Raw genomic sequence first — 57,671 nt, forward strand, 5'->3', positions numbered from 1 at the left:
CCGCTGCTGTTTTTGCCCCTGCTGCTGTTGATCGGCGCACTGTTGTGGCGGCGTAGCAACCTGTACGAGCGCCTGAAAAAGATCCACATGGATATCGGTCACTTCAAACGTGACAGCCAGTGGCACACCCCCATCGCAATCCTGGTCAACATCTTCCTGGCTCTGCCGGTGAGCCTCGGCCTGGCGCTGTGCGGCTACGCCCTGCAAATCGACGCCCGTGGGCAGAACGCCAACCTGGGCATGGCCCTGGTGCAGATCGCCCAGGCGTGGCTGGTGTTCTACACCGCCTATCGGATCCTGGCGCCGGGCGGTGTGGCCGAGCTGCATTTCCGCTGGGAAAAGCCCCAGGTCGAATTCCTCCAGGGCTGGATCCGCAAGCTGGGGCTGGTGGTCCTGGCGCTGGTGGCCGTGGTGTCGATCGCCGAACATCAACCTGCCGCCCTGGCAGACGATGTGCTGGGTATCGCCGTAGTCCTGACCTGTTATGGGCTGATGGCCTGGCTGCTCAGCCGCCTGTTGCTCAACAGCCCGACCCATGAGAAAGCCTCGCTGTTTCGCAAGCTGGTGGGCGTACTGTTTACCGCGCTACCCATCGCCCTGTTTATCGCCGTGTGCTTTGGCTACTACTACACCGCCCTCAAGCTCAGTGATCGCCTGATCAACACCCTGTACCTGCTGATGTTCTGGCTGGTGATCGAAGCCACCTTCGTCCGTGGCCTGAGCGTTGCCGCGCGGCGCCTGGCCTACTCCCGGGCCCTGGCCAAGCGCCAGGCTGCCAAGGAAGCCGGCGATGGCGAAGTGGTGGTCGAAGAGCCGACCCTGGACATCGAACAGGTCAACGAACAGTCCATGCGCCTGATTCGCCTGGCCCTGCTCGGCGGCTTTATCGCCGCGTTGTACTGGGTCTGGTCGGACCTGATCTCGGTGTTCTCCTACCTGGACAACGTCACCCTCTACGAATACACCAGCGGCACCGGCGCCAATATCAGCATGGTGCCCATCAGCATCGGCGACATGCTCGGCGCACTGATCATCATCGGCATCACCTTCGCCCTGGCGCGCAACCTGCCGGGGCTTCTGGAAGTGCTAGTTCTGTCCAAACTCGACCTGGCCCAGGGCAGCGCCTACGCCACCACCACCTTGCTATCGTATGTGATTGCCGGTGTGGGTTTCGTGTCCACCCTGTCGACCCTCGGGGTGAGCTGGGACAAGCTGCAATGGCTGGTGGCCGCACTGTCGGTGGGCCTGGGTTTCGGCATGCAGGAGATCTTCGCCAACTTCATCTCCGGCATCATGATCCTGTTCGAGCGTCCGGTACGGATTGGCGACACCATCACCATCGGCAACCTGTCGGGCACGGTGAGCAAGATCCGCATCCGCGCCACCACCATCACCGACTTCGACCGCAAGGACATCATTGTCCCGAACAAAACCTTCATCACCGGGCAACTGATCAACTGGTCGCTGACCGACACCATCACCCGGGTTACCCTCAAGCTGGGCGTGGACTACGGCTCCGACCTGGACCTGGTGAAGGACTTGCTGCTCAAGGCCGCCAGGGATAACCCACGGGTACTGAAGGATCCGGAACCCCACGTGTACTTCCTCAACTTCGGCGAAAGCACCCTGGACCACGAATTGCGCATGCATGTGCGCGACCTGGGCGACCGTAACCCGGTGATCGATGAGGTCAACCGCTTCATCAACCGTGAGTTCAAGAAGCAGAGCATCAACATTTCGTTCCGCCAGATGGAGGTCTACCTGAAGAACCTGCACGGCCAGGAATACAAGCTGGTGGAAATCGAGCCCCTGAGCAAACCGGCGAATGACGGTTCGCCACAACCACCACCGCCCACCAAACTCGACTAACCGCGCTATCCCCAGCAGAATGCTCGGACATTCTGCTGGAGACGGCCAGTGAAAGCCCTCGACGAACTGACCTTCGACAACCGCTTCGCCCGCCTGGGCGATGGTTTCTCAACCCACGTACTGCCCGAACCCATCGACGCCCCGCGCCTGGTGGTGGCAAGCAATGCGGCCATGGCCCTGCTTGATCTCGACCCGGCTATCGCCCAAACACCGGTATTCGCCGAACTGTTCAGCGGCCATAAGCTGTGGGCCGAAGCCGAACCGCGGGCGATGGTCTATTCGGGGCATCAGTTCGGCTCCTACAACCCGCAACTGGGGGATGGCCGGGGCTTGCTGCTGGGCGAGGTGTATAACGCCGCGGGCGAACACTGGGACTTGCACCTCAAGGGCGCCGGGCAAACGCCTTACTCGCGCATGGGCGATGGCCGTGCGGTGCTGCGCTCCTCGATCCGCGAGTTTCTCGCCTCCGAAGCCTTGCATGCCCTGGGCATTCCCAGCAGCCGCGCCCTGTGCGTGATCGGCTCCGACACCCCGGTGTGGCGCGAAAAACAGGAGCGCGCCGCGATGGTCCTGCGCCTGGCACCGAGCCATATCCGCTTTGGGCACTTCGAATACTTCTACTACACCCAGAAAACCGAGTTGCACCAGCAACTGGCCGAGCACGTCCTGAACCTGCACTTCCCCGAGTGCCAGGAACAACCCGAGCCCTACCTGGCGATGTTCCGCGAGATCGTCGAGCGCAACGCCGAACTGATCGCCAAATGGCAGGCCTATGGCTTTTGCCATGGGGTGATGAACACCGACAACATGTCGATCCTGGGCATTACCTTCGACTTCGGGCCATTTGCCTTCCTCGATGACTTCGACGCCCATTTCATCTGCAACCACTCCGATCATGAAGGCCGCTACTCCTTCAGCAACCAGGTACCGATTGGCCAGTGGAACCTCAGCGCCCTGGCCCAGGCGCTGACGCCGTATATCAGCGTTGACGCCCTGCGCGAAACCCTCGGCCTGTACCTGCCGCTATACCAGGCCCACTACCTGGACCTGATGCGCCGCCGCCTGGGTTTGACCAGCGCCGAAGACGACGACCAGAAACTGGTGGAGCGATTGCTGCAATTGATGCAGAACAGCGGCGTGGACTACACCTTGTTCTTCCGCCGCCTGGGAGATGAGTCTGCCGCACTGGCCGTGGCGCAGTTGCGCGATGACTTTGTTGACCTCAATGGGTTCGATACCTGGGCAGACCTATACAAAGCCCGTGTCGAGCGCGATGGCAACAGCCTCCAGGCAGAACGCCGCGAGCGGATGCACGCAGTGAACCCGCTGTACATCCTGCGCAACTACCTTGCACAAAACGCCATCACCGCCGCCGAGTCAGGCGACTACCGTGAAGTGCGAAGGCTACATGAGGTGTTGAGCAAGCCATTTGAAGAACAGGCAGGGATGGAGCAGTACGCGCAGCGACCGCCCGATTGGGGCAAGCATTTGGAGATCAGTTGTTCGTCATAGCTCTTTTCAGATGAACATATCCACAGGCACTTTAAAATGCTCTGCCAGCCAACGAATCTGTCGCACGTTGAGCTGGCGCTTGCCACTGAGAATTTCAGAGACCACCGATTGAGGACCAACTCCCGGTAAATCACTCTGGGTCAAACCGTGCTCCTGCATCATTGACCGCAACACTTCGACACCACTCACCTCGGGTATCGGCCAATGCTCCAGATCGTAGGCCTCGACCCAGTCGCCGATAATATCCACCAACCCCATCAGGGGGTGGGTTTCGTCGTCCCCGACAATGTCCAGCAACTCGTCTAGGGACTCGACCAGCACATCGTAGTCAGCCTCGCTTTTGGGCTTGCGCAACAGCGGTGACACGAACTCCCAGTGCTCAACGGCCTGCTCAATCAATACGCTCATTTTCCTGTCACTCCTTCCACTTGCCCTTGTCATATTCACGATGGTCCAGAACATACCGAATGTAGAGGCGCTGCATGCGGTAGCGCACAACGGCTATGAGCCGCAGTTTGTTGCCACCGATATTGAAGACATGCAACGACCCGACCTTGTCCACTGAAGGAAAAACCGATCGCAATGCCGCGAAGTCCTCCGGGGTAATAACCCTGACTTTGCGATACCACTCATCCAGAGCACTGGCTGAGTGCGGCCATTTATCCTTGGCATTTCGAATGGGTCTCACACTGATTACTCGCATGCAATATCCTTATCGCATCTTGCTATGGAGGTTAGTCTCGGGATCAGATTATCGCAATATGCGATAGGCGCTCAGCAGACCAGCGGTGCAATCTCAAACTTGCATACGTAGCCTAGATAAGCCGCCAAACGTGCGTACAGGCAAAAATGTGAACACATGCGTCGCCACCGCCGAGCCTTGATAATTTCGGTCTTGGCTCCAAATAGAGTTCATTGGCAACTTCAACGGAACCCCACCATGTCCGATCCCCTGGTAATCCCCTGCCCTCATTGCAACGGCCTCAACCGCATCCCCCACGAACGACTGGGTGATGCGCCCAAGTGCGGTCGCTGCAAGCAGCCGGTGCTGCTGAACAAACCGTTTGACCTGAAACAGGGCGACTATTCCAGCCAGATCAAGGGCGACTTGCCGCTGCTGGTGGATGTGTGGGCAGAGTGGTGCGGGCCGTGCAAATCGTTTGCGCCGGTGTTTGAACAGGCGGCTGGGCAGTTGGCGGGCAAGTACCGCCTGGCCAAGCTCGATAGCGAAGCCAACCAGCAGCTTTCGGCGCAGTTGGGGATTCGCTCGATTCCCAGCCTGATCCTGTTCAAGAACGGCCGGGAAGTGGCGCGCCAGAGCGGGGCATTGGCGTTACCACAGTTGATGAGCTGGTTGCGCAGCCAGGGAGTATGACCCCCTCACTGTAGGAGGCCGGTTCACCCTTCAGATCAGGTGTTTTCCAGCAGGTTATGCAGTTCCACGAACTGTCGGGTGAGTTTGTGTCGCGGGTCGAGGTGGATCAGCGGTTTGCTTTCCTGGTGGGACTCGCGCATGCGCACCGAGCTGGCCAGGTACACCGGCAGCACCGGCAGGCCTTCGGCAATCAACTCATCGAGCATTTGCTGTGGCAGGCTCGCCCGGGCCTGGAACTGATTGACCACGATGCCTTCCACTTCCAGGCCTTCGTTGTGGTCGTCCTTGAGTTCTTCGATTTCCGCCAGCAGGCCGTACAGCGCCTGGCGCGAGAAGCTGTCGCAATCGAACGGGATCAATACGCGATCAGCTGCAATCAGCGCGGAAACCGCATAGAAGTTCAGGGCCGGCGGCGTATCCAGGTAAATTCGGTCGTAATCCTCGGCCAGCTCATCGAGCAGCTTTCGCAGCTTGTTGATCTTGTGCTTGGCCTCAAGCTTGGGCTGCAGGTCTGCCAGTTCTGCGGTGGCGGTGATGACGTGCAGGTTGTCGAAGGGGGTTTCGTAGATATCGACCTGGTTTTTCTTCGAAAACGGCCCGGAAGACAGGGTCTGCTTGAAGAAATCGGCAATGCCCATGGGGATATCATCGCCCGTCAGTCCCGTCAGGTACTGGGTCGAGTTGGCCTGCGCATCGAGGTCCACCAACAGGGTTCGATAGCCTTCACTGGCGCTGACCGCCGCCAGATTGCAGGCGATGCTGGATTTTCCAACACCACCTTTTTGATTGAACACCACGCGCCGCATGGAAAAACCTCCGTGTATCAATGAATGATCGAGTGTAGAGGGCAAAAGCGCCGGTTAGCTACCTTGTTCACTCCTGTACTACAACATCGACGGCTAGATCTCACCTCACAAACCTGTAGCAGCCCTACAAAGTAGGAGCCTTCTGATATTCGCCCCCACCGCCATAACGGACAATCAGTGATTCTTTTCAGAAAATTTGTAATATCCCGTGAACAATTCTTTACCAAAGTTTGCTAGAACCCCACCGCACCGGGATAATGCGCGCCACTCGGCCATCGCGCCATGCCCCGGTTTCATGGGCAATTTGCAGCACAAGGAAGCCCGCAGGGGCGGGATATTTTCTCAGTGATCAACTTCAACATCGCCCAATGGCGCGCCTGGGCCCCTGGGCTCGACAGCGTGGATGCCTGGCGCGACTGGTGCCAGGCCCCGACGTTGCTGGCCCAAAGCGATGCTGCGCCCGATGTGTCTTTTCTGCCCGCCATGCAACGCCGGCGCCTGAGCCGCCTGGCCCGGATGGCCTTCAGTGTCGGCTGGCCATTGGCCGAAGGCCTGCAGGACCTGCCACTGGTGTTTGTTTCACGCCATGGCGAAACCCCGCGCACCCTGGATATCCTCAGCGACCTGGCCAATGACCAGCCCCTGTCGCCCACCCAGTTCAGCCTGTCGGTACACAACGCGGTGATTGGCCTGTGGTCGATCCTGCGCAATGAAACCAGTGAAATGACCGCCCTGGCCGCAGCAGGCGATGGCCTGGAGCACGGCATGCTGGAAGCTGCAGCCCTGCTCAACGAAGGCGCACCGGCCGTGCTGCTGGTGATCACCGAAGAACAGCCACCCCAAGCCTATGCCAGCTGGATCAACGACGTGCCGTTCCCTTATGCCCTGGGCCTGTTGCTGACCCCAGGCGACGAATGGCAACTGGCGCTGCACACTGCGACTGTCCAACCGACCAACACCCAGTGGCCCCACGCCCTGAACCTGCTGCGCACCCTGCTCACCGAGCAAGGCGCCTGCCAACATGCCTGGAAGAACCGAGTATGGAACTGGCAACGCAAACACTGACCGACAAACCCCGGGACGCCTACTACTGGCGCCTGTTTGCCACGGCGGCCAGCTTCGTGCTGTTCGGCCTGGGCGGCCTGTGCCTGCGCCTGCTGGTGTTTCCGCTGCTCAGTTGCCTACCGGGGGACGCACAGCAGCACCAACGGCGGGCGCGCCTGACCATCGGGCGGTTGTTCTGGTTCTTTATCAACATGATGTACCGCGCCGGCATTCTGACCTACAGCGTTGAAGGTGCCGAAAAACTCGGGCGTCCCGGGCAAATGATCATCGCCAACCACCCGTCGCTGATTGACGTCGTGGTGCTGATTGGCCTGGTGCGCCAGGCCAATTGCGTGGTCAAGCAAAGCCTCTGGCAGAACCCCTTCACCCGCGGCCCGGTGAGCGATGCCGGCTATATCAGCAATGACGGCAGCATCGACATGCTCGATGCCGCTGCGGGCGCCCTGCGGGGCGGCCAGACCCTGATTATCTTCCCCGAAGGCACCCGCACCGTGCCAGGCGCAGCGCCGGCCTTTCATCGCGGGGCCGCCGCCATCGCCCTGCGGGGTGCGACAATCATCACCCCCGTGGTGCTCAAGGTCAGCCCGACCACGCTGACCAAGGCCGAGCCCTGGTATCGCATCCCCCACCGCCGCTTTCACTTCAGTTTGCAGGTGGGTGCCGATATAGACCCACAGGTGTTCGCCTCACAAGGGCCCGCACCCCAGGCCTCACGCAAGCTCAACGATTACCTGCATCACTATTTCATTAAGGAGCTCGCCGAAGATGAGCAACCCCAACAGCCTTGAGCACGAAATTAAAACCCTGATCATCGAGGCCCTGGGCCTGGAAGACATCGACGCCTGCGACATTGGCAGCGAGCAAACCCTGTTCGGCGAAGGCCTGGGCCTGGATTCGGTAGACGCCCTGGAATTGGGCCTGGCGATTCAGAAAAAGTACGGCATCAAGATCGATGCCGACGCCAAGGACACCCGCAATCACTTCATCAACGTGGCCAGCCTCGCGGCGTTCGTCACGGCCAGACAGGCAGCTTGAGACTTAACCATGCAAACTCGTGACGATATCTTCAACACCCTGCGCGATGCCTTGGTGGAATTGTTTGAACTGGACCCGGCACGGGTCACCCTCGACGCCAACCTGTACCAGGACCTGGAAATCGACAGCATCGACGCGGTGGACCTGATCGACCACATCAAGCGCCAGACCGGCAAGAAAATCGCCGCCGAAGAGTTCAAGGCCGTGCGTACGGTCAATGACGTGGTCGAGGCGGTCTACCGTCTGGTCCAACCGGCCGCATGAGCCGGCTGATCGGCCTTGGCCTGTTGCTGGTAGGGCTGCTGTATCCTTTTGCGGTGTATTACGGCACGGAGCATTTCGCCCCGTGGCAATTCGGCCTGCTGCTGGCCAGCCTGTGGCTGCTGCGCGCACTGACCGGCGCACGGCGCCCCGGCAGCGGCTGGATGGCCTTTGTAGCGGTCGTGTTTTGCCTGCTGCTGGCCTGGTTCGACAACCCGCAGATGCTGCGCTGGTACCCGAGCCTGGTCAGCGTCTTCATGTTGGCGCTGTTCGGCCTGAGCCTGAAATACGGCCCGCCGATGGTCGAGCGCCTGGCACGCCTGAGCGACCCGCAATTGCCCGAGAAAGCCATTGCGTACACACGCAAGGTCACCGTGGTGTGGAGTGTATTTTTCTTGTGTAACGGCCTGCTCGCCGCCGCGCTCACCCTGTGGGCACCGCTGAGCTGGTGGATGTTGTACAACGGTCTGATCGCCTATGGCTTGATGGGCCTGTTGTTTGCCGTGGAATGGCTGGTACGACAAAGGGTTCGAGGCCGCGTATGAATTGGGTCAATCTTGAGCACCTGTTGCTTGAGCCTGTGCAACTGCGTTCGGTCACCACCGAGCCTTCGATGAATCACGCACAGCTGTGCGAGCGGGCCCTGCGCCTGGCGGCCGGGCTGCAAACCCGTGGCATCCAGCGCCTGGCCGTCCACCTGACCGATGCCGGCCTGCTGGCTGTGGCCTTGCTAGGTGCCTGGCGTGCCGGGGTCAGCGTATTGCTGCCTGCCGACCTGCAGCCCCAGACCCGCCAACGCTGGGCCAATGAGGTGGACGCCTGGCTGAGCGAAGCCGACGACCTTGAGGCGCTCTACCAAACGCCACTCAGCGCCGCAGCCCTCGACCTGGATGTGTGCCAATTGAGCCTGTGCACCTCCGGCTCCAGCGGCGCCCCCAAGCGCATCGACAAAACCCTGCGCCAACTGGCCAATGAGGTCCAGGCCCTGGAAACCCTGTGGGGCGCCGACCTCGGCCAGGCCTGCATCATCGGCAGCGTCGCCACCCAGCACATCTACGGTTTGCTGTTTCGCGTGCTGTGGCCGTTGTGCGCCGGCCGTACCTTTGTGCGCCAGCAACTGCCGTTCCCGGAAGACTTGCAACGCGCCAGCCGCGAGCACCCGCACTTTGCCTGGGTCGCCAGCCCGGCGCTGCTCAAGCGCATGGGCGACAACCTCGACTGGCCGGCACTGAGCCAGGTCAAGCGGGTGTTTTCCTCCGGTGGCGCACTGCCCGCAGACGCTGCCCAGAGCCTGCAGCAACGCCTGCAACAGTGGCCGACCGAGATCCTCGGCAGTTCGGAAACCGGCGGCATTGCCTGGCGCCAAGGCCAAACGCCGTGGCAGCCGTTTGCCGAAGTGCAACTGAGCCAAGACGCCGACGGCGCGTTGCGCATTGCCTCGCCGTACCTGCCGGCCGGGCATGTGGAGCAGACCGCCGACGCCGCCCTGATCCACGCCGACGGGCGCTTTGAGCTGCTGGGACGGCTGGACCGAATCGTCAAGCTGGAAGAGAAACGCATCTCCCTGCCGATGCTCGAACAAGCCCTGGCGGAGCACGCCTGGGTCGCCGAGGCACGCCTGGGCGTGGTCCAGGAAAACCGCGCCTCGCTGGGCGCCCTGGTGGTCCTCAGTGGCGACGGCCTGCACGCCTTGCGCAACCAGGGCCGGCGCACCGTCACCCAGACCCTGCGCCAACACCTGGGCCAACACTGCGAAGCCCTGGCCCTGCCCCGCCGCTGGCGCCTGTTGCGCCAGTTGCCGCTCAATACCCAAGGCAAGCTGCCCCAGGCGCAAGTCGAGGCACTGCTGTTGGCGCCTCGGCCCAAGGCCCCGGAAGTCCTGGCGCAAACCGAGAACGACGGCGAGTGGACCCTGCAACTGAGCATCCCGCCGGACCTGGCCTATTTCAGCGGACACTTCCCGCACACACCGGTGCTGCCGGGAGTGGTGCAGGTGGAATGGGCGTTCAATCTGGGCCAGCAACTACTCGACCTACCGCCGACCTTTGCCGGCATGGAAGTCCTCAAGTTCCAGCAACTGGTACGCCCCGGCGATGTGATCGAACTGCACCTGCGTTTTGACCGTGAGCGCGGCAAGTTGTATTTCGCGTATCGCAATGACAGTGCGGCATGTTCCAGCGGGCGAATTTTGCTGGAGAATTTTCATGCATAACCCCTGCGCCCTGATCCCGGTCTACAACCACGAAGCCGCCGTGCCCGCCGTGGTCCGCAACTTGCTGGAGCACGGCCTGCCCTGCCTGCTGGTGGACGACGGCAGCAGCCCGGCCTGCGCCGCGGTGCTGGCGCAACTGGCGACCCTGGATAACGTATCGCTGCTGAGCCTGCCCACCAACCAGGGCAAGGGCGCAGCGGTGATGGCGGGCTTTCGCGAAGCCGCACGCCTGGGCTTCACCCACGCCCTGCAAGTGGACGCCGACGGCCAGCACGACCTGCGCGAAGTCGCATTGTTTCTCGACGCCTCGCGCGCGCACCCCGACGCATTGATCTGCGGCTACCCCGAATACGACGACAGCGTGCCCAAGGGCCGCCTCTACGCCCGTTACCTGACCCACGTCTGGGTGTGGATCAACAGCCTGTCGTTGCAGATCCGCGATTCAATGTGCGGGTTTCGTATCTACCCACTGCCACCGGTACTGACGCTGATGGACTCGGCGCGGATCGGCAAGCGCATGGATTTCGACTCCGACATCGTGGTGCGCCTGTCGTGGCGCAACCAGCCGATGCGCTGGCTGCCGACCAAGGTGCATTACCCGGCCGATGGCCTCTCGCACTTTCGGCTGTTCCACGACAACCTGCTGATTTCGTCGATGCACACCCGGCTGTTCTTCGGCATGTTGATGCGTGCGCCGTTGATTCTGTGGCGACGGTGGCAGGCATGAGCGACAGCCCCCGGCATTGGGCCGACCGCCAGGAGCGCGGCAGTTTCTGGCTGATGAAACTCACCGCGTTCGCCGCCAAAGTGCTCGGGCGCCGGCTGCTGAGCCCGCTGCTGTATGGCATCGTCCTGTACTTTTTCCTGTTTGGCCGCACCGCGCGCCGGAGCATCTGGCAATACCAGCAGCGCCTGGCCGACTGGAGCGGGCGCAACGACCTGCGCCCCAGCCACACAAGGGTCTTTAGCCAGTTCATGGCCTTCGCCGACGCCTTGCTGGACAAGCTCGACGTATGGAATGGCAAGCTGCGCCTGGAACAGATCGAAATCATCGACCCGGCGCAGCTGCGCGGGCAACTGCGCGGCGAGCGCGGGCAGATGCTGGTGGGTGCGCACCTGGGCAACCTGGAAGTGTGCCGCGCCCTCGCGGAGCTTGGCGAGAAAGTCACCATGAACGTGTTGGTGCATACCAAGCATGCCGAACAGTTCAACCGCCTGCTGGGTGAAGCCGGGGCGAACAACTTGCGACTGATCCAGGTCAGCGAGCTGGACCCGGCAGTGATGCTGCTGCTCAGCCAGCGCCTGGACGACGGCGAATGGCTGGCGATTGCCGGTGACCGCGTACCATTGCACGGTGGACGCACGGTGCGCGTGGACTTCCTCGGCCATGACGCGGCATTCCCCCAAGGCCCGTGGCTGCTGGCCGGCCTGCTCAAATGCCCGGTCAACCTGCTGATGTGCCTCAAGCACCAGGGCCGCTATCGCCTGATCATCGAGCCCTTTGCGCAATTGATCGAATGGAAACGCAGCGACCGCCAGCACGTGATCGCCCACTGGACCGCCCGCTATGCCGAGCGCCTGGGCCAGTTCTGCCTGCAAGCACCCCAACAATGGTTCAACTTTTACCCTTTCTGGAAGACCGATGACGACGCATCTGCTTGAGCCGGTAACCTTCGGCGAACTCCCTTTGCGCATCGAAGACGTGCTGGCCCTGGCCAACCGTCAGGCGCCCACCCGCCTGCAAGACGACGCCGGGTACCGCCAGCGCATCGCCAAGGGCGCGCAGTTCCTCGATTCGCTGCTGGACAAGGAAGGCGTGATCTACGGCGTGACCACCGGCTACGGCGACTCCTGCGTGGTCGCGGTCCCGTTGCAGCACGTCGAGGCACTGCCCCGTCACCTGTACACCTTCCACGGCTGCGGCCTGGGCAAGCTGCTCGACGCCCAGGCCACCCGTGCGGTGCTGGCGGCGCGCTTGCAGTCGCTGTGCCATGGCGTATCCGGGGTGCGGGTTGAACTGCTGGAGCGCCTGCATGCGTTCCTTGAACACGACATATTGCCGCTGATCCCCGAAGAAGGCTCGGTGGGTGCCAGCGGCGACCTGACACCGCTGTCGTATGTGGCCGCGACCTTGTCCGGCGAGCGCGAAGTGCTGTTTCGCGGCGAGCGCCGCCAGGCTGGTGATGTGCATCGCGAACTGGGCTGGACCCCGTTGGTGCTGCGCCCCAAGGAAGCGTTGGCACTGATGAACGGCACCGCAGTGATGACCGGCCTCGCCTGCCTGGCCTTCGCCCGCGCCGACTACCTGCTGCAACTGGCCACGCGCATCACCGCGTTGAACGTGGTGGCGCTGCAAGGCAACCCGGAGCACTTTGACGAGCGCCTGTTCGCCGCCAAGCCGCATCCCGGCCAGATGCAGGTTGCGGCCTGGTTGCGCAAGGACCTGGCCATCGACGCCCCGACCGCGCCGCTGCACCGCCTGCAGGACCGCTACTCGCTGCGCTGCGCGCCCCACGTCCTTGGTGTACTGGCCGACAGCTTGAACTGGCTGCGTTCGTTTATCGAGATCGAACTCAACAGCGCCAACGACAACCCGATCATCGACGCCGAAGCCGAGCGCGTGCTGCACGGCGGGCACTTCTACGGCGGGCATATCGCCTTTGCCATGGACAGCCTGAAAAACCTGGTGGCCAACGTCGCCGACCTGCTTGACCGGCAACTGGCACTGCTGGTGGACGAGCGCTACAACCATGGTTTGCCGAGCAACCTGTCGGGCGCCCCGGCGGATCGCGCGATGATCAACCACGGCTTCAAGGCTGTGCAGATCGGCACCAGCGCCTGGACCGCCGAAGCGTTGAAAAACACCATGCCGGCCAGCGTGTTCTCGCGCTCCACCGAGTGCCACAACCAGGACAAGGTGAGCATGGGCACCATTGCCGCCCGCGATGCAATCCGCGTGCTGGAGCTGACCGAACAGGTCGCTGCCGCTACCTTGCTCGCCGCCAACCAGGGCGTGTGGCTGCGCGCCCAGGTCGCCGATGCACGTCCGTTGCCGCCAGCGTTGGCCGCGATGCACAGCGAGTTGGCCAAGGACTTCCCCCCGGTAATTGAAGACCGCGCCCTGGAAGGCGAACTGCGCCTGTGTCTGCAACGCATCGCCGCGCAACACTGGAGGCTGCATGCGTAGCCCCGGCGTATTGCACTGCGACACACAGATTCTCGTGCCGTTCTTCGACATCGACACGATGAACGTGGTCTGGCATGGCCATTACGTGAAATACCTGGAAATCGCCCGTTGCGCGCTGCTGGACAAGCTCGGCCATAACTACACGGCCATGCTTGAGTCGGGCTACGCCTGGCCGGTGATCGACATGCAACTGCGCTACGTGCGTGGCGCTACCTTTGGCCAGACCCTCAACGTGCGCGCCAGCCTGGTGGAGTGGGAGAGTCGCTTGAAGGTCAACTACCTGATCACCGACCTTGCCAGCGGCGAACGCCTGACCCGCGCCAGCACCGTGCAAGTGGCCGTCGAAATCGCCAGCCGCGAAATGCAACTGGCCTCGCCCAGCGTATTCACCACCGCCGTCGAAAGGGCCCTGAAATGCTGACCCCTGTGGGAGCGGGCTTGCCCGCGATGGTCGTCAACGATAACGCGGGGTGCCTGACACGGCGCGGCGTCCTCGGGTTTTTCGCGAGCAAGCTCGCTCCTACAGAGGGGCGTCGAAAGGACTTCCCTGTGGGAGCGGGCTTGCCCGCGATGGTCGCCAACGATAACGCGGGGTGCCTGACACTGCGCGGCGCCCTCAGGTTTTTCGCGAGCAAGCTCGCTCCTACAGGGGTTGGGTTGTTTTTGAGTTTTGGGGCTTATGCTTTTGACTTGCAGCAGCTCAGCGATCAACTGGCCAAGCCCTCGGTGATCCACGGCAACTTCATCCAGGAAAAACACCTGCGCGCCCTGCCCCAGCCGCTGACCAGCAAGGGCACCTTCGTATTGGCCCGGGACCACGGCCTGCTCTGGCTGCTGAAAACCCCGCTGCAACAGGACTATCGCATCAACGCCCAGGGCATTGCCCGCCGCGATGCCAACGGCTGGCAGCCACTGCCCAACAAAAGCGCCGGCGCCGAGCAGAACCGTTTGTTCCTCGCGGTGCTGCAAGGTGACAGCAGTGGCTTGCAGCGCGACTTCGAGTTGCAACTGCAAGGCACGGCCACGGCCTGGAAACTCACGCTGACCCCACGCTCGCTGCTGCTCAAGCAGGTGTTCACCCAGATCAATATCGACGGTGGCGAGTTGGTGCACACCATCGAGCTGCTGGAAACCCAGGGCGACAGCACGGTGTTGCGCATGCAGGACAGCACCAGCACGCAACCTTTGAGCGACGCGGAGCAACACGACTTTGCCCAGTGAGCGCTGGTTGCCGCGCCTGTTCCTGATCCTGCTGGTGGCCGTGCTGGCCCTGGCCGGCTGGCAGTGGCGCCATGGCGCGCCGCTGTCGGCCAACCTGATGGAACTGGTGCCAGGCAACTCGCCGGATGCGCTGGAGCTGGCGGCCGAACAACGCATGCAAGAGCCGCTGAACCGCGAGATGCTGGTGCTGGTCGGGCATACCGATCGCCAGCAAGCCCTGGGCATGGCCCAACAACTCGGCGAACAGTGGCAAGCCAGCGGCCTGTTTGAAAAGGTCACCTGGACCTTGCAGGCCGACTTGCCCGCCCTGCGCGAGCAACTGTTGCAAGGGCGCCTGGCGATGCTCTCGGTCAAGGACCGCGAACAGTTGATCGCCGAACCCGCAGCGTTTATCCAGCAGCGTGTGCAATCACTGTTCGACCCCTTCACCGGCTTCAGCCTGGTGCCAAGCCAGGATGATTGGCTGGGCCTGACCGGACGCATCCAGAGCAGCCAGCCGCAACACGGCGCGGTGCAACTGGATATCGGTAGCGGCGCGTTGATCGCCGATGCCGACGGCAAAAGCTGGGTGCTGCTGCGTGCGCGCACCCAGGGCAATGCCTTTGATATGAAACTGCCGTTGCAAGTCGCCGACTTGCTGCAAACCAGCCGCGCACAGGCCGCCAAGCACGACGTACAACTGCTGGCCGCCAGCGGCCTGCTGTACGCGGCCAATGGCCAACAACAGGCAAGCCGGGAGATGACCTGGGTCGGCGGCGGTGCCACCGTCGGCATCCTGCTGTTGCTGTTACTGGCGTTCCGTCGTTGGCGCGTGTTGCTGGCGTTTGTCCCGGTTCTGGTGGGCATGCTGTTTGGTGCAGTGGCCTGCGTGGCGCTGTTTGGCCATATGCATGTGATGACCCTGGTGCTGGGGGCGAGCCTGATCGGCGTGGCGGTCGACTACCCGCTGCACTACCTGTCCAAGAGCTGGAGCCTGCAACCCTGGCGCAGTTGGCCGGCCTTGCGCCTGACCCTGCCGGGCCTGAGCCTGAGCCTGGCCACCAGTTGCATCGGCTACCTGGCCCTGGCCTGGACGCCATTCCCGGCACTGACCCAGATCGCCGTATTCTCTGCCGCAGGCCTGGTCGGCGCCTATTTGTCGGCGGTGTGCCTGTTGCCGGCTCTGCTCAACGGCCTGGACCTGCGCCCGGCGCAATGGCCACTGCGGGTCGCCGAGTTCCTGCTGGGGGTGCGCGAGTCGCTGCTCAAGCGCTTGCCGAGCCAGGCGTTGCTGGTGCTGGCCCTGCTGTTTTGTGCCGGTGGCCTGTTGCAGTTGAACAGCAAGAACGATATTCGCCAATGGATCGGCGCGCCGCCGCAGTTACTGCAAGAAGCCCAGGCCATTGCACGCATTACCGGCTACCAGCCCACCAGCCAGTTCTTCCTGGTGCGTGCGGACAATCAACAGCAGTTGCTGGAACGCCAGGCGGCCCTGAGCCAGCGCCTGGATCAACTGGTGCATATGGACAAGCTCCAGGGTTACCTGGCGCTCAATCAACTGGTCAGCACGCCCGACGAACAGCAACAACTGCGCGAGGCCCTGAAGCAATTGCCGGCGCTGTGGCAACCGCTGCTGGACCTCGGCATCCCCGCCAGCGCCCTACAAGCGGAGCTGGCGCAGTTGCAGGCGTTGCCCACCGCAGATATCAACACTGCCCTGGCCGGCCCGCTGGCCGAGCCCTGGCGCCTGTTGTGGCTGGGCAATGTCGATGGCGGCGTGGCGGCCATGGTCAGCCTGCAAGGCTTGAACAACCCGGCGCTATTACGCATCCAGGCCCAGGACTTGCCTGGCGTGCAACTGGTGGATCGCCTCGGCGACCTGAACCAGGTCTTTGCCGCGACCCAGGTCAGCGCCGCCGAATTGAAATTATTGTCCTGTGTACTGATCGTCTTGCTGCTGATCCTGCCCTTTGGCCTGGGCGGCGCGCTGCGGATCGTCGCGCTGCCGCTGCTGGCCGCCCTGTGCAGCCTGGCCAGCCTCGGTTGGCTGGGGCAGCCGCTGACCCTGTTCAGCCTGTTCGGCCTGCTGCTGGTAACAGCGATCAGCGTCGACTATGCGATCCTCATGCGCGAACAGATCGGCGGGGCCGCGGTCAGCCTGCTGGGGACGTTGCTGGCCGCCGTCACCACCTGGCTGTCCTTTGGTTTGCTGGCGGTGTCCAGCACCCCGGCGGTGAGTAACTTCGGCCTGTCGGTGAGCCTGGGCCTGGCCTTCAGCTTTATGCTGGCGCCGTGGGCTGGCCGCCAGGAACATGCGCAATGATGCCCACTAATTTTATTGAGTTGAATGTGATGATCGCCAACCCGGCAAGGAGCCACAGTGCCCACAGTTGAAATGGAACATCGCCAGGTCGTGGTAATCGGTGCCGGCCCGTCCGGCGCCATTGCGGCCGCGTTGCTCAAGCGTAAAGGGCATGATGTGTTGATCATCGAGCGCCAGCACTTCCCGCGCTTTTCCATCGGCGAAAGCCTGCTGTCCCACTGCATCGACTTTATCGAAGAAGCCGGCATGCTCGACGCGGTCAACGCCGCCGGTTTCCAGCTGAAAACCGGCGCCGCGTTTGCCTGGGGCGAGCGCTACAGTGCCTTCGATTTCGGCGATACGTTCAGCGATGGCAAGCCCACGACCTTCCAGGTCCAGCGGGCCGATTTCGACAAGTTGCTGGCCGATCAGGCGGCGTTGCAGGGCGTAGAGATCCGTTACGGCCAGACCCTGGTCGGCGTGGATTTCGCCGCCGGCCACCGCTACCTGCATGTGCGCCGCGAGAATGGCCGCGAATACCACATCAAGGCCGGCTTCGTGCTCGACGCCAGCGGTTACGGCCGCGTGCTGCCCCGCCTGCTGAACCTGGAAGCACCCTCGAACTTTCCGTTGCGCCAGGCGGTGTTCACCCACGTCGAAGACCGTATCGAGCACCCAGGCTTCGACCGCACCAAGATCCTCATCACCACCCACCCGACCCAGCGCGATATCTGGTTCTGGACCATCCCGTTCAGCAACGGGCGCTGCTCGGTAGGTGTGGTGGCGGCCAAGGCGCATTTCGACGGTCACGACGCCGACCTCGATGCCTGCCTGCGCGGCTTTATCGAGCAAACCCCGAGCCTGTCCCGCGTCCTGGCAAACGCGCTCTGGGATACTCCGGCGCGGACCATCGGCGGTTACTCGGCCAACGTCACGACGCTGCATGGCCCGGGCTTCGCGCTGCTGGGTAACGCCGCCGAATTCCTCGACCCGGTGTTCTCCTCCGGCGTGACCATCGCCATGCGCTCGGCCAGCATGGCCGCAGGCCTCTTGCACCGCCAGTTGAAGGGTGAAAGCGTCGACTGGCAAACCGAATTCGCCGAGCCGCTCAAACGCGGAGTCGATACCTTCCGCTGTTACGTCGAAGGCTGGTACGCCGGCACGTTCCAGGATGTGATCTACCACCCTGGCAGCTCGCCGGAGATACGCCGCATGATCAGCTCGATCCTCGCTGGTTATGCCTGGGACGAGCGCAACCCATTTGTCAGCGAACCCAAGCGCCGCTTGCGGATGCTCTCGGAAATTTGTGCTGGGGATAACGTATGAGCAGCTCGGCTGTGCAAAAAGAGTACTTGAGCAAAAACTACGTCGAAGAAACCAGGTTCGGCTTCTGGTTCCTGCGCAGCCACACCTGGCAGCATCACGTATTGCGCGTGGCGATCAACGACCTGCGCAACCTGTTCAGCGACCCGTTGCCTGAGGCACCGGTGCTGCTGGATGCCGGTTGCGGCCAGGGCAAGTCGTTCCGCTACTTGCAGCAGGTATTCGCCCCCGAGCGCCTGATCGGCCTTGACGCCGACCCGCACAGCCTCGATCTGAGCCGTGCCGAAGCCGCGCGCCAGGGCATTGATATCGAATTGATCGGCAGTGATTGCGCAACCCTTGAGGTGGCCGATGAAAGTGTCGACATCCTGTTCTGCCACCAGACCTTCCACCACCTGGTGGAGCAGCAACGGGCGCTGACCGAGTTCTACCGGGTGCTCAAGCCCGGCGGCTACCTGCTGTTTGCCGAGTCCACCGAAGCCTATATCGACACCTGGGTGATTCGCTGGCTGTTCCGCCACCCGATGCACGTGCAGAAAAGTGCCGCAGAGTACCTGGAGATGATCCGTGACCAGGGCTTTGAGTTTGGCCCGCAGAATGTCTCGTACCCCTACCTGTGGTGGAGCCGCTCGGCGGACTTCGGCCTGTTGGAGCGTTGGGGCCTGCGCCAGCCCAAGCCGTTTGGCGAGCGTGAAGAGACCCTGGTGAATGTGGTCGCACGCAAGCCACTCACAGGCCCGGCAGCATGATCCGTGCGCTGTTGATCGGCTGCCTGTTGCTGCTGGCCGCCTGCGCCAGCCAGCCGCCGCTGCCTGTGCACACCCCAAGCCTGGCCCTGCCGCTGCAATTGCATGTAGAGCGCGAACAGGATGACCAGCGCCAGGACTGGTTGCTGGTGATCCAGCGCGAAGGCGATGCCTTGCGCTGGTCGCTGATGGATCCGCTGGGCATCCCCCTGGCCCGGCAAAAGCTGGTGGAGGGTACTTGGCAGGCGGATGGTTTACTGCCACCCAATCCCCAGGCCCGTGAGTTGTTTGCCGCCTTGCTGTTTGCTTTGACGCCCGCCGCCGAGCTGCCAGGCAACTACCCCCAAGCCCGTGAAGACGATGGCGTGCGGGTGCTCAAGCCGCACTGGCAAGTGATCTACCAGGCGCCCTTGGCATTCAGCGTGAGCATGCCTGGCCAACATCTGAACTATCGCGTCAGCGCGCTTGGGAACACCCCATGACGGCCTACCTCAATGCCCTCGGGATCATCTGTGCCCTGGGTCGCGGCCAGGACGAAGTGCGGCGCAACCTGTTTGCCGGCGATAGCAGCGGCATGCGCAGCGAGAGCGGCTGGGTGCCCGAGCGGGTATTGCCGGTGGGCAGCGTGCCCGGTGAACTGGCGCCGCTGCCGCCGCACCTGGCACAACAGAACAGTCGCAACAACCAGTTGTTGCTGGAGGCCGCCTTGCAGATCGAAGACCCGATCCAACAGGCGATCCAGACCTTTGGCGCCTCGCGCATCGGCATCGTGCTGGGCACCAGCACCTCGGGCATCGATGAGGCCAGTCGCGGTATCGCCGACTACCTGCGTGAAGGGCACTTCCCCGCAGATTATGACTATCGGCAACAAGAGCTCGGCGCCCCGGCCAATTTCCTCGCCGACTGGCTGCAACTGAGCGGCCCGGCCTATGTGATTTCCACCGCCTGCACGTCCAGCGCCCGCGCCCTGATGAGCGCGCGGCGCCTGCTGGACCTGGGCCTGTGCGATGCGGTGCTGTGTGGTGGGGTCGACAGCCTGTGCAAGTTGACCCTCAACGGTTTTACCTCCCTGGAAGCGGTATCCGCCCAGCGTTGCAACCCGTTTTCGGTGAACCGCAACGGCATCAACATCGGCGAGGCTGCGGTGCTGTTCCTGATGAGCAAAAGCCCGGCGCCGATCGCTTTGCTGGGCAGTGGCGCGAGCTGCGATGCCCACCATATTTCCGCCCCCGAGCCCAGCGGCAAGGGCGCATTGCAGGCGATGAGCAAAGCCCTGGCCAGCGCCAAATTGACACCCGCGCAGATCGGTTACCTGAACCTGCACGGTACCGCGACCCAACATAACGATGCGATGGAAAGCCTGGCCGTGGCAGCGCTGTTTCCCGCTGGCGTGGCCTGTTCCTCGACCAAGCCGCTGACCGGCCATACCCTCGGTGCCGCGGGTGCACTGGAAGCGGCGTTCTGCTGGTTGAGCCTGATGGAAGGTAGCGTGCCGCCGCATGTCTGGGACGGTCAAGCCGACCCGGCGCTGCCCGCCCTGCATTGGGCCAAGGTCGGCGACACCCTGCAAACACGCTGCCTGATGAGCAACTCGTTTGCCTTCGGCGGCAATAACGTCAGCCTGATTATCGGAGACGCCCCATGATCAATTGGCCGCTCGCCGAACTGCTGCCCCACGCCGGGGACATGATCCTGATCGACCAGGTGCTGGCGTTCGATGAAGAGCAGATCCGCACCCGCCTCACCGTCAAGCCCGGCGGCCTGTTCAACCGTGCCGACGGTAGCTTGCCGGCCTGGGTCGGCGTCGAGCTGATGGCGCAAAGCGTCGCCGCCTATGCCGGCTGCCGGGCTCGGCAGAACGGCGAAGCAGTCGAGCTGGGGTTCCTGCTGGGCACCCGTAAGTTCGAATGCAACGTCGAGCACTTTCCCGCCGGCACCGAGTTGACCATCCACGGCCTGCGCTCACTGGAAGACGACAACGGCATGGGTGTGTTCGAATGCCACCTGACCGGCGACGGCATCCAGGCCAGCGCGCGCCTGAACGTATTTCGACCGCCCCAGGCGGCCAACTATTTAGCTGAATCGAAGGACACGTGTCATGACTGAATCCGTACTGGTCACCGGCTCCAGCCGGGGTATCGGCCGCGCTATCGCCCTGCGCCTGGCCCAGGCCGGCCATGACATCGTGCTGCATTGCCGCAGTGGCCGCGCCGAGGCGGATGCCGTACAGGTCGAAATCCAGGCCCTGGGCCGCAAGGCGCGGGTGTTGCAATTTGATGTGGCAGACCGTGCCACCTGCAAGCAGATCCTCGAAGCCGACGTTGAAGCCCACGGCGCCTATTACGGTGTAGTGCTGAACGCCGGGCTGACCCGCGATGGCGCGTTTCCAGCCCTGTCGGAGGACGACTGGGACGTGGTGATGCGCACCAATCTCGACGGGTTCTACAACGTGCTGCACCCGGTGATGATGCCGATGATCCGGCGCCGCGCGGCCGGGCGCATTGTGTGCATCACTTCGGTCTCGGGGCTGATCGGCAATCGTGGCCAGGTCAACTACAGCGCGTCCAAGGCCGGCTTGATCGGTGCGGCCAAGGCGCTGGCAATCGAGTTGGGCAAGCGCAAGATTACCGTCAACTGCGTGGCCCCCGGCCTGATCGACACGGCAATGCTTGATGAGAACGTGCCGGTGGAAGAACTGATGAAGATGATCCCCGCGCAACGCATGGGTACGCCAGAAGAGGTCGCCAGTGCGGTGAACTTCCTGATGTCGGCCGAGGCCGGCTACATCACCCGCCAGGTCCTGGCCGTGAATGGGGGCCTGTGCTGATGAAACGTGTGGTAGTCACCGGCATGGCCGGCATGACCTCCCTGGGCTGCGACTGGGAAACCATCGCCGCCAACTTCCGCGCCCAGCGCAGCGGCATCCGGCGCATGGATGAGTGGAATCGCTTCAGCGAACTGAACACACGGCTGGCCGGGCCGATTGACGATTTTGTGGTGCCGGCCCACTGGACCCGCAAGCAACTGCGCAGCATGGGCCGGGTCTCGCGCCTGGCCGTGTGGGCCGCCGAGCAGGCGTTGCAGGACGCCGGCCTGCTGGGCGATGCGTCGATCAAGGATGGGCGCATGGGTGTGGCCTGCGGCTCATCCACCGGCAGCACCGATGAGATCAAGGCCTTTGGCAATATGCTGCTCAACTCGGTGGCCGAGGGCCTGAACGCCAACTCCTATGTGCGCATGATGCCGCACACCACAGCGGCCAATATCAGCATTTTCTTTGGCCTCACCGGGCGCCTGATCCCCACGTCCAGCGCCTGCACCAGCGGTAGCCAGGGCATCGGCTATGCCTATGAGGCGATCAAGTTCGGCCGCCTGCCGCTGATGCTCGCCGGCGGCGCCGAAGAGCTGTGCCCCACCGAAGCCATGGTGTTTGATGCGCTCTACGCCACCAGCCTGAAAAACGACGCCCCGCAAACCAGTCCTCGCCCCTACGACAGCGGCCGCGACGGCCTGGTGATCGGCGAAGGCGGCGGCATGCTGGTGCTTGAGGAGCTGGAACATGCCCTGGCCCGTGGCGCGCATATCCATGCCGAGATCGTCGGCTTTGGCAGCAACGCCGACGGCCAGCACACCACCCGTCCCGAGCAGGTCACCATGCGCCGGGCCATGGAGCTGGCCCTCGAAGATGCCAACCTGACGCCGGATGCCATCGGCTACGTGAACGGCCACGGCACCGCCACCGAACAAGGCGACATTGCCGAAACCCTGGCCACCAGCAGCCTGTTCGGCAGCCGCATGCCCATCAGTTCGCAGAAGAGCTTCCTGGGCCATACCCTGGGCGCCTGCGGCGCGCTGGAGTCGTGGTTCAGCATCGAGATGATGAACCACGACCAGTACGTGCCGACCTTCAACCTCGACCAAGTCGACCCGCGCTGCGGCGAACTGGATTACCTGCGCGGCGAGTTCCGCCAGATGCACAACGACTACGTGATGAACAACAACTTTGCCTTTGGCGGCGTCAACACGTCGCTGATCTTTCGCCGCTGGCAGTAAGCCTTTTAATTGATTGGAGAGAACGGAATGTCTTCGTTGCTACGCGCCACCCTCATCGCCCTGACCCTGCTGACCGCTGCCGGCTGTACCAGCAAGCCGGTACTCAACACCCAACATGCACTCGCCGCCAACGAGCAGGTCAGCGAAGAGAAAATGAAACAGAGCATCCTCACCGCCCTGGACAAGCGCAACTGGACCGTCCAGCGCGCCGACCCAGGCCTGATCCAGGCCCAGATCAACGTGCGCAACCGCTACTACGCCGAGATCGACATTCGCTACACCGGCACCCGCTACGCCATCACCTATCGTGACAGCCAGGAACTGGGCTACAAGGACGGCAAGATTCATCGCAACTACAACCGCTGGGTGAGCATGCTCGACCGCGACATCATGGCCGGGCTGCGCGCAAGCGGCGCGGCGCAAGCGGGTACGGCGGAGCAGTTGTTCAAGGAGACGGGGACGTCGAAGCAGAACTGAAAAGGCTCTGATGCCGCATTTTTCACCAGCGAGGCTGCGATGACAGTGTGTCAGGCAACATATTTTTTGCCTGTGCCGCCGCCATCGCAGCCTCGCTAAAGCTCGATAGCTCTTACGCTACACCAACGCCTTGCGCGTCAGCAGCTCGACAAACGCCTTGGCCATGGGCGACTGCTGGTCTTTACGCTGCACCAGCCACACCGCTGTCACCGCCTCCGGGTCGAGCAAGGTGCGATAGACCACGCCGTCGATGCGGATGCGCTGATATGAGGCCGGCAACACCGACACCCCCAACCCCGCCGCCACCAGGCCGATGATGGTCATGGCTTCGCCGGCCTCTTGTGCGAAATACGGGCTGAAACCGGCATCGCGGGCCAGGTTGATCAGTTGCGCATATAAACCACTGCCGTAGGCCCGTGGGAAAAACACAAAAGGTTCGTCAGCCAACTGCGTCAGGTGCAGGCCACGTTCGCTGCCTTGGGCCAACGGATGGCCGGCACTCAGCACCGCCACCAGGGGCTCGCGCATCAGCTCCACGACACTTAATGAGTCCGGCAGCGGCAGCGGGCGCATCAGGCCGACCTGGATCGACTCGTCCACCAGCGCGCCCGCCACCTCGGTACTGCTCATCTCTTGCAGGTTCAGATGCACTGCCGGGAAAGCCTGGCGAAAAGCGAAAATCGCCTGTGGGATGCTGGAGTTGAACGGCGCCGAAGAGGTGAAGCCAATCTTCAACTCACCCAACTCCCCCAACTGCGCCCGGCGTGCCACATCCGCGGCCTTGTCGACCTGGGCCAGTACCAGGCGGGCTTCCGTGAGGAACAAGCGCCCTGCCTCGCTCAGCTCTACCCGACGATTGGTACGTTCAAACAAGCGGGCGCCCACTTCTTGTTCCAGCGCCTGGATCTGTTGGCTCAACGGCGGCTGGGAGATACCCAGGACCTGGGCCGCCCTGCCGAAATGCAGCTCTTCAGCCACGGCGATGAAGTAGCGCAAGTGGCGCAATTCCATGAAAACCTCATTAGGTCGTAAAAGCTATCAAACAGGTCGAACAATATATTGGAAAGAATCATTAGCCAGCTATATTCTTTTTTCATTGCCAGCCCTGGCAGCCTTTGCCCCCGAGGTCCCGCGTGAAATCTGCTGTCGCTCCACTCGCCCAGGAACTGCCACCCACCGCCCTCGACGAGGTGGTGGCGCAGCTCAACGATGTGTACATCGAAAAAGATACGCCGATGTTCATGCGCACAGTGCTGGCACTGTTTTCCGGCGGCTTTGCCACCTTTGCCCTGCTGTATTGCGTACAGCCGATGATGCCGGCGTTGTCCCACGAATTTTCCATCAATGCCGCGCAAAGCAGCCTGATCCTCTCCGTCTCCACGGCGATGCTCGCTTTTGGCCTGTTGATCACCGGGCCGATTTCCGACCGCCTGGGGCGCAAGCCAGTGATGGTCACGTCGCTGTTCTGCGCGGCGGTGTGCACCATCGCCAGCGGCCTGATGCCGACCTGGGAAGGCATCCTGTGGCTGCGCGCGCTGCTGGGCCTGTCCCTTAGTGGCTTGGCGGCCGTGGCCATGACTTACCTCAGTGAAGAGATCCATCCGCAGCACATCGGCCTGGCCATGGGCCTGTATATCGGTGGCAATGCGATTGGCGGCATGAGCGGGCGCCTGATCACCGGCGTGCTGATCGATTTCGTCAGTTGGCACACGGCAATGCTGATCATCGGCGCGCTGGCGCTGATTGCCGCGACGGTGTTCTGGAAAATCCTCCCCGAGTCGCGCAACTTCCGCGCCAGCAGCCTCAAGCCGCGCAACCTGATCAATGGCTTTGTCATGCACTTCAAGGATGCCGGCCTGCCGTGGCTGTTTCTCGAAGCCTTCGTACTGATGGGCGCCTTCGTCACGCTGTTCAACTACATCGGCTACCGCTTGCTGGCCGCCCCTTATGACATGAGCCAGGCGGTGGTCGGCCTGTTGTCAGTGGTGTACCTGTCGGGCATCTACAGCTCGGCGAAGATCGGCTCGCTGGCAGACCGCCTGGGCCGTCGCCGGGTGCTCTGGGCCACTATCGTGCTGATGCTCGCCGGCATCACCCTGACCCTGTTCAGCCCGCTGCCGCTGATCATCATCGGCATGCTGATCTTCACTTTCGGCTTCTTCGGCGCCCATTCGGTAGCCAGTAGCTGGATTGGCCGGCGTGCGCTGAAAGCCAAGGGGCAGGCATCGTCGCTGTACCTGTTCAGCTACTACGCTGGGTCGAGTATTGCCGGGACGGCGGGTGGGGTTTTCTGGCACTACGCGGGGTGGAACGGGATTGGCGGGTTTATCGTTGCGCTGTTGATCGTTGCGCTGCTGGTGGCGTTGAAGCTGGCGAAGTTGCAGCCGCTGGCAAAAACGGCGACTTGATTCGCCACACAAAAAACCGAGTTACCGCGTTTTTTTCACCACAGGTTTTCGTTTCATACCGCCCACCAACGAGTCATGACACGCCATGGCACGCCCCGCATCCCATTCAGCCTGCATCGCCGAAAACAGCTCAACGTCGATTCGGGCTTGATGGGTGACGAGCGCCTCGGACATGGCCTCTGCGATTCGCTCGATGATTATCCCTGGCTTTTCCACGGCACAGTGTTTACGACCGAACTCCATCAGTTGCTGGCGATCCGGGTAGGCCTTCACCTTGTTCATCTTGATTGCCAACGTGCGATCAACCAATGAACGACCGGACTTGGGGTTGTAGTGCTCATACACCGTGGTGGTAGTCACATCAAACACCGGCGCCAACCGCACCGTTTCACGCGCGCCAGGATGGGTATAGAGCACCCCGAAGTTCTTCAAGTGCGCATCGCCATTGCGCACCATCACTGACAGGCAGACCGAAGAGAAAAACCGCTCAAGCTCGCGCAGCGGCTCGCCATGCGCACAGACATGGTCAATGACCGTAGCCAGGGTTTCGTAGCTCTGGGAATACTTGTAATTGTCATGGGGGTCTTTGTTGAGGCCCAAGAGCACCGCCATGTCTTCAAAACCCAGTCGCCCAGACGGTGTCAGGTCAAAGCGTTCCATGACAAACAGATCGCCTCCTTCCGACAGCCAGAATGGCGGTGTTTCCAGCCCCGCAATGCGCGCGGCTTCCATGCAGAGGAATTCATTCTGGGCCAGGTGGGCGTATTCATCAGCACCGGACTTTACGATCAGGTCGGAACTGAGCAGGGTTTTGCGGCCACCGGCCAGCTTGTCCAGATCAGGCACCAACACTTTGGGCTGCACGCCGGAAATACCCGACTCGAAATAGGTCTGCACCAAAAACGCAAAGATGTCCTGGGTACTGTCAGCCGAAAGGATTTGCTCTAGCCCTACCTGGGCACGCACGGCAGCCGATGCTTCGACGGGGTTTTGATAGGTCAGGCGCCCGATCTGGTTCCCGCCAATAACCGATAGCAGGCGCATCTCGTCTACCTGAATGTGCCTGGCCATACGGCGCTTTATCTGATCGGCGAGAAAACCTTCCGGCACGTTCATATCAAAAATCGGATGCAACACGTTGCTGACCGCAGGCGTCGGGTCATAAGGCATGACCAGCGACACCTCGCGCTCGGTATCGGCAGATGCGTACGCAAACGAGAACTGGGAGCCCTTGGACAACTCGCCCGAACGCCCCTGCGGGGTGACGACATTGAGCAACTTGACTCTACTCATCGTGCTCTACCAGGTCAGCCAGGGATTTGAGATCTATGCGTTTGTCTACGACTTCCAATGCCATCCCAAGTGCCGAGATCACCCGGAATACCGTGTACATCGCAACGTTCTCACCCGCTTCAAGATCAATGATGGTCTTGCGATTGCACTTGGCCCGATCCGCCAGTTGCGCCTGGCTGTAACCTTTGGCGCGACGTAACTGGCGTATCCTTTCGCCAAGTTGAGGTGGGTTCGCCAGCAGCATGATGTCACCCATATTGGACTTTTTTAAATAAAAAGCAGAATAAGTCCTATATGAAGGACTTTACTAGCACCTTACGTCTGTTTCGGGCCCAAAAAAACGCCCAGCCTAAGCCGGGCGTTTTTTATGAGCTGAAATCACTCGTGATACTGCGCCGACAACTCATGCACCGCCCGCAGGAACGCACCAGCATGCTCCGGGTTCACTTCCGGGGTGATGCCGTGGCCGAGGTTGAACACGTGGCCACTGCCTTTGCCGTAGCTGGCGAGGATGCGACCTACTTCGGTACGGATGGCTTCGGGCTTGGCGTAGAGCACGGTCGGGTCCATGTTGCCTTGCAGGGCCACTTGGTTGCCCACACGACGACGGGCTTCGCCCAGGTCGCAGGTCCAGTCCAGGCCCAGCGCGTCGGCACCGGCGTCGGCAATGCTTTCCAGCCACAGGCCGCCGCCCTTGGTGAACATGATCACCGGCACTTTGCGGCCTTCGTGTTCGCGGATCAGGCCGCTGACGATTTTGCGCATGTAGGCCAGGGAGAACTCCTGGTACGCCGCCGCCGACAGATTGCCACCCCAGGTGTCGAAGATCTGCACCGCTTGCGCACCGGCCATGATCTGGCCGTTGAGGTAGGAAATGACCGACTGTGCCAGCTTATCCAGCAGCAGGTGCATGGCTTGTGGGTTGTCGTAGAGCATGGCCTTGGTCTTGCGGAAGTCTTTCGACGAACCGCCTTCGACCATATAGGTGGCCAGAGTCCACGGGCTGCCGGAGAAGCCGATCAACGGTACGCGGCCATTGAGCTCGCGGCGGATGGTGCTGACGGCGTCCATCACATAACCGAGGTCTTTGTGGGGATCAGGGATCGGCAGGGCTTCGATATCGGCCAGGGTGCTGACCACTTTCTTGAAGCGCGGGCCTTCGCCGGTTTCAAAGTACAGGCCTTGGCCCATGGCGTCGGGGATGGTCAGGATATCGGAGAAGAGGATGGCCGCATCCAGTTGTGGATAGCGGTCCAGCGGCTGCATCGTGACTTCGCAGGCGAACTCCGGATTCATGCACAGGCTCATGAAATCGCCCGCATTGGCGCGGCTGGCGCGGTATTCCGGCAGGTAGCGACCGGCTTGACGCATCATCCACACTGGGGTGACGTCTACAGGTTGCTTGAGCAGGGCACGAAGGAAACGGTCGTTCTTGAGGGCAGTCATGTCGGCATCCGCAAAAAAAGTGCGGGCATTTTCTCAGAGCCGGACGCAAAAGGCACGGTTGCAGGTCAGCCTTTTGTCTATCGGGTCAATTTGTCGCGGTGTCTTGCGGTATGACAGACCCCAGCAAACCCCATGTGGAATGGGATTTGTGTGGGAGCTGGCTTGCCTGCGATGGCGATGTTGAATTCACCACCGCTATCGCAGGCAAGCCAGCTCCCACATTTTGATCCCATTTCAAGTTGGGATCGGGGTCAGACCTGCAAGTAGTCCAGGATGCCTTCGGCGGCGTTGCGGCCTTCGAAGATCGCGGTGACTACCAGGTCCGAACCGCGCACCATGTCACCACCGGCGAAGATCTTCGGGTTGCTGGTCTGGTGCTTGTACTGGCCTTGTTCCGGGGCTACGACGCGGCCCTGGCTGTCGGTCTGGATCTGGAACTGCTCGAACCACGGCGCCGGGCTTGGACGGAAGCCGAAAGCGATGACCACGGCGTCGGCCGGGATGATCTCTTCGGAACCCGGGATCGGCTCGGGGCTGCGGCGGCCACGGGCGTCCGGCTCGCCGAGACGGGTCTCGACCACCTTCACGCCTTCGACGCGATCTTCACCCACAATGGCGATCGGCTGGCGGTTGTAGAGGAATTTCACGCCTTCTTCCTTGGCGTTCTTCACCTCTTTGCGCGAGCCCGGCATGTTGGCTTCGTCACGACGATAGGCACAGGTCACCGACTTGGCGCCCTGGCGGATCGACGTACGGTTGCAGTCCATCGCGGTGTCGCCACCGCCCAGCACCACGACCTTCTTGCCCTTCATGTCGATGAAGTCTTCCGGGGATTTTTCAAAGCCCAGGTTGCGGTTGACGTTGGCGATCAGGAAGTCGAGCGCGTCATACACGCCCGGCAGGTCCTCACCGGCGAAGCCGCCCTTCATGTAGGTGTAGGTGCCCATGCCCATGAATACCGCATCGTATTCTTCGAGCAACTGCTCCATGGTCACGTCTTTGCCGATCTCGGTGTTCAGGCGGAACTCGATGCCCATGCCGGTGAAGACTTCGCGGCGATTGCTCAGCACGGTCTTTTCCAGCTTGAACTCGGGGATGCCGAAGGTCAGCAGGCCACCGATTTCCGGGTTCTTGTCGAACACCACCGGGGTCACGCCGCCACGTACCAGCACGTCGGCACAACCCAGGCCCGCCGGGCCTGCGCCGATGATCGCGACACGCTTGCCGGTCGGCTTGACCTTGGACATGTCCGGGCGCCAGCCCATGGCGAACGCGGTGTCGGTGATGTACTTCTCCACCGAACCGATGGTCACCGCGCCGAAACCGTCGTTGAGGGTGCAGGCACCCTCGCACAGACGATCCTGCGGGCACACCCTGCCGCAGACTTCCGGCAAGGTGTTGGTCTGGTGCGACAGTTCGGCGGCGGCGAGGATATTGCCCTCGGCCACCAATTTCAGCCAGTTGGGAATGAAGTTGTGCACCGGGCACTTCCATTCGCAATACGGGTTACCGCACCCCAGGCAGCGGTGGGCCTGGTCGGCCGAGTGCTGGGGTTTGAAGGGTTCGTAGATTTCCACGAACTCTTTCTTGCGTTGACGCAACAGTTTCTTCTTCGGATCTTTGCGCCCGACATCGATGAACTGGAAGTCGTTATTCAGACGTTCAGCCATGTTAAAACCTCATCAAACTCTTCAGGCGCATATCACTGCGGGTTGGCACGGATGCTGGAAAGCAACGATTTCAGGTTGGCAGCCTTGGGCTTGACCAGCCAGAAACGACGCAGGTAATCATCGAGGTTCTCGGCGAGGTTACGACCCCATTCGCTGCCGGTCTCCTCGACGTACTCGTCCAGCACGTGCTGCAAGTGGTTCCGGTAGGACTCCATGGCTTCACCGCTGATCCGCTGGATCTCGACCAACTCGTGGTTGACCTTGTCGACGAAGGTGTTGTCCTGGTCCAGCACGTAGGCGAAACCGCCAGTCATGCCTGAACCGAAGTTGTAACCGGTCTTGCCCAATACCGCGACAAAGCCTCCAGTCATGTACTCACAGCAGTGATCGCCAGTGCCTTCAACCACGGTGTGGGCACCGGAGTTACGCACAGCGAAACGCTCACCGGCGGTCCCTGCGGCAAACAGCTTGCCACCGGTGGCGCCGTACAAGCAGGTGTTGCCGATGATGGCACTGTCCTGGGTCTTGTAGACGCTACCCGCTGGCGGAACGATTACCAGCTTGCCGCCAGTCATGCCTTTGCCCACGTAGTCGTTGGCGTCGCCTTCGAGGTACATGTGCAGGCCACCGGCGTTCCACACGCCAAAGCTCTGGCCGGCCGTGCCCTTGAAGCGGAAAGTGATCGGCGCCTTGGCCATGCCCTGGTTGCCGTGCTTGCGCGCGATTTCGCCAGAGATCCGCGCACCGATGGAACGGTCGCAGTTGCAGATATCCAGGGCGAACTCGCCACCGCTGGCGTCATTGATCGAGGAGCCGGCCATATCGACCATCTTCTCGGCCAACAGGCCTTTGTCGAACGGCGGGTTGCGCTCGACCTGGCAAAACTGTGGCTTGTCTGCCGGGATGTGATCGCTGCCCAACAGCGGCGTCAGGTCCAGGTGGTGCTGCTTGGCGGTCTGGCCCTGGAGGATGTCCAGCAGATCGGTACGACCGATCAGCTCTTCCAGGGAACGCACGCCGAGCTTGGCCAGCCACTCGCGGGTCTCTTCGGCGACGTAGGTGAAGAAATTCACCACCATGTCGACGGTGCCGATGTAGTGATCCTTGCGCAGCTTCTCGTTCTGCGTCGCCACGCCGGTGGCGCAGTTGTTCAGGTGGCAGATGCGCAGGTATTTGCAACCCAGGGCGATCATTGGCGCGGTACCGAAGCCAAAGCTTTCGGCGCCGAGGATCGCGGCCTTGATCACGTCGAGGCCGGTTTTCAGGCCGCCGTCGGTCTGTACCCGGACCTTGCCGCGCAGGTCGTTGCCACGCAGGGTCTGGTGAGTCTCGGCCAGGCCCAGCTCCCACGGCGCACCAGCGTACTTGATGGAAGTCAGCGGCGATGCGCCAGTGCCGCCATCGTAGCCGGAGATGGTGATCAGGTCGGCATAGGCCTTGGCCACGCCGGCAGCGATGGTGCCCACGCCGGCTTCTGCCACCAGTTTCACCGAGACCAGGGCCTTGGGATTGACTTGCTTGAGGTCGAAAATCAGCTGCGACAAGTCTTCAATCGAATAGATGTCGTGGTGTGGCGGCGGCGAGATCAGGGTCACGCCAGGCACCGCGTAACGCAACTTGGCGATCAGACCGTTGACCTTACCGCCTGGCAGTTGCCCGCCCTCGCCGGGCTTGGCGCCCTGGGCCACCTTGATCTGCAGCACTTCGGCGTTGACCAGGTATTCCGGGGTCACCCCGAAACGGCCAGTGGCGACCTGCTTGATTTTCGAGCTCTTGATGGTGCCGTAGCGCGCCGGGTCTTCGCCGCCTTCGCCGGAGTTGGAACGCGCACCCAGGCGGTTCATGGCTTCGGCCAGGGCTTCGTGTGCCTCGGGCGACAAGGCACCCAGGGAAATACCGGCGGAGTCAAAGCGCTTGAGGATCGATTCCAGCGGCTCGACTTCGGCGATGTCCATCGGCGTGTCCAGGGTTTTCACCTGGAACAGGTCGCGGATCATCGACACCGGGCGGTTATCCACCAGCGCGGTGTATTCCTTGAACTTGGCGTAGTCGCCCTGCTGCACAGCGGCTTGCAGGGTGTTGACCACATCCGGGTTGTACGCGTGGTATTCGCCACCGTGCACGAACTTGAGCAGGCCACCTTGCTGGATCGGCTTGCGCGCGCTCCAGGCCTCCAACGCCAAGGCTTTCTGTTCGGCTTCGATATCGACGAAACGCGCGCCTTTGATGCGGCTTGGCACGCCACGGAAGCTCAGTTCGCAGACTTCTTCGGACAGGCCGATGGCCTCGAACAGCTGTGCACCACGGTACGAGGTGACAGTGGAGATGCCCATCTTCGACAGGATCTTCAGCAGGCCCTTGGTGATGCCTTTGCGGTAGTTCTTGAATACTTCGTACAGATCGCCCAGCACTTCGCCGGTACGAATCAGGTCGCCCAGTACTTCGTAAGCCAGGAACGGATACACCGCCGAGGCGCCAAAGCCGATCAGCACCGCAAAGTGATGCGGGTCGCGGGCTGTGGCGGTTTCGACGAGGATGTTGGAGTCGCAGCGCAGGCCTTTTTCGGTCAGGCGGTGGTGCACCGCGCCGGTGGCCAGGGATGCGTGGATCGGCAGCCTGCCCGGGGCGATATGGCGGTCGGTCAGCACGATCTGCGTGCGACCGGCGCGCACGGCTTCTTCAGCCTGATCGGCGACGTTGCGCACAGCAGCTTCCAGGCCGAGGCTCTCGTCGTAGTTCAGGTCGATGATCTGCCGGTCGAAGCCTGGACGCTCCAGGGTCATCAACGAGCGCCACTTGGCCGGGGAAATGACCGGCGAGCTGAGGATCACGCGTGAGGCGTGCTCTGGCGATTCCTGGAAGATATTGCGCTCGGCACCGAGGCACACTTCCAGGGACATCACGATGGCTTCACGCAGCGGGTCGATCGGCGGGTTGGTCACCTGGGCGAACTGCTGGCGGAAGTAGTCGTACGGCGTGCGCACACGCTGGGACAACACGGCCATTGGCGTGTCGTCGCCCATGGAGCCAACAGCTTCGTAGCCTTGCTCGCCGAGGGGGCGCAGTACCTGATCACGCTCTTCAAACGTGACCTGGTACATCTTCATGTACTGCTTGAGCTGGTCGACGTCATAGAAAGCCGAGCCATGGTCGTTGTCTTCCATGGTCGCCTGGATGCGCAGGGCGTTCTTGCGCAGCCATTGCTTGTAGGGGTGACGCGACTTCAAGCGGTTGTCGATGGCATCGGTGTCGAGGATCTGCCCGGTTTCGGTGTCCACGGCAAGGATCTGCCCAGGGCCTACGCGGCCTTTGGCGATCACGTCTTCAGGCTGGTAGTTCCACACGCCGACTTCCGAGGCCAGGGTGATGAAGCCGTTGGTGGTGGTCACCCAACGCGCCGGGCGCAGGCCGTTGCGGTCGAGCAGGCACACCGCGTAGCGACCATCGGTCATGACCACGCCGGCCGGGCCGTCCCACGGCTCCATGTGCATCGAGTTGTACTCATAGAACGCCCGCAGGTCCGGGTCCATGGTCTCGACGTTCTGCCACGCTGGCGGAATGATCATGCGCACGCCACGGAACAGGTCGATGCCACCGGTGACCATCAGTTCCAGCATGTTGTCCATGCTTGAAGAGTCGGAACCCACGCGGTTGACCAGAGGGCCGAGCTCTTCAAGGTCCATCAAGTCGTTGGCGAACTTGGTGCGACGGGCCACGGCCCAGTTGCGGTTGCCGGTGATGGTGTTGATCTCGCCGTTGTGGGCGAGGAAGCGGAATGGCTGGGCCAGCGGCCATTTCGGCAGAGTGTTGGTGGAAAAGCGCTGGTGGAACACGCAGATCGCGGTTTGCAGGCGCTCATCGCTCAGGTCTGGATAGAAGGCGGTCAAGTCCGCCGGCATCATCAGGCCTTTATAAATGATGGTCTTGTGGGAAAAGCTGCAGATGTAGTGGTCAGTGTCCAGGGCGTTGGCCACGGACGAGCGACGACGGGAAGTGAACAGCTTGATCGCCATGTCCTGGTCGCTCAGGCCGTCGCCTGCGATGAACACTTGTTCGATCTGCGGCAGGCGCTCGTGGGCCAGGCGGCCGAGCACACTGGTATCGATTGGCACTTTGCGCCAGCCAACCAGTTGCAGGCCAGCAGCGAGGATCTCGCGGTTCATGTTCTCGCGAGCGGCCTCGGCTTTGACCGGGTCCTGATTGAAGAACACCATGCCCACGGCGTATTGCTTGGGCAGATCGGCGCCGAAGGTTTCCTTGGCGATTGCGCGCAGGAACTGGTCGGGCTTTTGAATCAGCAAGCCGCAACCGTCACCGGTCTTGCCGTCAGCGTTGATCCCACCGCGGTGGGTCATGCAGGTCAGGGCCTCGATGGCCGTTTGCAGAAGGGTATGACTGGGTTCGCCCTGCATATGGGCTATCAGGCCGAAACCACAGTTATCCTTGAATTCATCGGGTTGGTACAGACCTGCTTTCATAGACACTTTCTCACCAGGCTGCCTCTTATTTCGAGGCAAATTTCTTTTCAATTCAACCGGTTACCTTCCACGCCGAACGTACGCCGGCTTAGCGGGGGCAAAAGGGAGGTCATTGTACACACCGACACAGACGCCCACAAATTTGGCGACGAACTATCGCAAATCTATGTCGCATTTATGAAAGGTTTAAAGCGATATGCTGTGCTAGTCAAAACTTTTTTAATTTCGACTGCCGCTACTCAAAAGCTACTGTGACGCAGACACCACAAAGCGCGCGGCCTTCAGGGCTGCACGCTGTTGTCGTTTTTTTTGAGGTGCTGGGAGGGCGACCTGGGTAAGGTCGCCGGATCTTCAGCGAGTTGTTGCGAGTTCTTGTTGAACGCTGGCAACAGTGCGAGGCCAAGGTTTACCAGCCTGGACCTTCGCTGGCAAGGCCTTGATCGCGGAATCGGCTGCCGCGCGGCTCGAGAAACTACCGTAGGTGATCACGTAGAGAGGCTTGCCGTTGAGCACTTTCTTGAAATAACGGTACTCGCCGCCCTGCTCTTTCACGAACGCCTGGGCGTTGGCTTCAGAGCTGGTGCCGAGGATCTGCACCACGTAGTTCTTGGCTGGCTGGCTGCCGTACCAGCCGCTGCCGGCAGCGGCCTTGGCCACGGTGACCGGTTTTTCCGCAGGTTTGACGGCGGGAGCTGGCTTGGCCACAGGGGCTGGCGTTGGCTTGACCACTGGTGCCGGGGCTGGCTTGGCGGTAGCGACCTGAGTCGGCGCAGGCGTTGGCTTGGCCGCCGGGACAGGTGCAGGGCTTGCGGTTGCGCCAGGTGGTGGAGCCACGGTGGTGACGGTCGGAGGCGTGGCACTGGAGCCTTCTACCGGTACGCCATCATCGCCTTCGGTGATACCACCTGCTTCTTCTGCCAACGGGCCACGCATGACCGGCTGGCCGACCATCGGCAGGTTGGTAGGCTGGCCGGAACCGGCGAACTCAACGGCAGGTGCGCCGTTGGTGGTGGGCTTGCCCAGTGGCAACTGTGCCTGCTCGGTAGGCGCGCCTGGAGCGGTCGGTGCCTTGCTGCGGCCCGGGATCAACCAGGCGGCGGCAACGGCAACCACGACAACAGCAGAAATCGCCAGTACGTGTTTCTTCGGCATGGTGAACCCCATCTTTGGACGCTTAACCGCTGAGCGGCTGGCAATCATGGCTTCGATCATCGCATCCCGGGCCACCTGGTTGATGGTGCCAGGCCAGCCGTCGGAGCTTTCGTGAATATCAGAGATCTGCTGGGCGGAGAAAAGTTCGATGCCCTGGCCCGCACCTTCAAGGCGCTGGGCGAGATATTCGCGGGTTTCCTCTTCTTCGTAGGGCTGCAATTCGATGACGTGGAACAGCTCTTGCTCGCCACTGAGCTGCTCCAGGTCGGCAATCAGCGACGCCTCACCGAACAGGAACACATGGGGACGACCTTCCGGCGTACCGGCCGCCAGGGCCAGCAAGGCTTCCAGCGCGGACTCGTCGAGCTGCTCGGCATCGTCCACCAGCAGGTAGACTTCCTGGCCGGTCAAACCCAGTTGCACCACTTGCTTGAGAATCGCGGTCGGCTCGGCATTGGCCACATCCAGCGCCTGGGCAACCTGGCGCAACACGCCTGCCGCATCGCCGGCACCACGGGCGGAAACCACCACGCTCTGCACCGATTGCTTGTTGGTGCTGGCTACCAGGGCCTGGCGCAGCAGCGTCTTGCCGCTGCCCAAGGGACCTGTGACCACCAATAGCAACTGGCTGTAGCGCGCCAGGTGGTGCAACTGCCCAAGCACCGGCTTGCGCTGTGCAGGGAAAAACTTGAAACCGGGGACCCGTGGCGCAAAAGGGTCATGGCTCAACTGGTAATGGCCGAGGAAAGCCTCGTCGGCATGCAAACTAGTCATCGGGATCTGGTTAACCTTTCAGCTGGGCCAGGGCGCGGTAATCCGCTCCCAGCGTGGCCTGTAGAATCTCTTTCGGATAATCGTCGGTCACTACCGCTTCGCCCATTCGGCGCAACAGCACCAGACGCAAACGACCATCGATCACTTTCTTGTCTATTGCCATATGTTCAAGGAAATCAGCCTCGGTCATTTCCTCAGGAGGAATGACCGGCAACCCGGCGCGCTGGAACAGGCGGATACCACGGTCACGCTCTTGGACCGTGATCCAGCCAAGACGTTGCGACATCTCCAACGCCATCACCGTGCCAGCCGCTACAGCCTCGCCATGCAACCAGACACCATAGCCCATGTGGGTTTCAATCGCATGGCCGAAGGTGTGGCCCAGGTTCAAGGTGGCGCGCACGCCAGACTCACGTTCATCGGCATTGACCACCAGCGCCTTGGCCGCGCAGGAGCGGGAGATGGCTTCAGTCAGCGCCACCTGGTCCAGGTTGCGCAAGGCATCGACGTGTTCTTCAAGCCAGGTCAGGAACGGCTCGTCACAGATCAGCCCGTACTTGATGACTTCCGCCAGGCCCGCCGACAGCTCGCGGGGCGGCAAGGTATTGAGGGTGGCAGTATCGATCAGCACGGCGTTGGGCTGGTAGAACGCGCCGACCATGTTCTTGCCCAGCGGATGGTTGATCCCGGTCTTGCCGCCCACCGACGAATCGACCTGGGACAGCAAGGTAGTCGGCACCTGGATAAAGTCCACGCCACGCTGGTAGCAAGCGGCCGCAAAACCGGCCATGTCGCCGATCACACCGCCGCCAAGGGCCACCACTGTGGTACGCCGGTCGTGGCGCGCAGTCAGCAGCCCGTCAAAGATCAGTTGCAGGGTTTCCCAGTTCTTGAACGCTTCGCCGTCGGGAAGAATCACCGAGATCACCGAATACGCCGCAAGGCTACGACTCAGACGCTCAAGGTAGAGCGGCGCCACCGTCTCATTGGAGATGATCGCCACTTGTCGCCCGGCAATATGCGGCGCGAGCAACTCGGGCTGGTCCAACAAACCTTCGCCAATATGGATCGGGTAGCTACGCTCGCCAAGATCGACCTTAAGTGTCTGCATGTGTCCCCGCGCTGAAGATGGAAGCAGGCGTCCTGCCCTGTATTAACGTTGTCGGCACCGTCGAGTTCGAGCGCTGCCTGATGGCTCTATGCCATAACTCGGACGTTTGTAACGCGCTGCCGAGAATAGCGCATTTCGGCCCTGGCTTTAACGGGGCGGCAGTTGCTGCAACCGATCCAGAATGTCGAGAACCACCATTCGTGGCGGCCGTTCATCGGTTTGCACCACCAGATCGGCGATTTCCCGATAAAGCGGATCGCGCAGCGTCAGCAAGTCCCGCAGGGTTTTCTCAGGGTTGGCGGTGCGCAGCAACGGTCGGTTGCGATCGCGAGCGGTGCGCCCGACTTGCTGCTCGACCGACGCATGCAAATAGACCACCCGACCGCCGGCACGCAGCGCCCGCCGGTTTTCCTCGCGCATCACCGCACCGCCGCCGGTGGCCAAGACCACGCCATCGCAGCCGCACAGCTCGGCAATCATTGCCTGCTCGCGGTCACGAAAGCCCAGTTCGCCTTCCTTATCGAAGATCCACGGAATATTGGCGCCCGTGCGCAATTCAATTTCCTTATCGGAGTCTTTGAATGGCAGGCGCAGCTCTTTGGCCAGCAAACGGCCGATGGTGCTTTTTCCAGCCCCCATCGGCCCTACAAGAATCAAATTTCGCACAGAATCAACGACTCACAGCAATCGCCTGGTTATTCATAATACGCGGAGTCAGGAATACCAGCAGCTCGGATTTTCTTTGGGCAACGACATCACGCCGGAAAAGGCGGCCAAGATACGGCACATCGCCCAAAAATGGCACTTTATCTACCACCTTGCTCTGGTTTTTAGAGAAAACCCCACCCAGGACGATGGTCTCGCCGTCCCTGACCTGGACCTTGGCGTTGACCTCGTTCTTCTTGATCGGCGGCACATCATTGAGTTTGTTCAGGTAGTCCGGCTCATCCTTGGTCACCCGGACCTCCATGATGACCTGGCCATCCGGGGTGATTTGCGGCGTCACTTCCAGGGACAGCGAAGCCTCCTTGAACGAAACCGAGGTCGCCCCCTCGGACGTGGACTCCTGGTAAGGGATCTCCGTGCCCTTGAGAATCCGCGCAGTCTCCTTGTCGGAAGTGACCACCTTGGGCTGAGAAATCACCTCGCCATTGCCACCTTTTTCCATGGCGGTGAGCTCCAGGTCCAGCAGCACGTTATCAGTGATAAACGCGATGCCCAGGCCGGAACTCGCGTTGACCACTCCAAGGTCAACGAACGGCGAGCTATCGGGCGACTCGCCCTCACCTGGCGGGTTTTTATCGACCCCGCCACCACTCCAATTACCCTTGTTGCGCAGCAACCCACCCCAGCGCACGCCGACGCTTTTGTCATAGTCGACATTGGCCTCGACTATCCGCGCCTCGATCATTACCTGGCGCACCGGAACATCCAGTTGCGCGACGATGCGCCGCAACTCGGCCAGGCGCTCCCCCGCCTGGTAGGCGATGATGTGGTTGGTCCGGTCATCCACCGCCACGGAGCCACGCTCATCGGCAGCCCCTTCAGGCCCGGCCATTGACTGGAACAGCTTGGCCAGCTCAGACGCCTTGGCGTAATTGACTTGCAGCAGCTCCCGCCGCAGCGGTGTCAGCTCGGTCATCAATTTGCGCGTTTCCAGGGCCAACAGCTCTCGCGCGGCCAACTCTTCGGCCGGCGCCACCAACAGCACATTGGCCGTCACCCGCTTGTCCAGACCTTTGGCTTGCAGCACCAGGTCCAGGGCCTGGTCCCACGGAACACCCTTGAGGCGCAAGGTAATCGAGCCCTGCACATCATCACCAGCCACCAGGTTGAGGCCGGCGACGTCGGCAATCTGCTGCAGGACGGCGCGCACCTCGATGTCCTGGAAGTTGAGGGAGAGCTTGTCACCGCTATAGGCATTCACGGGCGAAACGCCGGGAGGTGGTAACTGAATCAGGTCGATCCGCTTGGGCACAGCCTCAGTCATCGGTGCTGTGAACGCTATCCATAGCGCCACACCGAAGGACGAAATAATCCTTTTCATTTTCTTGCTTCCGTTATGAGTTCACGTTCAACACCAAGGTGCGCGGGCGCTCAAGCCAGGCGCCCTCACCATCGGGAAAAAGCTCGACCAACTCCAACTGCCCCTCATGGATCGCTACGACGCGCCCATGATCTGCCCCCAGGTAATCCCCCACCGCCAGGCGATGAACACCTGCCGTACCGCGCAGCAGGGCAAATGTCTGCGCCCCAAGTGACAGCGTGCCGACCATCTGGAACTGATCCACGGCAAACCCTTCCAGATACTGCCGGGGGCGGTCGAGGTCCGGCGCAGATCCGGGCTTGCCGGTGGGGCGACTGGCCGGCTGGTCAGGGGGCTGGAAAGGGTCACGCAGGGGGGGCGCGCTGGCGACAAACCGTAGCCCCGGCATTGCTACAGGCGTTTCGTCAGCAAGCGGCACTGCCTGCTGGCGAATCAGTTGCAACTCATCATTCAGCGCTTGCAACTGCGGGTCACTGTCGCATCCAGCAAGAAGTGCCAGGCCCAGGCCCGCAACCTTGAGGCGGTTCATGGCAATGCTCCCAGGTTGCTGTATCGGTAGGTCTTGGCGAGCATCGTCAGGCTCAGCAATGCGCCATCCTGGGGATCCACGGGACGAATGACAAAGTCATGCAAGGTAACGATATGCGACAACCCGGCCACGCCACTGACGAAGGTCAGGAGGTCGTGATAGGTGCCCAGCAGCTTGAGTTGCATCGGTCGCTCGACGAACACCGGTTGCACCCGCTCGTCCAGCACACTGAGCTGCTCGACCAGCACCCCGCAGGCTTGCCCCAGCCGGGCGAGGTCCTCCAACAGATCGGGCATTTGCGTCAGCGTCGGCATCTGGCGCAACTGTTCGCTGAAAGCGACACGCTGGGTTTCAAGCTCGCGCACCAGCCCTTCATGCTGGGCGGCTTGCCGGGCTTTTGCCGCAAACTGCTGGCGCAGCGCTATTTCTCCCGCCTCCTGACGCTGCAAGACATCGCGCGCGCCGCCCAGGTACACAACATCCCCCGCAACCAGCGCCAGCAAGGCGAGCACGGCGCCCACCATAAGTCTGCCAGCCAATGGCCAGTGGGCGATGTTGCGGTACAGCGTGGAGAGTTCCGGGATCGCCAGCCTGGGCAGGCCGGGCGAAAGGTTCACCGCTGCGTCTCCTGGTGCTCCCCATGGTCCACCATCAACTGGAAGGCACTGCCCGCGCCACCCTCCTCGGCCCGTACATGGCGCAGATTGGGCGCACGTAACGTGTTGGAAGCTTCCAGGCTGCGCATCAGCCGGGCGACATCATCACTGGACACCGCCGTGCCGGTGACCTCTACCGATGTGCCGCTGACACTGACCTCGCTCAACTGAACGCCATCCGGCATTGCGCGGGCCAACTGCTCGAACAATTGCTGGCCCGAGGCGCGATGGCCCTGGAGGTCTTCGACCACCTTCATCCGCTCCATCAGTTGCTGGCGTTGCTCGCGCAGTTCATCGATGGTCTTGATGCGCGAGTCCAATACCGTGACTTGCTTGCTCAAGTGGTTGTTGCGGGCCACTTGTCGATCAATCGCGCGATCGATGACCCGGTCGGCCAGCCATACGGCGGCCAATGCAATAGTGGTGATCAGCAACAGAAAAATCAGGAAAAACTTGCGACGGCGCTCAGCGCGTTCTTCACGCCAGGGTAAAAGGTTGATTCTTGTCATCAATCGAAACTCCTGAGGGCCAAACCGCAGGCGACCCGCAATCCCTGGGCATCGGCAGCCCATTGTGCACTATTGATCCCACTCCCCGGCACTATCCGCGCGACCACCTGCTCGGTCATCCGCGCCTGGGCAAACGCTTCTACATCCACCACTCGCGCAACCAGGCCGGCCAGGGCCAATACCGCTTCGCGCGCTTCCACCTGCTCCTTGAGGCACGCCACAAGCAGTACATCAACATAACCGGGTTCACGACCCGACGGGCCCTGGACCTGAAAATCAATGGCTACCTCATCCAGCGGATAAGGAATGTACTGGTCGGCTTCGCAGCGCAACTGCTGTTCCATCTCGTCGGGCTCAAGCCCCGCCTCCAGCGCAACCACACGGCTGATCACCGCAGGGCCCGCCACGGCAACTGCCGCATGCGTGAGATGGATCTGCGCGCGGAACAATGCCTTGGAAATGGCCTGCGCGACAACCTCCAGATCAACGATATTACTGTCGACCACCGCATGGCCCGGCAAAGGCTGGCTCGCATACGCGCGCACCGCATAGCCATCGCCGGCGCGGGCCAGCTCCAGTACCTTGACGCCGCTATCCTGGATGTCCACACCCAGTACGGTATCGGCTTTTCGCCTGAAAAATCCCTTTTTCATAAAACTCCCTAAAGCTTTGCCTGTCTCAGGGCTGGTCGGTTCCGGGTTTGATGCATTCGGTCGGCTCGGTTGAGTGGCGCCCATGACGCCCCGAGGCGAAAAATGCTTTAATGCCCAGCGTTTTTTCCCGCTTTTTTATCTGCAGGTCGGGTCGGCATGCCCATCCCGACGACTAACTCATTCTTTTCTCTGGAAATCCAAAAGCCTTGATTCGTCTGCTGAAGTTTTTCGGGTACTCCTTCGTTGCGATCGTTTGCGGGCTGCTGCTCGTGTTCAGCGGCGCCTATCTCTACCTTAGCCCGGGATTGCCCTCGGTAGAGGCCCTTAGAAGTATCCAGTTGCAGATTCCTTTGCGGGTCTACAGCAGCGATGAAAAACTGATCGCGGAGTTCGGCGAAATGCGCCGCACCCCGATCCGTTTCGCCGATATTCCACCCAATTTCATCAACGCCCTGCTGTCGGCAGAAGATGACAACTTCGCCAACCACTATGGCGTGGACCCCAGCAGCCTGGTGCGCGCGGCCACGCAACTGGTAAAAAGCGGACACATTCAGTCGGGCGGCAGCACCATCACCATGCAGGTGGCGAAGAACTTCTTCCTCACCAGCGAGCGCAGCTTCTCGCGCAAGGCCACGGAAATCCTCCTGGCGCTGCAGATTGAACGCCAGTTGACCAAGGATGAAATCCTGGAGCTGTACGTCAACAAGATCTACCTGGGTAACCGCGCCTACGGGATCGAGGCAGCGTCCCAGGTGTACTACGGCAAGTCGATTCGTGATGCCAGCCTGGCACAAATGGCAATGATTGCCGGCCTGCCCAAGGCGCCTTCGCGCTTCAACCCGCTGGCCAATCCGGCCCGCAGCAAGGAACGCCGCGACTGGATCCTGGGCCGCATGTACAAGCTGGGCAAGATCGACCAGAACGCCTATGAAACCGCGGTAGCCGAGCCACTGAACGCCAGCTACCACGTACCGACGCCAGAGGTCAGCGCACCGTATATCGCCGAGATGGCCCGCGCCGAAATGGTCGGCCGCTATGGCAGCGACGCCTACACCGAAGGTTTCCGCGTCACCACGACTATTCCGAGCAATTTGCAGGAAATCGCCAACAACGCCGTGCATGAAGGGCTGATCACCTACGACCAGCGCCATGGCTACCGCGGGCCGGAATCGCGCCTGCCAGGCAAGACCCTGAGCGCCTGGACCGTCGAACTGGGCAAGCAGCGCTCGATCAGCGGCCTTGATCCCGCCATCGTCACCCAAGTGAAGAAAGATGGCGTACAGGTGCTGACCCGCAGCGGCGAAGAACATGTGGCGTGGGACAGCATGAAGTGGGCCCGTCCCTTCCTGAACACCAACAGCATGGGACCGATGCCCAAGCAGCCGTCGGATGTGGCCCAGGTCGGCGACCTGATCCGCGTGCAGCGCCAGAAGGACGACAGCCTGAAGTTCAGCCAGGTCCCGGTCGCCCAGGGCGCGCTGGTATCCCTGGACCCACAGAACGGCGCAATCCGTGCACTGGTCGGCGGCTTCGCCTTCGAGCAAAGCAACTACAACCGCGCCATGCAGGCCAAACGCCAGCCGGGCTCCAGCTTCAAGCCTTTTGTCTACAGTGCTGCGCTGGATAATGGCTACACCGCCGCCAGTCTGGTCAACGACGCACCTATCGTGTTTGTCGACGAGTACCTGGACAAGGTCTGGCGTCCGAAGAACGACACCAACACCTTCCTCGGCCCGATCCGCGTGCGTGAAGCGCTGTACAAGTCGCGCAACCTGGTGTCGATCCGCTTGCTGCAGGCGATGGGCGTGGGCAAGACCATTGATTACATGACCCGCTTCGGCTTCAACAAGCAGGACCTGCCGCCCAACCTGTCGCTGGCCCTCGGCACCGCGACCCTCACGCCAATGGAGATCGCCACCGGCTGGAGCGTGTTCGCCAACGGCGGCTACAAGGTTACGCCGTACCTGATCGACAAGATCGAGAGCCGCAACGGCGACACGCTGTTTGTCGCCAACCCGCCAAGCGTGCCCAACGGCGTTGCCGCAAGTGATGGCCTGGCCGCGCCGGCCAACGGCGGTATCACCATCGAGCCGACACCTGGCGCCGCACCAACCGACGCGGTACCCGCCCCACAAACACCGGCAGTAGCCGAGCGCGTGGTTGACGGCCGTACCACCTATATCCTCACCAGCATGCTGCAGGACGTGATCAAGCGCGGCACCGGCCGCCGAGCCCTGGCCCTGGGCCGCACGGATCTGGCGGGCAAGACCGGCACCACCAACGAATCCAAGGATGCGTGGTTCTCCGGCTACAACGCTGACTACATCACCACCGTGTGGACGGGCTACGACCAGCCGGAAAGCCTCGGTCGCCGCGAATACGGTGGCACTGTCGCGCTGCCGATCTGGATGAGCTTCATGGGCGGCGCCCTCAAGGACAAGCCGGCCCACACCCAGGCGGAGCCGGAAGGCATCCTCAGCCTGCGCATCGACCCGATCAGCGGCCGCGCCGCCGCACCAGGCACGCCGAATGCGTACTTCGAACTGTTCAAGAGCGAAGACACGCCGCCGTCGATGAATGAACTGGGCAATGGCGTGGCACCGGGCAGCCCGTTGCCGGCGGATGAGTCGGCGCCGATCGACTTGTTCTGATTAACACAGATCCCCTTGTGGGAGCGGGCTTGCTCGCAAGGCGGAGGGTCAGTCACTAAAAATGCCGACTGATCCACCGCCTTCGCGAGCAAGCCCGCTCCCACAAGGGGTTATATGCACGCCTCTGTTGCGCACAGCCACAAAAAAGCCCCGACTCGCAAGAGCCGGGGCTTTTTGTTGGTGCGCTACAACGGTTTAGACGTTGAACACATCATCCACGCTTTTGAGCGGGTAGTTTTTCGGATACGGCAGGGTAGCCACACCTGTCTCGATGGCGGCCTTGGCCACGGCATCGGAGATCAAGGTGATCAGGCGCTTATCCATTGGTTTCGGAATGATGTACTCACGGCCGAATTCCAGCTTGGCGCCACCGTAGGCGTCGCACACATCCTGAGGTACTGGCAGCTTGGCCAGCTCACGCAGGGCATTGGCGGCAGCCACTTTCATCTCTTCGTTGATGCGCTTGGCGCGAACGTCCAGGGCACCACGGAAGATGAACGGGAAGCCCAGTACGTTGTTGACCTGGTTCGGGTAGTCCGAACGGCCAGTGGCCATGATCACGTCGTTACGGGTGGCGTGTGCCAGTTCCGGGGCGATTTCCGGATCAGGGTTCGAGCAAGCGAACACGATCGGGTTGGCCGCCATGGACTTCAGGCCTTCAGCGCTCAGCAGGTTCGGGCCGGACAGGCCGACGAACACGTCAGCACCGTCGAGGGCGTCAGCCAGGGTGCGCTTGGAGGACGGATGGGCAAACATCGCCTTGTACTGGTTCAGGTCGGTACGCTCGGACTGGATCACGCCCTTGCTGTCGACCATGTAGATGTTTTCAAGGCGGGCGCCCATGCTCACGATCAGCTTCATGCAGGAGATGGCGGCAGCACCCGCGCCCAGGCAGACGATCTTCGCGTCAGACAGGGTTTTGCCAGCGATTTCCAGGGCGTTGATCATGCCGGCCGCGGTAACGATCGCGGTACCGTGCTGGTCATCGTGGAAAACCGGGATGTCGCACTGTTCGATCAGGGCCTTTTCGATCTCGAAGCACTCAGGTGCCTTGATGTCTTCCAGGTTGATGCCACCGAAGGTGATGGAGATGCGCTTGACCGTGTCGATGAAGGCCTGTGGGCTTTCGGAATCAACTTCGATGTCGAATACATCGATGCCGGCAAAGCGCTTGAACAGTACGCCCTTGCCTTCCATCACTGGCTTGGAGGCCAGTGGGCCGAGGTTACCCAGGCCGAGAATCGCGGTGCCATCAGAAATCACTGCAACCAGATTGCCCTTGCCGGTGTATTTGTAGGCCAGCTCGGGATCGCGGGCGATTTCACGCACGGGCTCGGCTACACCGGGGCTGTACGCCAGCGACAGGTCGCGTGCGGTAGCAGTGGCTTTGGTGAGCTCGACACTCAGCTTTCCTGGACGAGGATGGGCATGATATTCGAGAGCGGCAGTTTTCAAATCAGACATATCGGCATTCCGCTTTTTACTGTTGGACGACGGATCGCCGAGGATACTCGCCTCGCAAAGTCCCCACAAGACTGAGCAGTCACAGGTGTCAAGGGCCCTACCCTACGACTTTCGGCCAAGAGCCACGGGATACAAGGCCTACAACTGTTCACAATCGATATAAAAAATGTCTACAATTTTTTCTTATTGCGTCAATTGCAGCATGCCGGGATCCGTTATTGGCAAAAGCCAGCGTGCCTGGCCACTTTTCAGGCCGCCACGTCGGGAGCGGTCCAGCACCCAGCCCCGGGCCTCGATATCCTGGCCCTGAAGGCGCTTGAGCAGAGCGCTATCGAATTGTCCGACAAGATTGGGTGCAACCCGTAATACCAGGGAGTCCTGCAATTCGATCCAGATCCCGCCACGATTGCGTTCGACCTTGCTTACGCGGCCGCTGACCACGGCAAAGCCCGACTGCTTGATTTGCGAGGCTTTTTGCACGGGCGACTGGCGCCACAGGCCCAACCTCGCCGCGCGCGCACTGCGCTCGGCCGCTTGCTGGCAGGCAACCAGATCGACATTGGGCGCCACCGCCACCAGGAACCCGAGCCCCTCGGCAAGCAGTTGGGCCTCCAGGTTTGCGCCGTTGGCCCCATAAAGATGGGCCAGCGTTCGCCCATAACGATCCTTGCCCTCGCGGCCCGCTACCACCCCGACCCGACCGCCACTGGCATCTACCAGGGCTTGCAGGCGTTGACGTGCAGCCACGGCGAATGGCTCGTCAGGGCGGCCTTTCTTGCCGGTTTCAGGGGCATTGACGCCGATCATCCGCACACTGCGACCATCCTTGAGACGCACAGTGTCGCCATCGACCACGCGCTGTACCTCAAAGGTGCCGAGCGTAGTCGGCGCGGGGCAAAACACCTCGGCCTGGGCGGCCGACAGCCAAATCGCAGGCACAAAAAAGGCGCCCGCAAGGGACGCCTTTTTCATTAGCAGGTAAAAGCCCATCAGGCTCTTGAACCTTACTCTGCAGCTGGAGCTTTCTTGCCGAAAGCACCGAAACGGTCGGCGAAGCGCTGTACACGGCCGCCAGTATCCAGAGTCTTCTGCTTACCGGTGTAGAACGGGTGGCACTCGTTGCATACGTCAGTACCCAGTGGCTTGCACAGGTTCGAACGGGTTTCGAACTTGTTGCCGCAGCTGCAAGTAACTTGGATGGTTTCGTACGCTGGATGGATATCGGCTTTCATGGTGTCTTCCTCAGGCTAGCGTGCCGCCACTCGACACTATTGTCGAATACCGCACGTAATTAGGCCGCGGATTCTACCAGAGCTTTTTAAACGCGCAAGCGCCGCCATGCACCCTTTCATCAGAAAAGCCCGGCATGCCACGCCATCTTGTACCCGCCGGGTTGCTCCCACACAGGACACTTGCACCGCCGGTCTGCTAGGCTCGCGCCCTTCTTCACCGCCCGCCATATGAGAACCTCCCGCGTGCCCGACGCCATTTTGCGCCTCGCCCTGCCCTCGCCCCTGCGCCGCCTGTTCGACTACCGGGCGCCGGCGGGCGTAGTGCGGGCGCAGTTGCAGCCGGGGATGCGCGTGCGCGTGCCGTTCGGCCGACGGGAGATGATCGGGATCCTGATCGAAGTCGCGGACCACAGCGAAGTGCCGGCAGAAAAGCTCAAGCCGGCCCTGGCCATCCTCGATGCCACGCCACCGCTGCCGGCTTCTTTGTTCAAGTTGTGCCTGTGGACCTCCCAGTATTATCAGCACAGCCTGGGCGACACCTTGAGCTGGGCGCTACCGGTACTGTTGCGCCAGGGCGAGTTGGCCGAGACCCGCCAGGAGCGCTTCTGGTCGATAACCCCCGGCGCCCGCCTGGATGACCCACGCATCGCCCGTGCGCCGCGCCAGCGCGAAGCCCTGGCCACCTTGGCCCAGCATCCCCACGGCGTCGCTCATCAGTTGTTGAGCAAGCTGATGTTGAGTAAAGACAGCCTGGATCTGCTGCTGGCCAAGGACCTGGTGCAGGTGGAAATCCGCCGCCACGCCCCCGGCGAGCGTCACGAACACTGGCTGGCCCAACCGGAGTTGCCGCTGAACCCGGAACAGCGCGCCGCCTTTGAGGCGATCAGCGCCGGCGCCGACAGCTTCCATGCGTTCCTGCTGGCCGGCGTCACCGGCAGCGGCAAGACCGAAGTCTATTTGCAGTTGATCCGCGAAACCCTGGAAGCCGGTAAACAGGCGCTGGTGCTGATCCCCGAGATCAACCTCGGGCCGCAGACCCTGGCGCGCTTCGAGCAACGCTTCAACGCGCGGATCGCCCTGGTGCACTCGGCCGTCAACGACCGCGAGCGTCTGGAATCCTGGCTCGCCGCCCGGGACGGCGAGGCCGACATTATTATCGGCACCCGCTCGGCGCTGTTCACGCCGATGAAAAACCCCGGCCTGATCATCATCGATGAAGAACACGACGGCTCTTATAAACAGCAGGAAGGCCTGCGCTACCACGCCCGCGACCTGGCCCTGGTCCGCGCCCGCCAGGAAAACATCCCGATTGTGCTGGGCTCGGCCACCCCGTCCCTGGAAAGCCTGCACAACGCTTACACCGGGCGCTACGGCCTGTTGCGCCTCAATGAGCGGGCGGGCGGCGCCAAGCAGCCGCGTTTCCTGCGCCTGGATGTAAAAAGTCGCCCGCTGGACAGCGGCATTTCCGGGCCGATGCAGCAAGCCATCGGCCAGACCCTGGCGGCCGGCCAGCAGGTATTGGTGTTTCTCAACCGCCGAGGCTTTGCGCCGACGCTGTTGTGCCACGACTGCGGCTGGATGTCCGAATGCAACCGCTGCGACGCGCGAATGACCGTACACCAACGCTCCGGCGAACTGCGTTGCCACCACTGCGGCCATGTGGAACGTGTGCCGCGCCATTGCCCGCAATGCGGCAAAGTCGACCTGCGGCCGGTGGGCGCAGGCACCGAACGCGCCGAGGAACGCTTGGGGATTCTATTCCCGGACTTCCCGGTACTGCGGGTGGACCGCGACAGTACGTCGCGCAAAGATGCAATGAACCAGCTGTTCGCCACCATCCAGAAAGGCCAGCCGTGCATCCTGGTCGGCACGCAGATGCTTGCCAAAGGGCATCACTTTCCACGCGTCACCCTGGTCTCGATCCTGGATGCCGACGGTGGGCTGTTCTCCGGAGACTTCCGCGCCAGCGAGCGCATGGCGCAGTTGATCGTGCAGGTCGCAGGCCGCGCCGGGCGTGCCGAAGAGCCCGGCAAAGTGATCATCCAGACCCACTTGGCGGACCACCCGCTACTGATTCAACTGACAGAACAAGGTTATTTCGCCTTCGCCGAGCAGGCGTTGAGCGAACGTCGCTCCGCAGGCTTGCCACCCTTTGCGCACCTGGCATTGCTGCGCGCAGAGGCCCATAAACCGGGGCAGGCCGAAGGTTTCCTGGATGAAGCGTGCAGCGCAGCTGAACGTTTGCTCGCTGAACTGGGTCTGAGCGGCATCGAGTTACTGGGCCCTGTGCCAGCACCGATGGAGCGCCGCGCCGGCCGTTATCGCGCGCAGCTACTGTTGCAAGCCACGGCCCGCGCGCCGCTGCACCGGCTATTAAGTAGCTGGTTGCTTGCTCTGGAGCAAATGCCCAGTGGGCGGCAGGTGCGATGGTCGTTGGATGTTGATCCGGTAGATTTGTACTGATAGATAAATCGCTATCGCAGGCAATCCAGCCCCCACATTTTGAATTGTGAACAGCGTAAATGTGGGAGCGGGCTTGCCCGCGATGAGGCCCGCAGGTCCGTCAACCGGTCTGAATGGTTGGCAAGCCCGCCCTCGCACCGGATAATGTCCAGTTTTTCCACCTGCGCATTGCGCGCCGCCGCTTGCGGTCGAAAGAGAACACCATGAAAGACACCATTCGCCAGTTGATCCAACAAGCCCTCACCCAACTCGTCAACGAAGGCGTGTTGCCTGAAGGCCTGACGCCGGCGATCCAGGTGGAAAACTCCCGAGACAAGACCCACGGCGACTTCGCCAGCAACATCGCGATGATGCTGGCGAAGCCTGCGGGCATGAAACCGCGCGACCTCGCGGAAAAAATCATTGCCGCACTGCCGGCCGACCCACAGGTGAGCAAGGCCGAAATCGCCGGCCCCGGCTTTATCAATATTTTCCAGAATACCCAAGCCCTGGCCTCGCGCCTGGACGCAGCCCTGGCTGACGCCAAAATAGGTGTGCGCAAGGCCGGCCCGGTACAGCGTGTGGCCATCGACCTGTCGGCGCCCAACCTGGCCAAGGAAATGCACGTCGGCCACCTGCGCTCGACCATCATTGGCGACGGCGTGGCGCGGGTCCTGGAGTTTCTCGGCGACACCGTGATCCGCCAGAACCACGTGGGCGACTGGGGCACTCAGTTCGGCATGCTGATGGCGTACCTGCAAGAGAACCCCATCACCAGCAACGAACTGTCGGACCTGGAAAACTTCTACCGCGCCGCGAAAAAGCGCTTTGACGAATCCGAAGAGTTCGCCAACCGCGCCCGCGGCCTGGTGGTCAAGCTGCAGGCCGGCGACCAGGAGTGCCTGGAGCTGTGGGCACGTTTCCGCGATATTTCCCTGTCCCACTGCCAGAAAATCTACGAGCTGCTGAACGTCAAGCTGACCATGGCCGACGTCATGGGCGAAAGTGCCTACAACGACGACCTGATCAACGTGGTCAACGACCTCAAGGCCAAGGGCCTGCTGGTTGAAAGCAACGGCGCCCAGTGCGTGTTCCTCGACGAATTCAAGACCGCCGACGGCGAGCCGCTGCCGGTGATCATCGTCAAGGCCGACGGCGGCTATCTGTATGCCACCACCGACCTCGCGGCCGTACGCTACCGCAGCGGTGTACTCAAGGCCGATCGTGCCCTGTACTTCGTCGACCAGCGTCAGGCCCTGCACTTCCAGCAGGTGTTCGAAGTGGCGCGCCGCGCCGGTTTCGTCACCCACCCGATGCACATGGAACACATGGGCTTCGGCACCATGAACGGCGCCGATGGCCGTCCGTTCAAGACCCGCGACGGCGGCACCGTGAAGCTGATCGACCTGCTGAACGAAGCCCAGGAGCGTGCCTACAACCTGGTGAAGGAAAAAAACCCGGAGCTGGCCGAAGCCGACCTGCGTAACATCGCCCGGGTGGTAGGGATTGGCGCGGTGAAATACGCCGACCTGTCCAAGCACCGCACCAGCGACTACAGCTTCAACTTCGAACTGATGCTCAACTTCGAAGGCAACACCGCGCCGTACCTGCTGTATGCCTACACCCGTGTGGCCGGTGTATTCCGCAAACTGGGCAAGGATTTCAGCGAGGTCGACGGCCAGATCATCCTGCAAGCGCCTCACGAGCAGGAACTGGCCGCCAAGCTCGCGCAGTTCGGCGAAGTGCTCAACAGCGTCGGCGAGAAAGGCACGCCACACATTCTGTGCACCTACCTGTATGAAGTCGCCGGGTTGTTCTCCAGCTTCTACGAGAACTGCCCGATCCTGAGTGCCGACGACGAAACGCAAAAGCAAAGCCGCCTGCGCCTCGCCGCACTGGCTGGACGGACCCTCAAGCAAGGCCTGGAACTGTTGGGCCTGGAAACTCTGGAGCGCATGTAAGTTGGCAGCCAAGAAAAAACCTGCACCCAAGCGCGGCGCCAGCCGCTACCAGGCTCCGGCTAAACAACCGATCCCGGGCTGGATGTGGCTGGCCATCGGCCTGTCGGTCGGTGCGTTTATCGTGTTCCTGATGAAACTGGAGCCGGGCCAGGGCGAGGACGTCAAGCGGGTCAAGCAGGAGCAGCAGAAGGCCAGCAAGATCGCCGAGGCGAACAAGACGCCGCCAAGCCCGACCGCGCCTGTGAAGCCTAAGTACGACTTCTACACGCTGCTGCCGGAATCGGAAGTGATCGTGCCGCAAGACGCCGTGCCGGAGAAAACCCTGCCGACGCCGCAAGTACCGACCACGCCGGTCACTCCGGCGGAAGCCGCGAAAATCGACACGGCACGGGCCCAGGCCGCGCTGGCCGGGATTACCCCGCCGCCCGCGCCACCGGTTGCCACTACCAAGGCGGCGCCGGTGACCAAGTTCTTCCTGCAAGCGGGCTCGTTCCCCAAGCAGGCGGATGCCGATCGGGTGCGTGCGCAGATCATCCTGCTGGGGCAGACCGTGACGGTGGAGTCCGGGACGGTGAAGGAGGCGACCTGGTACCGCGTATTGGTCGGGCCGTTCAGCAACCGTGAGCAGCTGACCGTGGCGCAGAAACAACTGGCGGGCGCTGGTTTTAGCAACCTGTTGTTACAACAACGCCAGAGCCGCTGATTCACAGCCAACACGGATCAAATGTGGGAGCTGGCTTGCCTGCGATAGCGGTGTATCAGTCAATATTCTCAGTGACTGGTGCACCGCTATCGCAGGCAAGCCAGCTCCCACATTTGGTTTTGTGGCGTTTTCACCACTCATCCGCAGACCCGTCCTACGGTTGAAATCTCCCCCGCCACCCCCATATGAGTTCCATCAGGGCATTTTCGCCCCGCAGCGTGGAGACTCTCCCCTTGACCACCATCGTTTCAGTTCGTCGCCACGGCAAAGTCGTCATGGGCGGCGACGGCCAGGTTTCCCTTGGCAATACCGTGATGAAAGGCAACGCCAAAAAAGTGCGCCGCCTGTACCACGGCCAGGTCCTTGCTGGTTTTGCAGGGGCCACCGCTGACGCCTTTACCCTGTTCGAACGCTTTGAAGGCCAGCTGGAAAAGCACCAGGGCCATCTGGTTCGCGCCGCTGTCGAGCTGGCCAAGGAGTGGCGCACCGACCGCTCCCTCAGCCGCCTCGAAGCCATGCTCGCCGTCGCCAACAAAGACGCGTCCCTGATCATCACCGGCAACGGTGACGTAGTGGAGCCTGAGAACGGCCTGATCGCCATGGGTTCCGGCGGCGGCTACGCCCAGGCCGCAGCCAGCGCACTGTTGAAGAAAACCGACCTGTCGGCCCGGGAAATCGTCGAGACCGCCCTGGGTATCGCCGGCGATATCTGCGTGTTCACCAACCACAACCTGACCATTGAGGAGCAGGACCTCGCGGAATAAGCCGTCGGCTTTTTCCTGCTTGAGGACCACACACCACTATGTCCATGACTCCCCGCGAAATCGTCCACGAACTCAATCGCCATATCATCGGCCAGGACGATGCCAAGCGCGCCGTTGCCATCGCCCTGCGTAACCGCTGGCGCCGGATGCAACTGCCCGAAGAATTGCGCGTTGAAGTAACCCCCAAGAACATCCTGATGATCGGCCCGACCGGTGTCGGCAAGACCGAAATCGCCCGGCGCCTGGCCAAGCTGGCCAACGCGCCGTTCATCAAGGTCGAAGCGACCAAGTTCACCGAAGTCGGCTATGTAGGCCGTGACGTCGAGTCGATCATTCGTGACCTGGCCGATGCCGCCCTGAAGCTGCTGCGCGAACAGGAAATGACCAAGGTCAGCCATCGCGCCGAAGATGCTGCCGAAGAGCGCATCCTCGACGCCCTGCTGCCACCGGCACGCGCGGGCTTCAATGAAGACGCAGCACCGGCCCAGGACTCCAACACGCGCCAGCTGTTTCGCAAGCGCCTGCGTGAAGGCCAGTTGGACGACAAGGAGATCGAGATCGAAGTCGCCGAGCACGCTGGCGTCGACATCTCCGCTCCGCCTGGCATGGAAGAAATGACCAGCCAGTTGCAGAACCTGTTTGCCAACATGGGCAAGGGCAAGAAGAAAAGCCGCAAGCTCAAGGTCAAGGACGCGCTCAAGCTGGTGCGTGACGAAGAAGCCGGACGCCTGGTCAACGAGGAAGAGCTCAAGGCCAAGGCCCTGGAAGCAGTCGAGCAGCACGGCATCGTGTTTATCGACGAGATCGACAAGGTGGCCAAGCGCGGCAACTCCGGCGGCGTCGATGTGTCCCGCGAAGGCGTGCAGCGCGACCTGCTGCCGCTGATCGAAGGCTGCACGGTGAACACCAAGCTGGGCATGGTCAAGACCGACCACATCCTGTTCATTGCCTCCGGTGCGTTCCACCTGAGCAAGCCAAGCGACCTGGTGCCGGAGCTGCAAGGCCGCCTGCCGATTCGCGTGGAGCTCAAGGCGCTGACCCCGGGCGACTTCGAACGCATCCTCAGCGAACCGCACGCTTCGCTGACCGAGCAATACCGCGAGTTGCTGAAAACCGAAGGCCTGGGCATCGAGTTCCTGCCGGACGGTATCAAGCGCCTGGCGGAGATTGCCTGGCAGGTCAACGAAAAGACCGAGAACATCGGTGCCCGTCGCCTGCATACCTTGCTTGAGCGCCTGCTGGAGGAAGTGTCCTTCAGCGCCGGCGACATGGCGGGCGCGCAGAACGGCGAGACCATCAAGATCGACGCCGACTACGTCAACAGCCACCTGGGCGAATTGGCGCAGAACGAAGACTTGTCTCGTTATATCCTGTAAGCCTCACACAGGAACCGCTCTGCTTTAATGTGGGAGCGGGCTTGCTCGCGAATGCGGTGGGTCAGTTTATGCAACTGTGACTGACCCACCACATTCGCGAGCAAGCCCGCTCCCACATTTTAAAGCCGGTTCCTTCAGGATCATCCATGAGCGGTTCCCCCAATGTCTAAAATGCCCACCGCCATCAACCTGCACAAAGCCTCCAAGACCCTCTCGCTAACCTACGGGCCGGACGAGGTCTATCACCTGAGCGCTGAACTGCTACGGGTGCACTCTCCCTCCGCCGAAGTCCAGGGCCACGGCAATCCGATCCTGCAATACGGCAAGCTCAATGTCGGTCTGATCAAGATCGAAACCGCCGGGCAATATGCACTGAAATTGACCTTCGACGACGGTCATGACAGCGGACTGTTCACCTGGGACTACCTCTACCAACTCGCCGTACGTCAGGACGCGCTGTGGGCCGATTATCTTGCCGAGCTCAAGGCCGCCGGAAAAACCCGCGATCCGAGTCAGTCGGTTGTCAAGCTGATGCTCTAGCTCAGGCTTCCTGCTCATTAGTAAGCATTTTCTAATTTCCTCTGCTTGAATGCTCTGTCGTGTGACCAACGATTGGTCCGCTTGCGAAAAAAATTAAACTCGGGTAACCAATGAGATTGGCAAGTTCCCTGCATTTGACGATGCGGTATCAACGGTCACCCGAGCAGCAGTACCAGGCTTGAGTTGTGCATCGAATAAGTGGGTGCACAGCGGTACCCGGTACTCGTCTTTCGGACAATGGAGCGTCGTAGATGAGTAACAAGAATAACGATGACTTGAAACGCCAGGCCTCGGAAAACACCCTGGGGCTGAACCCGATCATCGCGTTACGCAAAAAGGATTTATTGGCTTCTGCGCGGATGGTGCTGACCCAGGCCATCAAGCAACCACTGCATAGCGTCAAGCACGTCGCCCACTTTGGCGTCGAATTGAAGAATGTGGTATTCGGCAAATCCGAGCTTGCCCCTGAAAGCGATGACCGTCGCTTCAACGACCCGGCCTGGAGCCAGAACCCGCTTTACAAACGCTACCTGCAAACCTATCTGGCCTGGCGCAAGGAGCTGCACGACTGGATCGGTGACAGCAACCTGTCGGAACAGGACATCAGCCGCGGGCACTTCGTCATCAACCTGATGACCGAGGCCATGGCGCCGACCAACAGCGCCGCCAACCCGGCCGCCGTCAAACGTTTCTTCGAAACCGGTGGCAAGAGCCTGCTCGATGGCCTCTCGCACCTGGCCAAGGACCTGGTCCACAACGGCGGCATGCCGAGCCAGGTCAATATGGGTGCCTTTGAAGTGGGCAAGAGCCTGGGCACCAGCGAGGGTGCGGTGGTGTTTCGCAACGACGTGCTGGAACTGATCCAGTACAAGCCGATCACCGAACAGGTCCACGAACGCCCGCTGCTGGTGGTCCCCCCGCAGATCAACAAGTTTTATGTATTCGACCTGAGCCCGGAGAAGAGCCTGGCGCGTTTCTGCCTGCGCAACAACCAGCAGACCTTTATTGTCAGTTGGCGCAACCCCACCAAGGCCCAGCGCGAATGGGGCCTGTCGACCTATATCGAGGCGCTGAAAGAGGCGGTCGATGTGGTGACCGCCATTACCGGCAGCAAGGACATCAACATGCTCGGCGCCTGTTCGGGCGGCATCACCTGCACTGCGCTGCTGGGCCACTATGCGGCGCTGGGCGAGAAGAAGGTCAACGCCCTGACCTTGCTGGTAAGCGTGCTGGACACCACCCTCGACACCCAGGTGGCACTGTTCGTCGACGAGCAGACCCTGGAAGCAGCCAAGCGCCACTCCTATCAGGCCGGAGTACTGGAAGGCCGGGACATGGCCAAGGTCTTCGCCTGGATGCGCCCCAATGACCTGATCTGGAATTACTGGGTCAACAACTACCTGCTGGGCAACGAGCCGCCGGTGTTCGACATCCTGTTCTGGAACAACGACACCACGCGCTTGCCAGCGGCTTTCCACGGCGACCTGATCGAGCTGTTCAAGAACAACCCGCTGGTGCGCGCAGGCGCCCTGGAAGTGTGCGGCACACCGATCGACCTCAAGCAGGTGACGGCAGATATCTACTCCCTGGCAGGCACCAACGACCACATCACACCGTGGCAGTCCTGCTACAAGTCGGCGCAACTGTTTGGCGGCAAGGTCGAGTTCGTGCTGTCCAGCAGCGGGCATATCCAGAGCATCCTCAACCCGCCCGGCAACCCGAAGGCGCGCTACCAGACCAGCGAGAGCATGGGCGAGAAGGCCTTGGACTGGCAGGAAAATGCCACCAAGCATACCGACTCATGGTGGCTGCACTGGCAGGGCTGGATGGGGGAGCGCTCGGGCAAGCTGAAGAAAGCACCTACGAGCTTGGGCAACAAGACTTACGCATCCGCAGAGGCTGCGCCGGGTACATACGTTCACGAAAGATAACGCACACACTTTTTTATGATTGAAATGGAATCAAATGTGGGAGCTGGCTTGCCTGCGATAGCGGTGGGTCAGCCAACACATGTACTGACTGACCCACCGCTATCACAGGCAAGCCAGCTCCTACATTGACCGCATTCCAGCTGTAACACTTCACAGGGCTAGAGCATGCCGCAACCGTTCATCTTCCGTACCATCGACCTGGATGGCCAGACCATCCGCACGGCGGTACGACCGGGCAAGTCTCACTTGACGCCGCTGCTGATTTTCAACGGCATCGGCGCCAACCTTGAGCTGGTGTTTCCGTTCGTCCAGGCCCTGGACCCGGACCTGGAAGTGATTGCCTTTGACGTGCCGGGTGTCGGTGGTTCCTCGACGCCCAGCCGGCCCTATCGTTTTCCCGGCCTGGCCAAACTCACCGCGCGCATGCTCGATTACCTGGATTATGGCCAGGTCAATGC

The 57,671-nt window shown here is 61.7% G+C and carries 53 protein-coding genes (2 of these 53 cut by a window edge); 33 read left to right on the forward strand and 20 right to left on the reverse strand.

What is annotated here, in order from left to right; translation table 11 throughout:
* Nucleotides 1–1,869, forward strand: the 3' portion of a protein-coding gene (mscK, locus tag KL786_RS10600; RefSeq protein ID WP_215517594.1) for a mechanosensitive channel MscK. Its footprint begins 1,470 nt before the window's first position; only the last 1,869 of its 3,339 coding nucleotides appear in the window; its start codon lies beyond the left edge, outside the window; the stop codon is at nt 1,867–1,869.
* Nucleotides 1,870–1,917: 48 nt separating this feature from the next.
* Nucleotides 1,918–3,381 carry a protein adenylyltransferase SelO gene (gene selO, locus KL786_RS10605; RefSeq protein WP_215517595.1) on the forward strand — a complete coding sequence of 488 codons (1,464 nt, stop codon included), beginning with the start codon at nt 1,918–1,920 and terminating at the stop codon, nt 3,379–3,381.
* Between the two features lie 6 nt (nt 3,382–3,387).
* On the opposite strand, the gene KL786_RS10610 is transcribed toward selO, so the two are convergent.
* Nucleotides 3,388–3,789 (reverse strand): helix-turn-helix domain-containing protein, encoded by a 402-nt coding sequence (locus tag KL786_RS10610; protein WP_215517596.1) that lies wholly within the window; start codon nt 3,787–3,789, stop codon nt 3,388–3,390.
* A gap of 7 nt (nt 3,790–3,796) precedes the next feature.
* Nucleotides 3,797–4,084, reverse strand: a complete 288-nt coding sequence (locus tag KL786_RS10615) for a type II toxin-antitoxin system HigB family toxin (RefSeq protein WP_215517597.1) — start codon at nt 4,082–4,084, stop codon at nt 3,797–3,799.
* Nucleotides 4,085–4,321: 237 nt separating this feature from the next.
* Between KL786_RS10615 and trxC the strand changes: the two genes are divergently transcribed.
* Complete coding sequence (gene trxC / locus KL786_RS10620) at nt 4,322–4,756, forward strand: thioredoxin TrxC (RefSeq protein WP_215517598.1); 435 nt, start codon at nt 4,322–4,324, stop codon at nt 4,754–4,756.
* Between the two features lie 35 nt (nt 4,757–4,791).
* Here trxC and KL786_RS10625 read toward each other — a convergent pair whose 3' ends face one another.
* Complete coding sequence (locus tag KL786_RS10625; RefSeq protein WP_029296134.1) at nt 4,792–5,562, reverse strand: ParA family protein; 771 nt, start codon at nt 5,560–5,562, stop codon at nt 4,792–4,794.
* 345 nt (nt 5,563–5,907) lie between these two features.
* Here KL786_RS10625 and KL786_RS10630 point away from each other — a divergent pair, with 345 nt between their 5' ends.
* The 20 genes from KL786_RS10630 to KL786_RS10725 all read left to right on the forward strand — a co-directional run bounded on the left by KL786_RS10630 (nt 5,908) and on the right by KL786_RS10725 (nt 23,423).
* Complete coding sequence (locus KL786_RS10630; protein ID WP_065942905.1) at nt 5,908–6,627, forward strand: beta-ketoacyl synthase chain length factor; 720 nt, start codon at nt 5,908–5,910, stop codon at nt 6,625–6,627.
* On the forward strand, nt 6,603–7,415 hold the full coding sequence (locus KL786_RS10635) for a lysophospholipid acyltransferase family protein (protein ID WP_215517599.1): 813 nt from the start codon (nt 6,603–6,605) through the stop codon (nt 7,413–7,415). Before KL786_RS10630 ends, KL786_RS10635 begins: the two co-directional genes overlap by 25 nt.
* On the forward strand, nt 7,393–7,662 hold the full coding sequence (locus tag KL786_RS10640) for a phosphopantetheine-binding protein (RefSeq protein WP_032862152.1): 270 nt from the start codon (nt 7,393–7,395) through the stop codon (nt 7,660–7,662). Before KL786_RS10635 ends, KL786_RS10640 begins: the two co-directional genes overlap by 23 nt.
* Before the next feature lie 9 nt (nt 7,663–7,671).
* Nucleotides 7,672–7,926: an acyl carrier protein gene (locus KL786_RS10645; RefSeq protein WP_032862153.1), complete on the forward strand. Its 255-nt coding sequence runs from the start codon at nt 7,672–7,674 to the stop codon at nt 7,924–7,926.
* Complete coding sequence (locus KL786_RS10650; protein WP_032862156.1) at nt 7,923–8,468, forward strand: COG4648 family protein; 546 nt, start codon at nt 7,923–7,925, stop codon at nt 8,466–8,468. Before KL786_RS10645 ends, KL786_RS10650 begins: the two co-directional genes overlap by 4 nt.
* Nucleotides 8,465–10,135 (forward strand): acyl-CoA synthetase family protein, encoded by a 1,671-nt coding sequence (locus KL786_RS10655; protein ID WP_215517600.1) that lies wholly within the window; start codon nt 8,465–8,467, stop codon nt 10,133–10,135. Before KL786_RS10650 ends, KL786_RS10655 begins: the two co-directional genes overlap by 4 nt.
* A complete protein-coding gene (locus KL786_RS10660; protein WP_215517601.1) occupies nt 10,128–10,862 on the forward strand; it encodes a glycosyltransferase family 2 protein in 735 nt (244 codons plus the stop codon). Before KL786_RS10655 ends, KL786_RS10660 begins: the two co-directional genes overlap by 8 nt.
* The gene (locus KL786_RS10665; RefSeq protein WP_215517602.1) at nt 10,859–11,797 is read left to right on the forward strand and encodes a lysophospholipid acyltransferase family protein; all 939 of its coding nucleotides are present in this window, start codon (nt 10,859–10,861) and stop codon (nt 11,795–11,797) included. The genes KL786_RS10660 and KL786_RS10665 overlap by 4 nt, the downstream gene beginning before the upstream one ends.
* Nucleotides 11,778–13,322, forward strand: coding sequence for an HAL/PAL/TAL family ammonia-lyase (locus KL786_RS10670; RefSeq protein WP_215517603.1), 1,545 nt, complete (start codon nt 11,778–11,780; stop codon nt 13,320–13,322). Before KL786_RS10665 ends, KL786_RS10670 begins: the two co-directional genes overlap by 20 nt.
* On the forward strand, nt 13,315–13,743 hold the full coding sequence (locus KL786_RS10675; RefSeq protein ID WP_215517604.1) for an acyl-CoA thioesterase: 429 nt from the start codon (nt 13,315–13,317) through the stop codon (nt 13,741–13,743). Before KL786_RS10670 ends, KL786_RS10675 begins: the two co-directional genes overlap by 8 nt.
* A gap of 149 nt (nt 13,744–13,892) precedes the next feature.
* Entirely contained in the window at nt 13,893–14,543 is a 651-nt protein-coding gene (locus tag KL786_RS10680) for an outer membrane lipoprotein carrier protein LolA (protein WP_215517643.1), read from the forward strand.
* A complete protein-coding gene (locus KL786_RS10685; protein ID WP_215517605.1) occupies nt 14,533–16,845 on the forward strand; it encodes an MMPL family transporter in 2,313 nt (770 codons plus the stop codon). The genes KL786_RS10680 and KL786_RS10685 overlap by 11 nt, the downstream gene beginning before the upstream one ends.
* A 57-nt stretch (nt 16,846–16,902) precedes the next feature.
* On the forward strand, nt 16,903–18,150 hold the full coding sequence (locus KL786_RS10690) for an NAD(P)/FAD-dependent oxidoreductase (RefSeq protein WP_353844660.1): 1,248 nt from the start codon (nt 16,903–16,905) through the stop codon (nt 18,148–18,150).
* A gap of 11 nt (nt 18,151–18,161) precedes the next feature.
* Nucleotides 18,162–18,896, forward strand: a complete 735-nt coding sequence (locus tag KL786_RS10695; RefSeq protein ID WP_215517645.1) for a class I SAM-dependent methyltransferase — start codon at nt 18,162–18,164, stop codon at nt 18,894–18,896.
* On the forward strand, nt 18,893–19,375 hold the full coding sequence (locus tag KL786_RS10700) for a DUF3261 domain-containing protein (protein ID WP_215517606.1): 483 nt from the start codon (nt 18,893–18,895) through the stop codon (nt 19,373–19,375). Before KL786_RS10695 ends, KL786_RS10700 begins: the two co-directional genes overlap by 4 nt.
* Nucleotides 19,372–20,538 (forward strand): beta-ketoacyl-[acyl-carrier-protein] synthase family protein, encoded by a 1,167-nt coding sequence (locus tag KL786_RS10705; protein ID WP_215517607.1) that lies wholly within the window; start codon nt 19,372–19,374, stop codon nt 20,536–20,538. The genes KL786_RS10700 and KL786_RS10705 overlap by 4 nt, the downstream gene beginning before the upstream one ends.
* Nucleotides 20,535–20,999: a hotdog family protein gene (locus tag KL786_RS10710; protein ID WP_215517608.1), complete on the forward strand. Its 465-nt coding sequence runs from the start codon at nt 20,535–20,537 to the stop codon at nt 20,997–20,999. The genes KL786_RS10705 and KL786_RS10710 overlap by 4 nt, the downstream gene beginning before the upstream one ends.
* On the forward strand, nt 20,992–21,720 hold the full coding sequence (gene fabG / locus KL786_RS10715) for a 3-oxoacyl-ACP reductase FabG (RefSeq protein ID WP_029296098.1): 729 nt from the start codon (nt 20,992–20,994) through the stop codon (nt 21,718–21,720). The genes KL786_RS10710 and fabG overlap by 8 nt, the downstream gene beginning before the upstream one ends.
* The gene (locus tag KL786_RS10720; RefSeq protein WP_215517609.1) at nt 21,720–22,946 is read left to right on the forward strand and encodes a beta-ketoacyl-ACP synthase; all 1,227 of its coding nucleotides are present in this window, start codon (nt 21,720–21,722) and stop codon (nt 22,944–22,946) included. Before fabG ends, KL786_RS10720 begins: the two co-directional genes overlap by 1 nt.
* 27 nt (nt 22,947–22,973) lie before the next feature.
* Nucleotides 22,974–23,423, forward strand: a complete 450-nt coding sequence (locus KL786_RS10725; protein WP_215517610.1) for a hypothetical protein — start codon at nt 22,974–22,976, stop codon at nt 23,421–23,423.
* Nucleotides 23,424–23,540: 117 nt separating this feature from the next.
* On the opposite strand, the gene KL786_RS10730 is transcribed toward KL786_RS10725, so the two are convergent.
* A complete protein-coding gene (locus KL786_RS10730) occupies nt 23,541–24,434 on the reverse strand; it encodes a LysR family transcriptional regulator (RefSeq protein ID WP_029296092.1) in 894 nt (297 codons plus the stop codon).
* 155 nt (nt 24,435–24,589) lie between these two features.
* Between KL786_RS10730 and KL786_RS10735 the strand changes: the two genes are divergently transcribed.
* Nucleotides 24,590–25,831 (forward strand): MFS transporter, encoded by a 1,242-nt coding sequence (locus KL786_RS10735; protein ID WP_252193689.1) that lies wholly within the window; start codon nt 24,590–24,592, stop codon nt 25,829–25,831.
* Nucleotides 25,832–25,852: 21 nt separating this feature from the next.
* Here the strand turns inward: KL786_RS10735 and KL786_RS10740 are convergent, their stop codons facing one another.
* From KL786_RS10740 to pilM, 13 genes are all read right to left on the reverse strand, one after another.
* Nucleotides 25,853–27,124 carry a type II toxin-antitoxin system HipA family toxin gene (locus KL786_RS10740; RefSeq protein WP_215517612.1) on the reverse strand — a complete coding sequence of 424 codons (1,272 nt, stop codon included), beginning with the start codon at nt 27,122–27,124 and terminating at the stop codon, nt 25,853–25,855.
* Nucleotides 27,117–27,380 (reverse strand): helix-turn-helix transcriptional regulator, encoded by a 264-nt coding sequence (locus tag KL786_RS10745; RefSeq protein WP_224791169.1) that lies wholly within the window; start codon nt 27,378–27,380, stop codon nt 27,117–27,119. Before KL786_RS10745 ends, KL786_RS10740 begins: the two co-directional genes overlap by 8 nt.
* A gap of 122 nt (nt 27,381–27,502) precedes the next feature.
* Nucleotides 27,503–28,570, reverse strand: coding sequence for a uroporphyrinogen decarboxylase (gene hemE, locus KL786_RS10750; RefSeq protein ID WP_029296084.1), 1,068 nt, complete (start codon nt 28,568–28,570; stop codon nt 27,503–27,505).
* Nucleotides 28,571–28,821: 251 nt separating this feature from the next.
* The gene (locus tag KL786_RS10755) at nt 28,822–30,240 is read right to left on the reverse strand and encodes a glutamate synthase small subunit GltD family protein (RefSeq protein ID WP_032862197.1); all 1,419 of its coding nucleotides are present in this window, start codon (nt 30,238–30,240) and stop codon (nt 28,822–28,824) included.
* Between the two features lie 32 nt (nt 30,241–30,272).
* Complete coding sequence (gltB, locus tag KL786_RS10760; protein ID WP_215517613.1) at nt 30,273–34,718, reverse strand: glutamate synthase large subunit; 4,446 nt, start codon at nt 34,716–34,718, stop codon at nt 30,273–30,275.
* Nucleotides 34,719–35,069: 351 nt separating this feature from the next.
* Nucleotides 35,070–36,644, reverse strand: a complete 1,575-nt coding sequence (locus KL786_RS10765) for an SPOR domain-containing protein (RefSeq protein WP_215517614.1) — start codon at nt 36,642–36,644, stop codon at nt 35,070–35,072.
* A gap of 10 nt (nt 36,645–36,654) precedes the next feature.
* Nucleotides 36,655–37,755, reverse strand: a complete 1,101-nt coding sequence (gene aroB / locus KL786_RS10770; RefSeq protein ID WP_032862203.1) for a 3-dehydroquinate synthase — start codon at nt 37,753–37,755, stop codon at nt 36,655–36,657.
* Between the two features lie 147 nt (nt 37,756–37,902).
* Nucleotides 37,903–38,421 carry a shikimate kinase AroK gene (gene aroK, locus KL786_RS10775; RefSeq protein WP_032862206.1) on the reverse strand — a complete coding sequence of 173 codons (519 nt, stop codon included), beginning with the start codon at nt 38,419–38,421 and terminating at the stop codon, nt 37,903–37,905.
* Between the two features lie 4 nt (nt 38,422–38,425).
* Entirely contained in the window at nt 38,426–39,745 is a 1,320-nt protein-coding gene (locus KL786_RS10780) for a type IV pilus secretin PilQ (protein WP_215517646.1), read from the reverse strand.
* Nucleotides 39,746–39,815: 70 nt separating this feature from the next.
* Entirely contained in the window at nt 39,816–40,331 is a 516-nt protein-coding gene (locus KL786_RS10785) for a pilus assembly protein PilP (RefSeq protein WP_215517615.1), read from the reverse strand.
* On the reverse strand, nt 40,328–40,948 hold the full coding sequence (locus tag KL786_RS10790) for a type IV pilus inner membrane component PilO (RefSeq protein ID WP_215517616.1): 621 nt from the start codon (nt 40,946–40,948) through the stop codon (nt 40,328–40,330). The genes KL786_RS10785 and KL786_RS10790 overlap by 4 nt, the downstream gene beginning before the upstream one ends.
* Complete coding sequence (locus tag KL786_RS10795; protein ID WP_032862211.1) at nt 40,945–41,496, reverse strand: PilN domain-containing protein; 552 nt, start codon at nt 41,494–41,496, stop codon at nt 40,945–40,947. Before KL786_RS10795 ends, KL786_RS10790 begins: the two co-directional genes overlap by 4 nt.
* A complete protein-coding gene (gene pilM, locus KL786_RS10800; RefSeq protein WP_215517617.1) occupies nt 41,496–42,149 on the reverse strand; it encodes a type IV pilus biogenesis protein PilM in 654 nt (217 codons plus the stop codon). Before pilM ends, KL786_RS10795 begins: the two co-directional genes overlap by 1 nt.
* Before the next feature lie 209 nt (nt 42,150–42,358).
* Here pilM and KL786_RS10805 point away from each other — a divergent pair, with 209 nt between their 5' ends.
* On the forward strand, nt 42,359–44,800 hold the full coding sequence (locus KL786_RS10805; protein ID WP_458730150.1) for a penicillin-binding protein 1A: 2,442 nt from the start codon (nt 42,359–42,361) through the stop codon (nt 44,798–44,800).
* Between the two features lie 195 nt (nt 44,801–44,995).
* Here the strand turns inward: KL786_RS10805 and KL786_RS10810 are convergent, their stop codons facing one another.
* The 3 genes from KL786_RS10810 to rpmE all read right to left on the reverse strand — a co-directional run bounded on the left by KL786_RS10810 (nt 44,996) and on the right by rpmE (nt 47,496).
* Nucleotides 44,996–46,264, reverse strand: coding sequence for a malic enzyme-like NAD(P)-binding protein (locus KL786_RS10810; RefSeq protein ID WP_032862217.1), 1,269 nt, complete (start codon nt 46,262–46,264; stop codon nt 44,996–44,998).
* 183 nt (nt 46,265–46,447) lie between these two features.
* Nucleotides 46,448–47,254, reverse strand: coding sequence for a thermonuclease family protein (locus KL786_RS10815; protein ID WP_215517619.1), 807 nt, complete (start codon nt 47,252–47,254; stop codon nt 46,448–46,450).
* Nucleotides 47,255–47,268: 14 nt separating this feature from the next.
* Nucleotides 47,269–47,496 (reverse strand): 50S ribosomal protein L31, encoded by a 228-nt coding sequence (gene rpmE / locus KL786_RS10820; RefSeq protein WP_169992051.1) that lies wholly within the window; start codon nt 47,494–47,496, stop codon nt 47,269–47,271.
* A gap of 243 nt (nt 47,497–47,739) precedes the next feature.
* Between rpmE and KL786_RS10825 the strand changes: the two genes are divergently transcribed.
* From KL786_RS10825 to phaZ, 8 genes are all read left to right on the forward strand, one after another.
* Nucleotides 47,740–49,959, forward strand: a complete 2,220-nt coding sequence (locus tag KL786_RS10825; protein ID WP_032862221.1) for a primosomal protein N' — start codon at nt 47,740–47,742, stop codon at nt 49,957–49,959.
* 203 nt (nt 49,960–50,162) lie between these two features.
* On the forward strand, nt 50,163–51,899 hold the full coding sequence (gene argS / locus KL786_RS10830) for an arginine--tRNA ligase (protein WP_032862344.1): 1,737 nt from the start codon (nt 50,163–50,165) through the stop codon (nt 51,897–51,899).
* 1 nt (nt 51,900) lies between these two features.
* On the forward strand, nt 51,901–52,602 hold the full coding sequence (locus KL786_RS10835; RefSeq protein WP_029296044.1) for an SPOR domain-containing protein: 702 nt from the start codon (nt 51,901–51,903) through the stop codon (nt 52,600–52,602).
* A 233-nt stretch (nt 52,603–52,835) separates the two neighbouring features.
* Nucleotides 52,836–53,366, forward strand: a complete 531-nt coding sequence (hslV, locus tag KL786_RS10840; protein WP_017738857.1) for an ATP-dependent protease subunit HslV — start codon at nt 52,836–52,838, stop codon at nt 53,364–53,366.
* A gap of 38 nt (nt 53,367–53,404) precedes the next feature.
* Complete coding sequence (gene hslU / locus KL786_RS10845) at nt 53,405–54,742, forward strand: ATP-dependent protease ATPase subunit HslU (RefSeq protein WP_065944534.1); 1,338 nt, start codon at nt 53,405–53,407, stop codon at nt 54,740–54,742.
* Between the two features lie 162 nt (nt 54,743–54,904).
* Nucleotides 54,905–55,282 carry a gamma-butyrobetaine hydroxylase family protein gene (locus tag KL786_RS10850; protein WP_215517620.1) on the forward strand — a complete coding sequence of 126 codons (378 nt, stop codon included), beginning with the start codon at nt 54,905–54,907 and terminating at the stop codon, nt 55,280–55,282.
* A gap of 251 nt (nt 55,283–55,533) precedes the next feature.
* On the forward strand, nt 55,534–57,213 hold the full coding sequence (gene phaC, locus KL786_RS10855; RefSeq protein ID WP_090292789.1) for a class II poly(R)-hydroxyalkanoic acid synthase: 1,680 nt from the start codon (nt 55,534–55,536) through the stop codon (nt 57,211–57,213).
* Between the two features lie 165 nt (nt 57,214–57,378).
* On the forward strand, nt 57,379–57,671 hold the beginning of the coding sequence (gene phaZ, locus KL786_RS10860) for a poly(3-hydroxyalkanoate) depolymerase (protein ID WP_029296035.1). 565 nt of this gene lie beyond the right edge of the window; only the first 293 of its 858 coding nucleotides appear in the window; the start codon lies at nt 57,379–57,381; its stop codon lies off the right edge, out of view.

Source organism: Pseudomonas sp. TAE6080, assembly GCF_018732265.1.
GTDB classification, from domain to species: Bacteria; Pseudomonadota; Gammaproteobacteria; order Pseudomonadales; family Pseudomonadaceae; genus Aquipseudomonas; species Aquipseudomonas brenneri.

Coding starts and splice junctions, on each gene's coding strand:
- aroB (WP_032862203.1), bottom strand. CDS start 37,755: ATGCAGACACTTAAGGTCGATCTTGGCGAGCGTAGCTACCCGATCCAT.
- hemE (WP_029296084.1), bottom strand. CDS start 28,570: ATGACTGCCCTCAAGAACGACCGTTTCCTTCGTGCCCTGCTCAAGCAA.
- KL786_RS10610 (WP_215517596.1), bottom strand. CDS start 3,789: ATGAGCGTATTGATTGAGCAGGCCGTTGAGCACTGGGAGTTCGTGTCA.
- KL786_RS10780 (WP_215517646.1), bottom strand. CDS start 39,745: ATGACTGAGGCTGTGCCCAAGCGGATCGACCTGATTCAGTTACCACCT.
- rpmE (WP_169992051.1), bottom strand. CDS start 47,496: ATGAAAGCCGATATCCATCCAGCGTACGAAACCATCCAAGTTACTTGC.
- KL786_RS10705 (WP_215517607.1), top strand. CDS start 19,372: ATGACGGCCTACCTCAATGCCCTCGGGATCATCTGTGCCCTGGGTCGC.
- KL786_RS10730 (WP_029296092.1), bottom strand. CDS start 24,434: ATGGAATTGCGCCACTTGCGCTACTTCATCGCCGTGGCTGAAGAGCTG.
- KL786_RS10625 (WP_029296134.1), bottom strand. CDS start 5,562: ATGCGGCGCGTGGTGTTCAATCAAAAAGGTGGTGTTGGAAAATCCAGC.
- KL786_RS10710 (WP_215517608.1), top strand. CDS start 20,535: ATGATCAATTGGCCGCTCGCCGAACTGCTGCCCCACGCCGGGGACATG.
- KL786_RS10785 (WP_215517615.1), bottom strand. CDS start 40,331: ATGAACCGCCTCAAGGTTGCGGGCCTGGGCCTGGCACTTCTTGCTGGA.
- KL786_RS10640 (WP_032862152.1), top strand. CDS start 7,393: ATGAGCAACCCCAACAGCCTTGAGCACGAAATTAAAACCCTGATCATC.
- KL786_RS10765 (WP_215517614.1), bottom strand. CDS start 36,644: ATGACTAGTTTGCATGCCGACGAGGCTTTCCTCGGCCATTACCAGTTG.
- KL786_RS10655 (WP_215517600.1), top strand. CDS start 8,465: ATGAATTGGGTCAATCTTGAGCACCTGTTGCTTGAGCCTGTGCAACTG.
- KL786_RS10815 (WP_215517619.1), bottom strand. CDS start 47,254: ATGGGCTTTTACCTGCTAATGAAAAAGGCGTCCCTTGCGGGCGCCTTT.
- fabG (WP_029296098.1), top strand. CDS start 20,992: ATGACTGAATCCGTACTGGTCACCGGCTCCAGCCGGGGTATCGGCCGC.
- KL786_RS10615 (WP_215517597.1), bottom strand. CDS start 4,084: ATGCGAGTAATCAGTGTGAGACCCATTCGAAATGCCAAGGATAAATGG.
- hslU (WP_065944534.1), top strand. CDS start 53,405: ATGTCCATGACTCCCCGCGAAATCGTCCACGAACTCAATCGCCATATC.
- argS (WP_032862344.1), top strand. CDS start 50,163: ATGAAAGACACCATTCGCCAGTTGATCCAACAAGCCCTCACCCAACTC.
- pilM (WP_215517617.1), bottom strand. CDS start 42,149: ATGAAAAAGGGATTTTTCAGGCGAAAAGCCGATACCGTACTGGGTGTG.
- KL786_RS10810 (WP_032862217.1), bottom strand. CDS start 46,264: ATGTCTGATTTGAAAACTGCCGCTCTCGAATATCATGCCCATCCTCGT.
- KL786_RS10670 (WP_215517603.1), top strand. CDS start 11,778: ATGACGACGCATCTGCTTGAGCCGGTAACCTTCGGCGAACTCCCTTTG.
- KL786_RS10745 (WP_224791169.1), bottom strand. CDS start 27,380: ATGGGTGACATCATGCTGCTGGCGAACCCACCTCAACTTGGCGAAAGG.
- KL786_RS10660 (WP_215517601.1), top strand. CDS start 10,128: ATGCATAACCCCTGCGCCCTGATCCCGGTCTACAACCACGAAGCCGCC.
- KL786_RS10635 (WP_215517599.1), top strand. CDS start 6,603: ATGGAACTGGCAACGCAAACACTGACCGACAAACCCCGGGACGCCTAC.
- KL786_RS10675 (WP_215517604.1), top strand. CDS start 13,315: ATGCGTAGCCCCGGCGTATTGCACTGCGACACACAGATTCTCGTGCCG.
- KL786_RS10720 (WP_215517609.1), top strand. CDS start 21,720: ATGAAACGTGTGGTAGTCACCGGCATGGCCGGCATGACCTCCCTGGGC.
- KL786_RS10665 (WP_215517602.1), top strand. CDS start 10,859: ATGAGCGACAGCCCCCGGCATTGGGCCGACCGCCAGGAGCGCGGCAGT.
- phaC (WP_090292789.1), top strand. CDS start 55,534: ATGAGTAACAAGAATAACGATGACTTGAAACGCCAGGCCTCGGAAAAC.
- KL786_RS10740 (WP_215517612.1), bottom strand. CDS start 27,124: ATGAGTAGAGTCAAGTTGCTCAATGTCGTCACCCCGCAGGGGCGTTCG.
- KL786_RS10755 (WP_032862197.1), bottom strand. CDS start 30,240: ATGGCTGAACGTCTGAATAACGACTTCCAGTTCATCGATGTCGGGCGC.
- KL786_RS10645 (WP_032862153.1), top strand. CDS start 7,672: ATGCAAACTCGTGACGATATCTTCAACACCCTGCGCGATGCCTTGGTG.
- KL786_RS10700 (WP_215517606.1), top strand. CDS start 18,893: ATGATCCGTGCGCTGTTGATCGGCTGCCTGTTGCTGCTGGCCGCCTGC.
- KL786_RS10650 (WP_032862156.1), top strand. CDS start 7,923: ATGAGCCGGCTGATCGGCCTTGGCCTGTTGCTGGTAGGGCTGCTGTAT.
- KL786_RS10725 (WP_215517610.1), top strand. CDS start 22,974: ATGTCTTCGTTGCTACGCGCCACCCTCATCGCCCTGACCCTGCTGACC.
- gltB (WP_215517613.1), bottom strand. CDS start 34,718: ATGAAAGCAGGTCTGTACCAACCCGATGAATTCAAGGATAACTGTGGT.
- KL786_RS10680 (WP_215517643.1), top strand. CDS start 13,893: ATGGTCGCCAACGATAACGCGGGGTGCCTGACACTGCGCGGCGCCCTC.
- trxC (WP_215517598.1), top strand. CDS start 4,322: ATGTCCGATCCCCTGGTAATCCCCTGCCCTCATTGCAACGGCCTCAAC.
- KL786_RS10850 (WP_215517620.1), top strand. CDS start 54,905: ATGTCTAAAATGCCCACCGCCATCAACCTGCACAAAGCCTCCAAGACC.
- KL786_RS10795 (WP_032862211.1), bottom strand. CDS start 41,496: ATGACAAGAATCAACCTTTTACCCTGGCGTGAAGAACGCGCTGAGCGC.